Below are 56378 nucleotides of genomic sequence, written 5' to 3'. Positions count from 1 at the left end.
TCGGGTGTCATCAGGATCAGCGGATGCGCGAAGCAGTCGCGCATCCGCACCTTGCCGGCGGACGCCGCGAGCGGATGGCCCGGTGCCGTGACGACGCCCAGCGGCTGAGCGAACGCGCGCACCTCGACGACGCCCGCCGACGTGCGCCGGCGCAGCGCATAGCCGATGTCGGCCTCGCCCGTCTCGACCCAGCGCACGATGCTCTCGCCGTTTCCCGAGCGCACGCTGTACGTGACGCCCGGGTAGCGCTGCATCGCGGCGAGGATAGCGTCGGGCACGAGCTTTTCCGCGGTGGATGCGGGCACCGCCAGATTCACATGCCCGCGTCGCAGCGCGCGCAGGTCCTCGACCTGCGTGAGCGCATTGTCGAAATCGCGCTGGCCGCGTCGCACGGCCGCGATCACGATCTCGCCGGCCAGCGTCAGCTGCATGCCGCGCGGCAGCCGGTCGAACAGCGGTACGCCGACCTGCTCCTCGAGATTGCGGATCTGCTGGTGCACCGCCGCAGCGGTCAGGTGCAGCGCGTCGGCCGCCTTGCGGATCGAGCCGCGTCTCGCGACTTCGTCGAAACAGCGGAATGCCTGCGATATCGAACGCATGAAGGATCCGTTAGATTTTTCCGAACAGGGCGTCAAGAATAATCCGATTTTACTGACCGTCCGGATCGTCTAGATTCCGCTGCATCCCCGTGTCCGATTCGAATGGAGACCGCAGTGACAACCGTCGACCAGATTACCCAGCGCCGCCGTGGTGTCGGCCTCATTGCCCACGATCCCGCCCTGTCCGCGGGCGGCTATACGCTCATCGCGCCACAGACGGCCGACGGCAACGTCTATCTCGTCGGCATCGACGGCGAAGTCGCCCATCAGTGGAAGATGCCCGTGCGCCCGGGCCGCCATGCGGTCATCCTCGCGAACGGCAACCTCGGCTACAACGGCAACCATCCGCACTCCGAATCACGTTATGCGCCGTGGTCGATGTGGCACGGCGGCGACTTCTACGAGGTCACGCCGCAAGGCGAAACCGTGTGGCGCTACGAGGATCCCGCGCACCACCACGATGCACAGTGGCTGCCGAACGGCAACCTGCTCTACGCCGCGTGCGAGCCGGTCGACGCCGCGTTCGCGCGGCGCGTGCCGGGCGGCACGCCGCACGGCGACGACGAGGTGATGTATGCGGACGTGATCCGCGAGGTCAACCGGGCCGGGCAGATCGTCTGGGAATGGCATGCGCGCGAACATCTGCGGCCCGAGGATTTCCCGATCGCGGCCGGCTTCGGGCGCTATCACTGGCCGCTCGTCAACGGCCTTGCGGTCGATGCGAACGGCCGCGTGCTGATGAGCCTGCGCACGACGTCGGGCATCATCGGCGTGAATCGCGAAACCGGCCGCGTCGACCTGCGGATCGGGCCCGGCGTCGTGTCGCATCAGCATGCGCCGGTACCACTCGCGAACGGCAACATCCTCGCGTTCGACAACGGCAATTTCCGCCACGGCGCGCACGTCGTGTTCTCGCGCGTCGTCGAGATCGATCCCGCGACGCAGCGTGTCGTGTGGTCGTATGCGGACGACGTCGTGAACCTGTTCTACACGCCGTTCATGGGCAACGCGCAGCGCTTGCCGAACGGCAACACGCACGTCACCGAATCGTCGACGGGCCGGCTGTTCGAAGTGACGCCCGCCGGCGAGGTCGTCTGGGAATACGTGATTCCGTGGTTCGCCGAATACCCGGACGAAGCCGCGCGCAAGACCGGCCCCGGGCAGCTCAACAGCGTATTCCAGACGTTCCGCTACAGCGCCGCGCAACTGCCTTGGCTGCGGGGCTGACCTTCCGTTCACCGCCGGTTTCCGGCGCTCGTCGCCGTTCGCTTCGAAGGGGCCTGCCGTGTCGCACGATCCGATCTCAACACCCGTCGACCCGCGGCTGCCCGCATGGCAGCTCGTGCTGTTCGGGCTGCAGCACGTGTTGTCGATGGCCGCGTCCCCGATCACGGCCGTGTTCCTGATCGCCAAAGTGCTCGCGCTGCCGGCGGAGCTGACGGTCCAGCTGATCGGCGCGACGTTCTTCGCGTGCGGGATCGGCACGCTGCTCCAATCGCTCGGCGCCGGCCCGATCGGCGCACGCATGCCGTTCGTGATGGTGCCCGGCGGCGCACCGACGATGCTGTTCGCCGGCATCGCCGCGCAATCGGGCCTGCCCACGGCAGCCGGCGCGGCGCTGCTCGCCAGCGCGTTCTACTGGGTGCTGCTGCCCGTCTTCACGCGCTGCCTGCGATTCTTTCCGCGCATCGTCGTCGGCGCGATGCTGCTGCTCGTGTCGGTCAACCTGATCCGGATCTACGCGACGATCGTCGTCGGCCAGCCGGGTTCGGCCGATTTCGCTCAGCCGCGCGCGCTCGGTCTCGCGCTGGCGACGATCGTCACCACCGTCGTCGTGGCCGGTGCGTTCCGCGGCACGCTCGGGCGGCTCGCGGTGCTGATCGGCCTGACGGCCGGTGCGACGCTCGGATGGGCGATCGATGCGATGCCCGCGCTCGTCGACGTATGGCGCGGCCCGCTGTTTACCCATCCGGTATGGCTGCCGTTCGGGATGCCGCGCTTCGACGTGCTGGCCGCGCTGCCGCTGCTGATCTTCACCGCGATCTCGATGGCCGAGGCCACCGCGCAGACGGTCGCCGTCGGCGAAACGTGCGGCAAGACGATCTCGCTGTCGCGCGACGTGCCGAAGACGATACGCGGCGATGCGCTGGCGTCGCTGGCCGGCGCGCTGTTCGGCACGCCGCTGATCGTGACCAGCGCCGAGAATATCGGTGTCGTGCAGACGACCGGCGTACGCTCGCGCTACGTGACGGCTGCCGCCGGCGCGATCCTGATCGTCATCGCGCTGTTCGCGCCGCTCGCGCGGCTCGCGTATGCGATTCCGGCCGCCGTGGTCGGCGGCACCGCGCTGGTCGTGTTCGCGATGATCGGCGTCATGGGCATCCGGCTGCTCGCCGGCGTCGACCTGCACGCGCGCGCCAGCCAGTACACGCTCGCGGCCGCGCTCGTCGTCGGCCTTGCACCGATCCTGGTGCCGAACCTGTATCGCCATTTCGGCGCGCCGGTGCAGATCGTGCTCGGCAACGGCATGGCGGCCGGCACGCTCGCGGCCATCGCGACGCAACTGGCGTTCGCTGCATTTGCACGGGTACGCGGACCAGTGAGCACGGGAGCGGTACCTGCGCCTTCGCGCGACGCATGACGGCGACGGCCGGCAGCGCGACACGCGTCCCGCGCACTGACGCGGCGCTTGCAGCGGGCCGGGCGGCCGGAAGGACATCGGGACGATTGCCGGCGTCATCGCGTCCGGCTATAAATCGTGCATGGACACGAATCGCTGGATTCACGACCCCGTTGGCGCCTTCCGCACGTGGCAGGAAACCGCCGCGACCGGCGCCGATCGCCGACCGTTCGCGCCGCGATCGGTCGTGCAGCACGTCGCGATGTTCGAACGGTTCCTGCGTTATCTGATCGCACGGCGCGTGTCGCTGGCCACGTTCGGGCCCGACCACGTCGCAGCCTTCCTGGCGGAACTCGAACGCACCTGCGCGCCCGGCACGTCGACCCGCGTGCGCTACGCGAAGCTGATCGACCGGCTGGGCCGGCATCTGGTCGAAGCCGGCTTGCGCACGATCCATCCGGCCGGCCGGACGACGCGCGATCTCGCATGGCCGGACGGCGAGCCCGAGCCGTGCTATCTGCCGCCCGATGCCGACGCGGCGCTGCAGCGCCATGTGCAGCCTCGAGCGGGCGACACGCCGGCCGACTGCAGGAATCACGCGATCGTCGCGCTGCTGCTTGCCAGCGGCATCACGTCGGCTGAGATCCGCGCGACGAGCTATGACGCGCCCGATCTCGACGCGCGGCCGCCCGCACTATCCTTGCCGCGCGATCGGGCACGGCCGGCGCGCCGAATCGCGCTCGCCGAATTTGCGCTGGCGCCGCTCGCCGCATGGCACGTGCGCTCGGCAGACGCACCGGCGTCGGCATTGCTGTTCCCCGCGCCGCGCGGCGGTGGCGCGATGAACGACATGTTCCTGCTGCTCGTGGTGCGCGACGCGTTGACCGCGATCGGTTTCCGCGCGGCGGACATGAGCCCGCGCGTGCTGCGCAATACGTATGCGCGCCGCCAGTTGCTTGCAGGCCACGCACTTGCCGACGTCAGTTCGATGCTCGGTCTCGTCAGCACGCGAACAGTCACGCGCATCCGGCAGACGCTGCCGCCCGATGCCGCCGCGGACCGTGCCGCACGCGAGCGCTGATTGCGCTCGTGCTCGGCGCGTGCCGTCGGGCTCCCTATTCGCCTGCCGGCGGCTGGATCAGCCGCAGAATCCGGGTGTCGTACGGCGATTGCACGACTTCCGCGATACGGGCCTCGGAAGCGGCCGGATGCAGCGGATTCAGCAGGAAATTGTGCGCGTGCGGCACGACGACGCTTGGCACGCGCAGCAGCGCACTCGGCTGCGTGTGCAGCCACTCGGTACCGGCGCTGCGGGTCCAGTCGACGTTGGTTCGCCAGTCGTCCGGCGCATCGCCCTCCGCGATTTCGGCGATATCGACCGAATCGGCCACCTCGATGCGAAGCAACTGGTATCCGCTCGGTAATTGCGCGACCGTGGCGATTTCAAAATGAACGAGCGTCTCGAGCAGCGCGAGCGCCGGATGCTCGGCGAGATACACGACGGGCTGCCCGGCAAAATGCCAGCGCCCGCCGGCACGCAATCCGCCGATGCCTTTCAGGTCGGCGAAATTGCTGATCCGCCACAGCGTCGTCAAGCGAAGTACCCCTCGTCGATCTGCGTGAGGACTTCCTCGACGAGCCGCGCGCCATGCTCGGTGCTCGCCATGTCGAGCGACGTGCGGCCGCCGAAACGCTGGAGCCCGTTGCGCAGCCATGCCATCGCCTTGTCCTGGTCGCCGAACGTGGCCGTCGCCTGCGCGACGATGCGCGCGAGACGAATCGCCTTGTCGGATTCCTCCTGCGACAGGCGTTCGTGCGCCTGGCGACGATGGCTCAGCGTGCGACGCGGAATGATGAAGGCCAGTTCGTCCGATTTCAGCCCGCGCTCGGACAGACGGTCGATCACCGAGACGTCGACGCGTGCGCTCGCCAGTTCGGCAAGATCGGCCCCCGATCGGACACGGATCGCCAGCAGCTGTTCGAGAATCGTGAATTCGGCCTGGCGCGGATGCGCGACGCCCGAAGGATGGAAAGCGATGGTGCTCATGATTCTCTCCCGGCAATTTGCCCAACCATTATAGGCGTTTTGCCAGAAACTTGCGGAAGGCGGATGATGAGCGCGCCTGAGCCGCTCGCCAGGGTGCCTGCGAAGGCGGGAGCGACATGACTCACCTGCCGGGAGACAGGCTTCCGTGACCGCGAATCGAAGATTCGCCCGGGAGACGTGATGCAGTCATTCAGTATATAAAGTCCCGATAAACATCGTACGGTTGTCACGTAACAACTTTTTAACTGGCTTCATTTGCTCCCATTTCGCCGCTTCATCCTTCCGGACAAGGTCGAGCACACACCGGCACGGAGAATATCGGGCACGTTATGAAGTATGGAAGCCATTGGAACGCTCGTATCGGTAGAAAATCCGGCGGTGTAATGAATCGCGCCCCCATATACGGCTACCTTTTCGCCTGCGACGCGGCGGATGCCACTACACCAACCCGCCCCGCTGGACTCGACGACGCCGCCAGCCGTACCCGTGTCGCCGCGACGCGCGCACCACAAGTCGGCCTGGGCTTCGCACAGTTGCCGACTTGACGTGAGGGATGCCCTTCGACACCCCGGCGATCCGACGCGCGCTGTTGTCCAACGACGTCGACCGAACCCCGTTCGCCGCTGACCGTCGGAAAGCGCGCAAACATCAGCGTCTGCTTGCCGATTGCCGAGATGGTTTCCGCCCTCGTTTATCGGCCGATCTTGTCCGCTACGGCCAACGTGCCGTACACGCCAACACCCTTCGCATGCATGCGCTGCTCCGGGATCACTGCGCGATCAGCCAGATATCCCACAACCGCGCGAGGTCGCCCGGGCCGGCCGTATGAATATTGGCGTTGTCGCCCGCAGTCGCGCCATTCGCGTGGGTAAGCGGTCGATCGTGCGATTTGCCATACATGATCGCACTCCTGAATATGCTACGAGCCACGCTACACGCACGATCTCCGCTCAGCACCCGGACGTGCACCGTCCCGCGAGCAATTAGCCGGCCCACGCAGACGACCGGATCACGCTGCAGAAATTTCCCGCGTGGAAATGCGGATCCTTGTCTGCGAGCACGTCGGCCTTCACATTGCCGAACGTCGTGTCGGGCTTGTGCTTGATCCCGTCGTAGAACGCCTGAATGATGTCTTCCTTGAAGTGCGGCGTACGCGGATGCGCACGGACGACAGCCTCACGCTCGACATCGCTGTATTCCGGATACGTCAGGCCCAGCACGTCCATCTCGACGCCGGCGGTAACGAGTGCGATCACCGGATGCATGTGCTGCGGGATGCCCGGCGTGGTATGCAGCGCGATCGAGGCCCACACGACGTCGATCTCCTGCTGCGAGATGCCCTTGCCCTTCAGGAAATCGCGGGCGGCGTTGGCGCCCGTCCACCTCGAAACGCTCGCACGCGCTGCTATGTTTGTGCGTGAGCCCGAGGTCGTGGAACATGCAGCCGCAGTAGAGCAGTTCGGGATCGTATTTCAGCCCGCGCCGCTGGCCCGCGAGCGCCGCGAAATAGAACACTCGACTGGAATGATGGAACAGCAACGGCGACGCGGTGGCTGAAATGGCGAAGCATGCGGGCATGAGCCCGCGCCACTTCGCACGGCTGTTCCGCGCGGAAGTCGGCATGACGCCCGCCGCATGGGTCGAGGCGACCCGCATTTCGGCCGCCCGCCACCTGCTCGAGAACGGCCACGACACGCCGAAACAGGTCGCAGCGAAATGCGGCTTCGCGAATGTCGATACGCTCAGGCGGTCGTTCACCCGGCACGTCGGGATCACGCCTGCCGAATACCGGAAACGGCAGGCGGTCCTGGTCGAGTGACGCGGCGGTGTGTCTGCGATACGGCATGAACGATATCAACGGCCTCGTTCAAATATTTCGGAATGCAATTTAACTGATCGTCGTGTGGCCGCGGCCGATCGACGACATCGCCCCACTCGCGGCTCCCTCCGCAGTCCCTATCACGCGCCGGACAGCCTCGCCATCATCAGACAAAACGCCAGCCACCCCGGATCGTTTACCCAGTTGCAATAATGATTCGCTGGAACGCGTATTTCCGACCGGTAACGTGATCGCTACGATGCAATCAACCGCTGAACGCAACAAGCGAAGCGCGAAATCAATGAAACCGGAGGTCATCATGAAGTCGTTCATCTACGCTGTCGTCGCCGCAACTACCCTGTCCGCCTCGTACGGCGCATTGGCACAATCGAACCCGTCGGGCCAGTTGACGCGTGCCCAGGTGCGTGCGGAACTCGTCCAGCTGGAACAGGCCGGCTACAAGCCGGAGGTCTCCGATCAGTATTACCCGCGCGCGCTGCAGACCGCACAGGCCCGTGTGACGAACGCCGATGAAACCGGCTACGGCGCGCAAGCCTCCGCCGGCGTACGCGCCGGCCGCGCGATCGCAGTCAAGCAGGACGGCCGCGACTCCGTGTATTTCGGCCAGTAAGCCGGACACGCGCCCGCGTATTCCGATACGCGCGCAGCAAACGAAACACCCCGCTCCCGTTCATCGGGGCGGGGTGTTTGCGTTCCGGTCGTCCGCTTCCGGAACGGATTGCGCGCCCCGATCGATGCGATCTTGCGGATCGCGTGCGACGCGGCTCCGTTCACGCCGGCAGCCGGTGTTTGCGCATAGAATGGCCGCGTGGTCGGTGCCGGCCGAAACGAACGCGAGCAGAACCACGACGCCCGGCCTGTCCGATCGTCGCCGCGCCCGCAGGCCGGCCCCGATGCCGCACTCATCGCATTTTTCGAAAAGGAGCGGTTTCATGTCTCAAACATCCGGTTCCATGATCACGTTTCGACGCCCGGACGGCCAGGAACTGCAGGGCTATCTCGCCACGCCGGCAAAGACCGAAGGCGCGCCCGCGGTCGTCGTCATCCAGGAGTGGTGGGGGCTGAACGATCAGATCCGCGGCGTCGCGGATCGCCTTGCGCGCTGCGGCTACTTCGCGCTCGTGCCCGACCTGTATCGCGGCAAATCGACGGTCGAGGAAGAGGAAGCGCACCATCTGATGACCGGGCTCGATTTCGGCGACGCGGCTTCACAGGACATTCCGGGCGCCGTGACGCATCTGAAGACGCTTGCCTCGCGTGTCGCGGTGACGGGTTACTGCATGGGCGGCGCACTCACGCTGCTGTCGCTGCAATTCGCCGATGCGGACGCGGGCGTCACGTGGTACGGCTTCCCGCCGCTCGACTACCTCGATCCGGCGAAGCTCAAGGTGCCGCTGATGGGCCACTGGAGCACGCAGGACGCGTTCTTCGCGATCAACCAGGTCGATGCGCTCGAAAAGAAGCTGACCGATGCGAAGGTCGATATCGAATTCCATCGCTATCTCGCGCATCACGCGTTCGCGAATGAAACAGCCGTCGGCCCCGGCCGCATCGCCGGCACGCAGTACGATCCGGTGTGGTCGCAAATGGCGTGGGATCGCACGCTGACGTTCTTCGGCCGCACGCTTTGGGAAAAGCAGGGGTAACGTAACGCCGCGTCCAACGCGAGCGGCTACGCAGGTTGCGTAAAAAGAAACGCCACGGATTTTCATCCGTGGCGTTTTCGTTTTCGCGTACGGCAGCCTCCGCGAACAGGGGTCGTGGCTTGCCCCTGCCCTTGGCCTTGCTTACCCGTCAGCCTTCGAGCGAGTTCTCGAACGGCAATGGCCGCGACCGCGATCGACCTGTTCGCAGCGCGGGATACGCTCGCGCAGGCGAAGGCGGAACTGCCCGAGCGGCGCGGCGGCCGGCCGTATGCGTGCCCGATTCCGGACGATGTCGCGCTGCCGTTCCGCCGTTGACCGGTGGCACCGTCAAGCGAGCGCGGCTGGTGCAGCCACGCTGACGTCGACGCGCTTCGGCAGGACGCCGGCCTGGTAGAACACGTCGGCGATACGCTGCTGATACGCGAGCGTGTCACGCGTGACGGGCTCGACACCGAAGCGCGCGCGGCGAAACGCGAGCGCAACCGCCGGCTCCGGAATCCCCCACAGCTTCGAGAACTCGGCCGCGCCCTGCGCGCGGTTCGCATCGAGCCATCGCTGGACCGCCGTCAATTCCGACACGGCCGCATCCAGCACGTCGGCATTGCGTTGTGCATACGTGCGCGACGCAAAGTAGTAGCCGCGATTCTCGACGAGACCGGTGCCGTCCGCGACGATGCGCGCGCCGAACGCCTGCTGTACCACCGCGAGAAACGGATCCCAGATGATCCACGCATCGACCGATCGATTCTCGAACGCGGCGCGCGCATCGGACGGCGACAGCCAGACCGGCGAGATGTCGGCATGGTTGAGCTTCGCGGCCTGCAGCAACCGAACCAGCAGGAAGTGCGTGTTCGATCCCTTCACCAGCGCGATGCGCTTGCCACGCAGGTCCGCAAAGGTCCTGACCGGCGAATCCTTCGCGACCACCAACGCCTCGGCTGAAGGGCCGGCCGGCGTCTGCGCGTAATAGACGAGCGGCGCGCCGGCCGCGAGCGCGAAGATCGGCGGCGCCTCACCGACATCGCCGAAGTCGATCGATCCCGCGTTCAGTGCCTCGAGCTGCGGCGGCCCTGACGGAAACTCGGTCCACGTGACGGTCACGCCGAGTGTCGCGAGCTTGCTTTGCAGCGTACCGCGCGCCTTCAACAGGCTGAGCGGCCCTTTCTGATAGCCGATGCGCAACGTACGCGCGCCGGCCGTGCTCGTCAGCGCGAAGCCCGGATGCGCGGCGGCGCCCGCCGCGATCGCCAGGCCGGCATGCAGGAACCTGCGGCGGGTTGTGGAGTGTTGGTCTGCCATGTCGTATCGGGTTCGATGAAGAGGATGCAGCTTGGCGCACGCATGCGATGAAGCCGGTCGGACCGATTCTAGGGCGTCGGCACCACGCACCGAACCAACGATGTTCGATATCGAAAGCAAGCGCTTTCATAAGGGCACGCCGGTTACCCGGGCGTCATTGCCCGGGCCGGGCGCGAGGATGGCCGATATCTCCGCCAAATAGAGGACTGCGTATTACTTGTTTGATTGACGCACCGCCTCGTGCTCACACGCCGACGGTACAACCTCAGGACTTGCAGGAAGCGTGCAGCGCAGCCTCGTCGGTGGCCAGCATTTCGGGCACGCATTCGCGCAGGAAATCGACGAATGTGCGGATCTTCGCATCGAGATACTGGCGCGATGCGTACAGTGTGTAGACCGTCAGCTTCTGCAACCGGTAGTCGGGCAGCACACGCACCAGTGCGCCGCTCGCCAGCGCGGGCAGCGCCGACGACATCGGCAGCGAACCGATGCCGAGGCCGGCGCGCAATGCGGCGCCGAGCGCGTCGGCGATGTTCACCTGGAAATCCGGCGACGGCAGGTCGAACGTCTCGGGACCGTCAGGGCCGTGGAGATGCCAGCGATCGCGCGGAAATACCGGCGTGACGATCTGCAGGCACGCATGGCCGTCGAGCTCGCGCACCGTGCGCGGCGTACCGCGCTCCTTCAGATACGCGGGCGACGCGCACAGCACGCTGTGCACCTCGCCGAGCCGCTGCGATACGAGCCCTGAATCGGGCAACTCCGTCGCGCTCAACTGCAGCGACACGTCGTAGCCTTCGTCGATGATGTCGGGCACGTGCTGCGACAGCGTCAGCTCGACCGCGACCGATGGATAGCGCTGCCGGTATCGCACGACCGCGGGCACCACGTAGGCCTGGCCGAAGCTCGTCGTCGCATGGACATGCAGCCGTCCGGACGGCTTTGCCTGTGCGTCGGCCGCCTCGGATTCCGCTTCTTCGATATAACCGAGGATACGCTGGCAGCGGTCGAGATAGCGCTGCCCGGCGTCGGTCAGCGCGATGCGGCGCGTGCTGCGGTTGAGCAGGCGCGTGCGCAGATGCGTTTCGAGCTGCGCGACCGATCGCGATGCGTAGGCCGTCGTGATGTCCAGGCGCTGGGCCGCGCTCGTGAAGCTGCCCTCCTCCGCAACCCGGACGAAAATGCGCATCATCTGTAACGTGTCCATCGACCTGTCCCCGGGATTGAGATCACGTCGCGCCACCGTGCGGCCATGGTGCCGACAGCTCCGGCGCAGGCCGGTCTGGCGCGAATTGTGCGGAACAGTACAGCAGCGGTGCAGACGTGTCCAGTTCGCCGTACGCGGCGTGATCCGGACGCCGAAGCGTGTCGCCGTGCCGCCGTGCGCGATGGATGGCCCGAGCGGATACACGACCGGTCGCGCCGGCACACGAACTGCACCGAATCGGCAAAAACTGCCCGACGACCACGGTGCCGCCCCGCGATTCACCGCATGCATGACGCCTCAGGCCGTGGCTGCGGCATCGAACGGATTACGCAACACGATCGTGTCGTCGCGCTCCGCACCGGTCGTGATCATCGATACCGGTGCGCCCGCGACCGCTTCGATGCGCGCAATGAAATCCTGTGCGACGCGCGGCAGCGCCGCACGTTCACGTACCCCTTTCACGGTGCCGCGCCAGCCGTCGAACCGCTCGTACACCGGCCTCGCGCGCGACTGTGCCTCGTGGCTCGCGGGCAGATGATCGACCCGCACGCCATCGAGTTCGTAGCCGACACACAGCGCGATCGACTCGAAACCGTCGAGCACGTCGAGCTTGGTGAGCGCCAGCGAATCGATACCCGAGATCCTGACGGCCTGACGCAACTGCGCGGCATCGAGCCATCCGCAGCGGCGCGGCCGGCCGGTATTCACGCCGAACTCCTGCCCGCGCGCACGCAGCGTTTCGCCGGTCGCGTCGGACAGCTCGGTGAGGAACGGGCCGCCGCCGACCCGCGTCGCATACGCCTTGGTGACGCCCAGCACGTGGCCGAGCCTCGACGCACCGAGCCCCGTACCGGCCGCCGCCGCCGATGCAACGGTACCGGACGACGTCACGAACGGGTACGTGCCCCAGTCGATGTCCAGCATCACGGCTTGAGACCCTTCGAACAGGATGCGCTCGCCGCGGTCGGTCGCATCGTTGAGATCGGCCCAGACGGGGCGCACGAACGGCAGGATCCGCGGCGCCAGATCGACCAGCGTCGCCAGCATCGTGTCGCGGGAATACTCGTCGAGCCCCAGGCCGCGGAACCACGCGTTGTGATGGTCGACGAGCACATCCAGTTTGGCGGCGAGCTGGCCCGGTTCCGCGAGATCGCCGACGCGCAGCCCGCGACGCCCGACCTTGTCCTCGTAGGCCGGCCCGATCCCGCGCAGCGTGGTGCCGATCGGCTCGCGACGCAGACGCTCCTGCGCCTGGTCGATCGCGCGGTGTATCGGCAGCACCAGCGTCGCGTTCTCGGCGATCGACAGGTTGTCCGGCGTCACCGACAGCCCGAGCTCGGCCACCCGCCCGATTTCCGCGAGCAGCGCTTCCGGATCGAGCGCCACGCCGTTGCCGATCACGCCGCGCTTGCCGCGCACGACGCCGCTCGGCAGCAGCGCGAGCTTGTACGTCTTGCCGCCGACGACCAGCGTATGACCCGCGTTGTGGCCGCCGTTGTAGCGTGCAACGAGATCGGCCTGTGCCGCCAGCCAGTCCACGACGCGCCCCTTGCCTTCGTCGCCCCATTGGGCCCCCACGACCACCACGTTCGGCATGCTACGTACTCCATGTGAGAAATTCAGACAATCGTTCGGCCGAACCGGCCGTTTGTATGCCATATTGGCGGAGCTTAAGCACCCGATCAAACGATAAAACCTGAACCATCGTGTCAGTAAATCTCACACGAACCATGCAATGGCCCGACGACTCCCTCCGCTGAATTCGCTGCGTGCATTCGAAGCCGCCGCGCGCCTCGGTAGCTTCACGCTGGCCGCCGACGAACTATGCGTGACGCACGGCGCGATCAGCCGGCACGTGCAGCAACTGGAGACGTGGCTCGGGCGGCCGCTGTTCGAACGCCACAACCGACGGGTCGAGCTGACCGATTCGGGCCGTGCGTATCTCGCCGAGGTCGGGGCGTCGTTCGACCGGATCGCGCTCGCCACCGCGCAGCATTTCGGCCATGCGCAGCCACGCGTGCTGCGCGTGAGCGCCCCCGCGACGTTTTCGTTGCGCTGGCTGGTGCCGAAGCTGTCGTCGTTCCAGGTCGCCCATCCGGCTATCGAGGTGCGGCTGTCGACGTCGAACGAGCCGATCGACAAGCTGCGCGACAGGGTCGACCTGATCGTTCGCGGCGGCCCGCAGGCCATCGACGGATACGTTGCAGAGGAATTCCTGTCCGAAGTCCGGCTACCGGTGTGTGCGCCGAAGCTGCTGGAGGGGCGGCCGTTGCATGCGCCGGCCGATCTCGCCGGCTTCACGTTGCTGCACGCGGCCACCTATCCCGGCATGTGGCCCGAATGGCTCGCGGCGGCCGGACAGCCGAATCTCGTGCCGCGCCACTCGCTCACGCTCGAGCATTTCTACCTGACGCTGCAAGGGGCGCTCGACGGGCTCGGCGTCGCGATGGGGCCGATCGCGCTCGTCGCGGACGACATCGCCGAAGGTCGGCTCGTGCAGCCGTTCAGCGAACCGGCGCTGCCGCCGTGGCGCTACTTCACATACGTGGCTTCGGCACGCGCGAACGACGAAGCGGTGCGGGCGTTCAAGGACTGGCTGAAGATGACGGGAAATGCGGCAGCGCCCGGCGGGCGGAACTGACTGGGTCAGTGTGCGGGAGGGCGTGCGCCAAGACATGCAGGAATGCGAATCAAATAACGCAAGCGTATCGATTGCGTTTTCCCTCGTCGATACCAGGAATGTGGTTTTCGATGTGCGCCGTGAGATCACGACGCACGCGGCAAGCCGCGGATCGAACCGTGGCTTGCCGCCGGCCGACGCTTACTGACCAGCGCCGGCAGCTTTCTTCTCCGCGTTCTGCAGGTTCTGCGGATAGTTAGGATCGTTGGCCGCCGGCTTGTAACCGGCATCTTCGAGTTTCTTCAGCTCGGCGGTGTTCTTCGCACGTGCAGCCTTGTGCTCCGCCCTGCGTTGGGCCCTGGCCGCCTTGCGTGCCTGGCTCTTCGCTGCCTTCGCGTCCTGTGCCGCGGGCGCGCTGGCGTCGGTCTGCGCAAACGCGGGAACTGCCGAGCCGAACAGGAACGCGGCTGCAGTAGCAGCCAGCGTGAGTTTTCTGATCTGGATTCGCATCGCTGAACTCTCTTATCTGGTTTATCACGGATTGAAAGACCATCGAGATACCGCCCCTGACCCGGTCGGTTGTCATGCCGCGTTCGGGACCAGTGCATCATAACCGCGCCGCGAAAAATGTGGCGTCAACGTGCAAGCGCAATTGGGATACACGTATGGGAGAAAACGTGGGGGGCCGCTTGACTGTCACAGGCAGGATGAACTGTGTCGTGCGTGTCGGCACGCGTGCTGAGCGCGCGGTGGCGGAGACGGGAAACGGTCGGTGCCCCGTGCTTCAGTGCCGAGGATGGGCCATGTCCGCGCGGTGCAGTGTGATGTGCGTTACCCATGACTGTTTCATATACGGTGCCGCCGGCACGCTCACGCTTGATGCGACCGTTATCAGATCAATCACGATCACAGCATCAGCAGTCGAACTGTGTGCCGCGTTGCCAGTCGCCGCGGTTCAAGCGACGGTTCCTCCCATAAACGACCACGATTCGGTTTTACGGTAATCAGGGCATGCGCGATCGAATCGCCGCAGCGCCCAGCAATCGCTCCGGCAACCAATCACCGCGCTGTGATGCCAAGCGTTACCCGAGCCCGTATCACTCGTCGCCGCGCGGTCCTGTGGCCCGTATGACGAAAGGTGTGGACACGTTGCGCGCGGTGAAGAAATCGGCGGGAATCACTTCACGGCTACGCCGACGGTACAGCACCGAGGTCGCCACGCTGGTTTGGCGATCGTGGCACGTTGGGTCGTGATGTCGCGGCAATGCTTGTGACCCGTCCGATTCCGCTCTGGAACGTATCGCGCAACATGCGCGGATCACAGGATTTTCATTCCGCGGTTTTGGCCGCCGGGAATTCAGGCGGGAGTCGCTGCCCGCACAGCATGCCGATTCCTGCGGCCTCGTCTGGTTGGTGAGCTTTTACGGGATCCGGAACTATCGGAAGGTGAGAATGTTCGGGATCATTGCTCGAATTCGATTGCGGTGAGCTTCGCGGTCGCCCGCATCTTCACGTTGGTTCACGGCATGCACCAGATCGACCCAAGAGCCGGCGACGCGTGACCCACCGGGTCCATCTATGGGAAGCCGTTCCCGGGCCTCTCCTCGTGAGACGGACGCACAGCATTGAACTTGGGTTGGTCGCTCCAAAGGTAGAAAGTTGGAAGATCACGGAGGCAGCAAATCGACTGGCGTCGATTTCCTCTGTGTACAGGCCACAGGCTAAATTTGACGAGATGCGTGGGCGGGCAATCGGAAAAACTTGTCCATGGACAGGGAAGCGTGAGTGCAAAAATCCCTTCGCCTGCTGTCCCGGATGATTTCAAGCTGCTGTGAACGAAACCACAGAGATTCGTGTTTTCGGAACGCTGATCTGCTTTGCCGGTTGGGAACAGGTGCTGGCGAGGTTACGGCGCCGGGTTTTGGGTCCCATAAATGGGAACCTGTGCCTGGAAACGGCACTTTCTTCCCGTTTTTCTCCCATAGGTTTCTACGTTTCAACCGATGTGAGTGGGTGCTCACCTCTTCTGGAAGCCTTGTCGGGCCTGGAGCCAGTGTCGATCGAGGAACCAAGTCATTGTTTTCAGGCTTGAATCGACGGTTTGAGTTGTCTGGGACACCACAGACGGCTACCCATTGGTAGCGGTTTATGGGGTTCGTCTTTCTGCGGAAGCGCACGTGTGTTTACATCTTTTGTTAACCACGTTTACTTCTTTAACTACTTTTAGACGGCTCACAGCCTTATCTGACAAGGGTTTGATGGGTGTTCGGTACCCATTTATGGGAGCACAGGTGTAAGGGGCTGGGGGTTAAGGTCTGTGGATTTGGGGTTTGGGGTACCGCGTTGTGGGGAATCGGGGTTGTGGATATGGGGCAAGCGTACCCGGTTATGGGAAATCGGCCCGGAAACGCGTTGGGTAGTCGTCTATGGGAATGCCTGTAGGTAGCCTTTTATGGGGCGCTTTTTTTGATCCGTGGATGCCGGGTCACACAGTGTTTTTTCTCGGGTAGCCGGTTATGGGGCGCCTTAAAGGTAGCTGGTTATGGGTAGCATTTGGGTCAGCTCGGTTGCGTGCCACCACGATTCCCTATGGCTGGTTCCCATGGACAGGATCGATGGCACCAACAGGTAACCTTTTATGGGGAAACCAACGGGTTGCCGTTTATGGGAGCGATGTCTGCCTTCAAGGCCAAAATCACCGCAGTCAACGCTACCGAAGCGGGTCGATAGGTACCCTCCTGTGGGAATCGGCAAAGGTAGCAAGTTATGGGAACAAAACAGGTCTGTGCTGCAGAGCATCACGAATTCGCGAACCGATCTCGAATCCGCACGTTTGCTTCCCATGGATGGTTACCTCGGCCGGGGCAAATCTCATGCCGGGTTTCCGTGTCCAGGCATGAAAGGTAGCGGCTTGTGGGAAGCATTTTTGACGAAAGGTAGCTGGATATGGGGTTCCGCACAGATCGTCTGATCGTAAATTTTCTTTTTGTATCATAAAGTTATGAGCGATAGTGCAAGTAAAGCTGGAACAAGGGCGTTGCTCGTCGACGTGAAAAGGTATAAAGTCCTCTCTCACCAAGGTCACCTTATCCGGACATTACGATGCCGCGCAAGCCCGCAAGCAAAGGCTCAGACAAACAGGTTTCGCTGTTTCAGACACCCGAGCCTCCCGACTTGCTGCGCAAGGCGGTCCAGGCGATTCATATCGCGCCCAAGTCCGGAAAGATCGGTCTGCAGCAGCGCAAGATGTTCAGCTCGCTGATCAAGAACGCGCTTCGACAGGAGGCGTTCGAGCCAGGCCGGACGAGCTTCTCGATCTCGATTGCGTCGCTTTCGCACGAGAGCGGGTTGAACAGCAACAACACGAAGTACGTGAAGGACACGGTCAACTCGCTGATCAGTACCGTCGTCAACTGGGACTATCTGGCCGCGGATCGGTCGACAGTCTGGAAAGCATCGGGCCTGCTCGCCGGCGCGGAACTCGAGCAATCGGTGCTGAAGTACAGCTTCTCCGACCAGATTCGCAGCGAGTTGCTCAACCCCGAGATCTACGCACTGATCGATATGCGGATCGCCCGCGAGTTCCGGCGGTCGCACTCGCTCGCGTTGTGGGAAAACACGGTGCGCTATGAGGGGATCGGCATCACCGCGAAAATCCCGCTACCGAAATTTCGTGACCTCATTCTCGGCCAGGACAAGGCGTCGCAGTCGTACAAGGAATACAAGCTGTTCAAGAGCAAGGTCCTGGTGCCGTGCATTCAGGAGGTGAACGAAGTTTCGGATCACACGCTCGAGTTGATCGAACACAAGTCCGGCCGGAGCGTGGAGGCGGTCCAGTTCAAGGTGACGCGCAAGCAGAGCACCGATACGGTCGAGGACGGCGACGTCAAGAACGAAGCGCTGGTCGAGGAGGTCGCCAAGTTCGGCATCCCGCGTTCGGAAGCGCGCCGGCTGATTACGCAATACGGTGTGCAGCGTATCAAGGCGGCGATTGCCTATACGCTCAATCGGACTACGAAGAAGAATGCGGCCCCGGTCGATAACGTGGCCGCCTATTTCCGCAAGGCGCTGACGCACGGCTACACGCTGTCCGACGGGCAGGGAACGGAGGCGGCCGCGCCGGCGAAGGAATCCGCGCAGAGCAAGCAGGAACAGATTCGCGACAAATATCTGGCAGCAAAGGTCGAGGAAGCCGGCGCGTATTTCCGCGAACTGGAGATCGACGACCAGACCAAGCTGATCGAGCGTTACAACGAGACGGTGGCAGGCTCGAAGGACCTCACGCTGTCGCCGAAGAAGAAGGCGAGCAAGCTCGCGCAGACCAGCTTCTTCCGATGGCTCGCGCTGGATACGTGGGGCGAACCGACCTCGGACGACTTGCTGGAATTCCTGCTGAAAAGCAGTCTCGCAGGCAACTGAACAAGGCCTCGCGGCCGGTGTGCGTCGCGAGCCGGACATTGTCGTCCGGCTTCGCGGTGCACACCCGGATGCGAGGCCTTCTGCTTTTCGCGCGTTACTGCTGCGCGGCCGTTGCCAGCTCGGCAACGTACGCGTCGATGACGGTCTTGAGCTTGTCGGCGAGCGCCTCCTGGTGCGATGCGTCGACGCCCTTGAGTTGCAGATCCAGGCGTCCGTCCGGATAGGTCTTCAACTGGCCGATCGCTCGCGATTCGAGCGCGAAATCGTGGCGAACGCTGTAGCGCGTGCGCCCCGCTTTCTTGCTGCTGTCGCTCTGTGCACGCAGGAAATTCTCCAGATCTCGAACCGATTTTTTCCGGTCGATCACGGCCGTCAACAGCCGGTCGGCCGTCGGCTCGCCCAGGCGTTCGAAGATCAGCTTCAGGAAGTACGCCGCCTGCAGGCCGACCACGTCGTTCGCGCTCGCCATCCGTTCCAGGAGGGTGTTCGGGAGCGCGTTGAGCGACAGCGTCTTGCTGATCGAAGCCTTGTCCTTGCCGATTTTTTCCGCCAGCGTGTTCTGGTCGGAAAAGACCTTCTCGTCGAGGAGACGCTTCCACGCGACCGCATCGTCGAAGATCGTCTGGCGTTCGTGGTCGTGGTTCGCGCGATACGCGATCGTGTAGAGCTGCTCGGGCGTGTGATCCGTGCGGAACGTGGCGTTGATGGTTTCATCGCCGTTGATGCTCGTCGCGCGGAGCCGACGTTGCCCGTCGATCACCACGAGCTTGCCGGGAAACTCAGGGAGTCGCGTAACCTTGATCGGCTCGATCTGCCCTTCCCGTTTCAGCGTCAGGGCGAGCTCGTGCAGGCTCGACTCGGAATAGAACACCCGCGGGTTGAACGGATTCGGAATGCAATCCTTGACCAATACTTTCTGAGGCGCGCCAAGATCCGGCGTGCCGGGGGGCGTCGCTGCAGCCGGGGCGCTGATGGGCGCTGTCTCGCCGACGACGTTCGGTGCGATCGCCGGTTCGGGCAGTCGCGTTTCGAGAGCCGCATTTTCCTGTGCGAGCCCGCGCAACAGGCCCGCTGCGAGATGCAGGTTGCCGGTCGGCTTCTTGTCTTTCGAAGTGTCCTTAGCCATGGGCGGCTCCGGTAGCGCGCGTCGACGCGATGTATTGGGCCATTTCCGTGACCAGCTTTTCGATTTCCGCCCGGGCTTCCTTCAGGCCCTTCAGGTATCGATTGTGGTGGTGGATCGTGGTGCCGAGCGCAAATGTCTGACGGTAGACCTCGCGTTGCGCGATCTGGCTGTCGAGCAGATGCTCCCCTATTTCTTCAGCTCTTAAAATTTTTAAAATTTCTTCACGCATTTTAGTTTTTCCATTAACACTATTCAGCATTAATGCGGAAGAAAGATTCGGGTTACGGACGGATCGCATCGACTCGATCATGCGGATCATCGCGACGGTGCTGTAGAGGTCGGCCGGCGACGGCGATAGCGGCACGAGGCAGAAGTCGGCGACCTCGAGCACGGAGGCAATTCGCGGGTCTTCGAGGTTGCCAGGACAATCGACAACAATGACGTCGAAGTTCGCGTCCTGTTTCTTGATCTCGCCGCCGATGCCGCGACCGGCAGGGGCCAGAGAAAGAACCGTCATCGGCAACGTGTTCTCGCCACTCGTCACCCACCGGACGGACGTGCCTTGAGGGTCGGCATCGATCAGGGCGACTTTGTTGCCGCCGGCTTCGAACGCAGCGGCGATATTGACGGAGATGGTTGTCTTTCCAGTTCCACCTTTTTGATTGCTGACGGCGATCTTGAAAGCCATTAAATCCCTCCACGGAGTTTTGCGTAATATATGCAATTATTATCAAAATGTCCAGAAAACCCTTCGTTGAGATGTATGTTTTGGTGATCGATGCGGTTGTCACGTGACAAGTGGGCCGAATGGCCAACGAGTCGTCGCGACTGGTGGTCGAGTAAAAATAAAATTGGCGATCACGATTGAAAAGTACGTACGAAGATCGAGAGAAAATTCGACGCATTTCAATGTTGAGGGTGGCGTTAGCGAGTGGCGAGAGGCTGCTGATCTCGTATTGTTCTTGATAGAACTCGTCGGAGCTGCAATCAATCAATTCCTAGGGCATTGCTGGAAAACTCAGTTGTCACGTGACAAGCAGCAGGGATTTGCTCCTTCTCAACGGAATCCGGCGTCAGGAAATCTTTGATTCAATCGAGCTTCCGGTTACGGCGAAATCATTTCGACGCCCGAAATTCTGTCTTTAGCTCGGTGCGACTAACTCGCGCGCGATGAGTTGTCACGTGACAATCGATTCAGAACTGAAGACGGCGTCAGTGAGGAATCGTCTCTCAGGATGCTTTGTGATCGGACTCCATTGAACGTGAATAAGTGGCTCGTGAACGATGAGATGCGCTACCGGTGGCTCGTCTCGAAATGCACTTTTCTGGGCGAGTTCGCTGGCGTGTTGTCACGTGACAACTGAAGTGTTGTATCGGGGGGCTTCCGTGACGAAGTGCCGGGTTACGCCCATGTCAGGCGGCGGGCATCTGTGTCGAAGAGTCGGAGCTATCAGTTGGTCTCCAGACCGTGGGCCTTTATCGCTGACTAGTCGCAATCATGCGTCAGCGGAATGGTTGCTGGGCTACGCACGCGAATGTATATCATCGGTCATCCTTGATATGGCCCCATTTATGTGAAGTGTTCAGATCACGTTCGTCGCATGTGTTGGCTGGCGGGGGAGGGTATAGGCTTTGTCACGCGTACCTCTGAGTTGCGACCAGTGCAGCTGGGAGCTTCCGCGCTCAACTACCCATCAGGGGGCCCGATTTGCGACAAACTTCGATGTTGAAGACCCTACGTCAACTCAAACGGGCCGGATCGTGAAACATTTGCGAGAAATCCGGTGTTCGTTGAAATCCTTATGTGGCAATGAGTTGCGCTATATTCTTCATGTTGTTTCACGCAAAATCGACGAGATCATCCGTGTAAATAGGGGCGCATGATCATTTCGCATGCTTCGCTCCGACGCTGGCGCAAATCCCCGTGAATCGTATTAATATACACGTAATATGTAGTATTTGATATGTTTTTGGCTGATCTGATGCCGCAGACACATCGAACTGCGGCGAATCAGTTGGATGTGCAGTGACGATCTATCCACGCGAGTTGTCACGTGACAACGCACACTCTAGTCGCACAAATCGTTGGATTGCGGCGTGGCGCGTGATTCCCAGCACTCGAGAGCTAGCGGCGAGCGTCAGGAAGACATTCAGAAGACTCAATTGCGAACGGGTAAAGTCCTCATCAGCTAACGAGGTTGGTATGAGGCGACTTGTCCCTAGTCGACGGAGGCTTGCGAGTTCGGATACAGATCCGACGTCGCGAGGTGCCCACGCACCGTTCTGTACTCAAATTGAAATTCGCAGGCGACCCGCCGAGTAATCCATTCGGAGCTGGCAACCAGCACGTATCCCGCTGCGCTCGTCTGGCTCAACCAGATCGACCGGGTCGATACTTCACGCGTGCAAGGTCGATCCGTCCATTCTGCGGATACCACCAAACGCGGCATCCTGAATCTCCGGTACCGCCCCAGTGACGCATAAGTTGCGACCACAGGCAGAACAACATCCGCTCCCCTTCGCAGGCTATCGATATCTCTCCTCGGAGAATTACCGATCAGCCGGCTATATTCCCGATTGAACCGAGTCGGGCTCGCATATCCGACCCTGAACGACGCCGACGCGGCGTCGAGCCGCTCGGGACGCATCAGCCGACGCGCTTCGTTGAGCCGTATCCATTTCTGGTACTGCCGCGGACTTTTGCCAGTGAGCGGGCGGAAGTGGTGGTCGAAGGTCGAACTGCTCATTTGTACCTGCACCGCCAGATCGTCGACGTACGGGTACGCCGGCAACGCGCCTGCCGGAGTCGCGGCATTGCCGCGCTCCGGGAAAAATGTGCAACGACCGCTGGGTCTACTTCGTCGCCTGCGATGCGCAAAGCGGCCAGCGGCGCGATGTCTTGGCAACGGACGTCACGCGTTCGTCGACCGTGCGCCACCACCGCTCGCCGCGGTGCGGCTCGTCGAGTGCGAGGCGCTCGCCCATCCTGGGCGTCGACAGTTCGACGCCGCGCACGATCGCGAGCGCCGTGACGCGTTCGAACGGCTCCTGCCAACGATGCATCGCGAGATCGAACGTGCCGTTGTGGATCGGGACCAGCCAGCGTCCGCGCAAATCGATGTGCGCCTGCACGGTCTCTTCCGGTTGCATGTGCACGTACGGCCATTGCGCGTCGTATGCGCCTGTTTCGATCAGCGTGACGTCGAACGGCCCGAGGCGCTCGCCGATCGTCCGGAAACCGTCGAAGTAGCCCGTGTCGCCGCTGAAGAACACGCGCAAGTCGTCGTCGACGATGACCCAGGAGGCCCACAGCGTGCTGTTGCCGTCGAACAGGCTGCGCCCGGAAAAGTGCTGGGCAGGTGTCGCGGTCAGCGTCAGGCCGGCCACGTCCACGCTTTGCCACCAGTCGAGCTGACGGACTTTCTTCGCGTCGATGCCCCATTCGATCAGGCGGTCGCCGACCCCCAGCGTTGTCACGAACACACCGGTGGTTGCCGCGAGCGCGAGCACCGTATCGCGGTCGAGATGATCGTAGTGATCGTGCGACAGGATCACGCCGCGCAGCGGCGGAAGATCTTCAAGCGCGATCGGCGGCGCATGGAAACGCTTCGGACCGACGCGCCGAAACGGCGACGCGCGCTCGGCAAACACCGGATCGGTCAGCCAGAATTCTCCGCGCAGCTTGAGCAGCAGCGTCGAATGACCGAGCCGGTACAGGCTGCGATCGGGGGCCGCGTCGAGTGCCGCGCGCGTCAGCGAATCGACGGGTAGCAGCCCGGCTGGCACGGTATTGCGCGGCTTGTTGAACAGCATGTTCCAGGCGATCCCGAGCGTCTTGCCCAACCCCTCGGCCGGACGGGGCGCGACATTGCTGAAGCGCTCGCCATTGTGCTGCGGCGAGCCGCCAGACAGCGTGCGGCCGCGTCGGGCGGCCGCAAAACCCAGAATGCGATGAATCAAAACGAGAGGCGATGCCATGTCGGTTCGTCCGGAGTAAAAAGTACACTAAACAGTGTAGTTTATTTCTGGGATAAGTAAACTCCCCGGTGTAAAATTTCTGAATGGATACCCGTACTCCCCCTCTGCGCCTGACCGATCGAAAGCGCGCGGCCATCGTCGACGCGGCCATTGAGGAATTTCTCGCATCGGGTTACGACGCGACCAGCATGGACCGCATCGCCGCGCGTGCGGACGTGTCGAAGCGCACGGTCTATAACCACTTCCCGAGCAAGGAAACGTTGTTCGCCGCGATTCTGCAAAAATTGTGGGATGCGACCCGTACCGGCAGCTCGCCAACCTATCGTGCCGATGTGCCGCTGCGCGAGCAACTGCTCGCGTTGCTGAATCGCAAAATGCGCCTGCTCAGCGACGAGGCATTTCTCTCGCTCGCACGCGTCGCGATCGGGGCGGCCATCCATTCGCCGGAACGTGCGCGTGACATGGTCGAGCGCCTCGGCGAGCGCGAGGAAGACATGACCGTCTGGGTGCGGACGGCCGCGGCGGCCGGGCGCCTGTCCGTGACCGATCCGGTGTTTGCCGCGCATCAGTTGCACGGTGTCGTGAAGGCATTCGCGTTCTGGCCGCAGATCACGATGGGCCAGCCGCCGCTCGCGGAGCCGGAGCAACAGACAGTCGCGCAATCCGCTGCCGACATGTTTCTCGCGTACTACGCGCGACCGGAGCACACCGATGCACCACGTGCCGTAACGGACTGATCGTGCATCCTATCGCACTTGCGCGAATCGAACCTGGCGCAACGCGCATGATTGATGCGTGCCTTGCCACGACGAGCCGGCAAACCGGCAGATCCGCGCAAGCGAACGCGGAAAAGCCCCATCTGGTCTGGCCATTCAGCGGAAATCGGCGATGCCGTCAGCGCACCTGAAACCGAACGTGAGTAACGACGAATGAAGACGCTGTTGATCGTCTATCACACGATGACCGGAGGCACGCAACAGATGGCTGAAGCGGCTGCCGGCGCTGCGCGCGAGCAGCCCGGCGTCGACGTCAGGCTGCAGCGCGCGGATGCGACGAGCGCGGACGACGTGCTGGCCGCCGCCTATCTGTTCGCCACGCCGGAGAATCTCGCGGCCATGTCCGGGCTGATGAAGGACTTCTTCGACCGCTGCTACTACGCGGCGCTCGATCGCGTGAATGGCCGCCCTTATGCGGTGATGATTTGCGCGGGAAGCGATGGGCAGAACGCGTTGCGCCAGATCGACCGGATCGCGACCGGATGGCGGTTGAAGAACGTGGCACCGGGCCTGATCGTCTGTACGCACGCGCAGACACCGGAACGCATCCTCGCGGCGAAGACGATCGACGCCGACGATCTCGCGCGCTGCGCCGAACTGGGCGCCGGTCTTGCAGCGGGCCTTGCACTGGGCGTTTTTTGATCGGCAGCACCGAGACTGCGACGACCGGTCGACGCACGTTTGTGCACGCGACGCGCGCGTTCTCGAGCGGTACCGATCCTGTGGCACGGGGCTGGCCGAACGCCCGGCCCTTAGCTGTCCTTTGCGGTTTCCGAAGGCCGGTGATATTCGGGCCAAAGACGTTTCACGAGATCGCGCGATGCGCCATAGGCGTGGCAGCTGTCGATCTTGCGCGGTTTTCCGTCGCTGTCGCGCTCTTCGAGCGACGACTTACGCATGCCGACCATCGTCTGATAGGCGGTGGTGGCGATCGGCCCGAGCAATTCCTTCAGATGTGTGCACGTATCGCAGGACGGCAGGCGCTTGCGAATCTCGCTGTTCCAGCCCGCACCGATGCTCAATCCGACGAGCGCCTGCAGCGAGTCTCCGCCGCCCGGGCACTGCGCATACGGATGCGACCGGAGGAACGTGGACACGGCCCGGACGACCATGTCGGTGTCGAAGACCAGCGTCACGCCGAGGTCGTGGATCGGCGACAGCGCAGCGACCGTCCGCGTGCCGCCCGGCGGCGTGAAATCAAAGGTCTTGCGGTCCGCGAGGCAGGCTGTGACTTCGAACTGGCCGTCGCTGCGCCGATAGCCGCGCATGTCGATCTGTCGATGGTGAATCTCCTCGCGTGTAATGCCGTCGTGCGGGATGTCGTGTGGGGGAACCATGTATCCGCTCCGTTTCGTACAACCGGTTTGCTCTTTGGGCAGGCAAGGGGGATGCCGACGGCTCGCCGGGGGCGCGGCGAAACGGGCCGAGGTACGCTGCCGACGACATCGATCCGGCCATAGTACGCACTTTCCGGCCTGTTCGTGCGCTACGGGATCGATGCGAACGCAACGAGTCATGCGCGGGCGCCGATGTGATCGAATGGGCACGGCACTTGCGCCGATCCATCGCCGTGATCCTTGCTTCGCACGCAGGCGACGCCGCTGTCCGGGATGCGGAATCGCAGCCGGGGCCCGCGACGTACCGATGCGGCGGGATCCGCGTTCGACGTCCCGACGCGGAATATCAAGTGTCGGGCGTCGATCAGTGCCGCCGGGCGCAGTCGCGGCGCGCATGGCCCCGATTTCCGCTGTAGAGGGTGAACGGCGTGACTTCCGGCAACGTATCCCTATAATGCGCAACACGACCGCATGGACGCATTTCCGGTACCCCGAATCGGCCAATGCAGACCAGCGAGTCAACCAGCCGTCACGCGTACCGGTATACTTCTACTCCTGCCTTGTCCGGCATCGTGGCCGGGTGCCTGAAAACAGAGTGGCGTGCGCGATGCGGCCCCGTTGTGTTCCGCAACGGCGGCAGACGGGGCGCCCGCATGGCGGCGAAGCTTTTGCGCCGCGCGGCATGACCGCACGAACCACACCTTATATTCCTGGTGGATTGAATTTATGGGTTTTGAACAACTTGCCGAATTGCGGGCGCAGCTCGCAGCGAAGGCCAAGCAGGAGCGCAACGCGAAGCGGCCGGCTGCGCCGGCGGACACCGGCGCGAAGCCGAAGTCCGGCGACCAGCCGCAGCGTGGTGCCAAGCCGGCTGCGGCCGGCGGCAAAGCACCGCATCGCGCGAAGCCCGCATCGGCGAAGCCGTCGGCGCCGGTCGATCCGGTCATCGTTGCGATCGGCAAACTGCAGCGTAAGTTTCCGCGCGCGTTCCCGAAGAATCCGGCCCCCAAAGTGCCGCTCAAGGTCGGTATCTGGGACGATCTCGCACGTGAAGCACAGGCCGTCGGGCTCAACGAAGCCGAACTGCGCGAAGCGATGTCGACGTGGTGCCGTGGCAACCGTTACTGGTCGTGCCTTGTCGAAGACGCTGTGCGGGTCGACCTGCAGGGCAACGAAGCAGGGCGCGTTACGCATGACGACGCGGCACGGGCGCGCCGGCTGAAGGCGCGCCGCCCTGGCAAGGGTGCGGCGCAAGCGGCCAAGGGCCCGCAGCAGCAGCCAAAGGCCGGGCAGCAGGCCGAGGCCGCCGCCGAGCCGCAACCGGCAGACGTGGAAGCGCAAGCCGACGCAGCGCCGCAGGTCGAGCAGCAAACGGCCGGAAACGAGTAACCCGCACCGCGCCGCTGCACGCCGCACGGCGCGATCCGCATGCACCTCGCCTGCGGTGAATGACACGGCAGACCGACCTGCCTCGACAGAGGCAGGTCGGGACTGCTCTCACCGGCCCTCGACGTGCCGGGTCCGCACCTGTCCCGCCTCGAACAGATCACCCGACCGGACGAAGAAAGTGCGTCGATCGGCGCTGCATGCGCGATGTTTCGACTTTGCCGTTTGCGCATGGACGGTTCATATGTCCTGAATGCGGAAATAGTTCTGCCAATTATTTCGTTTTCCTAAAATAAAATGATACTGGGCCATCGATTGGCCTGAGAGCGTTCGCGCCAGGTCATCGTGACATGACGACGCGCGATAATCCCGGCTGGGCCGTCGGTTCGCGCGCGCAAGCCGGCCGATGCGATGCAGCTTGCATTTCGAAAGATACGAAAAGCCCACTGCGGCACGGTCCGCTGCCACGGCCGGCGCCTGTCAACGTCAATTCAAACCGGATCATGGACTCGAGACATTCCGCGATTCTCGTCGCGCTCACCGCTGCCGCGCTGTTCGGCGCCGCGACACCGCTCGCCAAGGCACTGATTGGCGCGATGTCGCCGTTCATGGTCGCCGGCCTGTTCTATCTCGGCAGCGGCGTCGGGCTCGGTATCGGGATCCTGCTTCGCCGCCTGCACAACCGTCATGCGCCGATCGCAGACGCCGCGACACTGCAGCGTGCAGACCTGCCGTGGCTGGCTGGAGCGATTGCGGCGGGCGGGGTGGCCGGCCCGGCTTTGCTGATGCTCGGGCTATCGAGCACGCCAGCAGCGACGAGCGCATTGCTGCTCAATCTCGAGGGCGTGCTGACGGCTGTCATCGCGTGGGTCGTGTTTCGCGAGAACGTGGATTCGCAGGTGTTCCTCGGGATGGTCGCGATCGTCGCCGGCGGCATGCTGCTGTCGTGGACGCCGGGGCGGGCCGGCGTGCCGGTCGGCGCGTTGCTGATCGTCGGCGCATGCCTGTGCTGGGCGGTCGACAACAACCTGACCCGCAAGGTGGCCGCAAACGACGCGATGGTCATCGCGTGCGCGAAAGGACTGATCGCCGGACCCGTGAACATCGCCATCGCGCTGGCGACCGGCGCGACGCTGCCGGCGGTCCCGGTCACGGCTGCCGCGATGCTGACGGGGCTCGGCGGCTACGGGATCAGCCTCGTGCTGTTCGTCGTCGCCCTGCGTCATCTCGGCAGCGCGCGCACGGGCGCGTACTTCTCGATCGCGCCGCTGTTCGGCGTCGTGCTGTCGCTGCTGATCTGGCCCGCGCTGCCGCCCGCGACGTTCTGGATCGCCGCCGCGCTGATGGCGCTCGGTATCTGGCTGCACGTCCGCGAACGGCATGAACACATGCACACGCACGAGCAGCTCGAGCACACGCATCGGCATCGGCACGATGAACATCACCAGCATGTGCACGATTTTGCGTACGACGGAAACGAACCGCATGCTCATCCGCACGTGCATCCGCCGATCACGCACAGCCATGCGCATTTTCCGGACATTCACCATCGGCACCGGCATTGACCACGTCGTGAAAGGCGGACGAGACGGATCACAAGGTGACCGTTTATGGGGCGTTCGCCGCGTCGCGCACATCTGTATGCCGCGCCGTCCGTTCGCGGCCGCAACAGCGGGTGCGGACCTCGTCTTCGGCCTGGATCAGCCGGATCAGTGAACCGTCCGGATCGATCAGTGCGGCGACCGTGCCAACTCATGCGTCGTGCGTTGGCCGGTGCGTGCGTGGCCAGCCGGTCGCCTGCTCCGGAATGCCGGCGGGGAGCACGTCGTCGAAGAACGTGCGGATGTCCTCGAGCCGGAACAGCAATTGAACCCGCAGGTCGCCGGATCGAGTTCGGGATGCGGGAAGCATTCCAGCAACAGGTTGCCGCGCTTGAGGATCGTCCAGCCGTCGTCGCGTCAGGTTTCAGCGAACCCCGGTTTTTCGTCGAAGCGGGACGTGACTTCGAAATCGCGCGACGGCAGGTTGGGGCTCGCAATGTCGGTCAAGGCGGTTTCTCCGAATAGCGATGCGACGAATCGAATGAGTCGCCCGGGCCGCCGTGCGTGGTTATCGCGCGTGAGGAAAGCAGACGCCGAAATCCTCGCAGCCCGGGCACCCGGGGGCCGGGCCCGGCGGCACACCGAGCGACGCGGCCACTTCCTGTGCGAGGAATTGCTTCCAGCGCAGGTGAGCGACGTTGCGCGCGGCGAGCGCAGGGAAATAGCGATCGAGCATCGCGGATACCGCGTCACGTCCGTCGAGCCCGAGATCGCGCCACAGATGATCCGGGCGCAGGCAGGCGTGCGCGATGATCGACGCGAGACAGCCGGCGTCGTCGCGGTCGGCGGCGGGATTCGCGTCGTCCATCAGCCGTGTGTGCAGCGTCGCGACGAACGTCGCGTGGGTGGATGGCAGCAGTACCGTCGCGGCCGTCGGCACGAGTGCCGCGACATCGGCCGCGGGCAGGCGCGGAAACTGCCGTGCCAGCAGGCCGGCCAGTTGCGGATGAGACAGGCCGAGCAGCCCGAGTTCGTTGCGGCGCGCGCGCGTCGCAATGAGGGCGCCGAACAGGCGTGCCTCGGGCGTGGCGGCGTTGGCCGCTGCGGACTGCAGCGACTGCAGCGCTCGTTGCCGAGCGTGATCGAACGCGGCTGTCATCGCGTGTATCCGACCGACCGCCGCACGGCGCGCTTCGCGTGAATGCACCGTGACAAACGGATCGCAATCGCGATCGTCACGCGTTCACTCGACGCCGACGATCACGCTCGATGCCTTGAAGATCGCGGACGCGGCCGTGCCGCTCGCGAGGCCGAGGCGATCGACGCTGTCGTTGGTGACGATCGCGACGATCTCGGCGCCGCCCGCGGACTTGATCACGACTTCCGAATTGACCGCGCCTTTCGTGACCGACGAGACGGTGCCCGCGACGCAGTTGCGGGCCGACACCTTGCTGCTGTCGATGTCGACCATCACGATGACCGACGACGCCTTCACGAGTGCAAACGCCTTCGAGCCGGCAGCGAGGCCCAGTGACGCCGCGCTGCCGTGAGTGATCACGGCGACGATGTCGAGACCGTCCTGCGTGCGGAGCATGACTTCGTCGTTGACGGCGCCGGTCTTGACGGCGCTGACCTGACCGGCGAAGTGGTTGCGGGCGCTGGTTCGCATGATCGATCTCCGAGTGGATGCCGCCGCGGGTTCCGCGGCGAAAGATGAATGGAAATGCATCGGCCAGTTTACCGTCAACGCGGGTGTCCGTCGCCCGTCCGACTTTATGGCGCGAATCAGCAAAACCCGCCACCACCGGGCGTTTCGCCAGACATGCGCGACGTATCGATGGTGATAACGCTATCGTGATTACTTGCCGGTCGCGGGTGTCGCGGCGGCCCGTGCGGCATCGGGACGGGCATTCGTTGCGGCCGCCGCACCCTCGGATTCCCACCCGCCGCCAAGCGCGAGGAAAAGCCGCACCTGGTCGGCGGCGACCTGGCCTTCGGCTGCCGCCACTTGCGCCTGCACGCTCGTCAGCGTGCGCGTCGCGTCGAGATCGGAGATGAACGACTCGCGGCCGGCCAGATAGAGACGATGCGTTTCGTCGGCGGAATTGCGTGCCGATTCGTAGGCCGTGCGCAGCGCTTCCGTGCGCTGCACGTCGGCCGCATAGGTCGCGAGGCTCGACTGCGTTTCGCGCAGCGCGTTCAGCACGACGCCGTCGAAGTGCGCGAGCGCGCCGCCCGTCGCGGCTTCGGCCTCGCGCACGCGCGCACGCTGGCCGTTGACGGGGAACGACCAGCTGATCAGCGGGCCGAACGACCAGCGATTCGTCGTGGACGAGAACAGGTCGGCGGCGACACCGACCGAGCCGGCCGACGCGCCGATGCTGATCGACGGGTACAGCGCGGCGGTTGCCACGCCGATCCGCGCGGTCGCCGCGGCGAGTTGCCGTTCGGCGGCGCGCACGTCGGGGCGACGGCGCAGCAGCGCGGCGCCGTCGCCGATCGGAATCGGCTGGCGCAGCTTCGGCAGGCGCTCGCATTCGGCGACGGCCTTCGGCAGGTCGGCCGGCGAGCGCGCGAGCAAGGCGGCGAGCTGGTATTGCGCGACCTTGCGGCGGCCTTCGAAGCGCGGGATATCGGCGGCAAGGGTGCGTACTTGCGTCACGCCGCGCGTCACGTCGGTCTGGTTGCCGCGGCCGGCATCGCGCAGCCGCTGTGACAGCGCGACGCGCTGCTTTTGCAGCGCGAGCGACTGCTTCGCCACGGCCAGCTCGTCACCGGCCGAGCACGATTCGACGTACGCGCGCACGACGTCGGCGACGACCGTGATGCGCGCCAGGTCGCCGGCGGCCCGAACGGCTTCGCTGTCCGCGCGTGCGGCTTCGACGCCGCGCCGCAGCTTGCCGAACAGGTCGATCTCGTACGACACGTTGATGCCGACCAGGCCTTCGTTGACGACCGGCAGCTTGTTCTCGAGCAGGTATTGCTCGGCCGATTCCTGTGCGCGTTGCACGGCGGCTTCCGCGCCGCCCGAAAAACCGCCCTGCTGGCTCGCGACTTCCAGCGCCGCGCGCGAGCGCGCGAGGTTGGCCGCGGCGACGCGCAGGTCGGTGTTCGACTTCAGCGCATCGCGCACGAGCCCGTCGAGCACGGGGTCGTCGTAGAGCTGCCACCAGTTGCCGGGCACGGCGTCGCGCGACACGAGCGTGCCGTTCGCATCGTCGAGCGCATGGTTCGCGAGCGGCGCATTCACGTACGCCTGTTGCGGCAGCGTGTAATCGGGGCCAACGGACTTGCACGCGCCGAGTGCGAGCGCAAGCGGCGCGAGCGTCGCGGCGAGACGCAGACCGTGCCGCTTCATTGCGATGCTCCTGCTGCGCCGGCGGCCATGCCGGAAGCCGTCGATACCGGCGTGACGGCCGACGAAGCGCCGGCGGCTGCCGCCGATGCGTCGGCTGCAGGTTTCGCCTTGTCGTTGCGGCGCGTGTCGGCTTCGCGCATCGAGACGGTCGCGGTGCGGCCCGCGATCATCCGGAAATCGTCGGGCACTTCGTCGAGCACCACGCGCACCGGTACGCGCTGCGCGAGCCGCACCCAGCTGAATGCCGGGTTCACGTTCGGCAGCAGGTTCGCGCCCTGCGTGCGGTCGCGATCCTCGATCGCGGCGACGATGCTCTGCACGTGGCCGCGCAGCGCACGCGGCTCGCCCATCACGATGATGTCGACCGGCTGGCCGATGTGGATGCCGCGCAGCTTGGTTTCCTCGAAGTAGCCGTCGACGCGGAACGAATTGCGATCGACGACCGACAGCACCGCGCGGCCGGCCGGCACGTATTCGCCGACGCGCGGCGCGCGGTCGTTCAGGTAGCCGTCCACGGGACTGACGATCGTCGTGCGCTGCAGGTTCAGCTTCGCCGTGTCGAGCGACACCTGCGCGTCCGCGACGGCGGCTTCGCCCTGTTCGACGCGCGTGCGGCTTTCCTCGACCTGTTCGCTCGCGACCAGGTTGCCGAGCTGCAGGTTGCGCGCGTATTCGCGCTTGGCCTGGGCGAGCGTCGCGCGGCGCTGCGCGAGCGTGGCTTCGGCGAGCCGCTCCGCGAGCGTGTAACGGGCCTGGTCGATCACGAACAGCACCTGGCCGCGCTTGACCTCCTGGTTGTCGGCGACTTGCACCGACGTGATGAGGCCCGCCACGTCCGGTGCAACCTGGATCACGTCGGCGCGCACGTGACCGTCGCGGGTCCACGGCGAGAACATGTAGTAGTTGACGATGCGCCACAGCACGATGGCGGCCACGACGACGACGATCAGGGTGAGCAGGATTTGCCCTGCCGAGAGCCAGGTTTTTTTCACGTTAGGTAGCCACGAGATGGTGGGAAACGATCACGACGGCGGCAAACACGAATACGTAGATGCCGAGGTCGAAGATCGAACGGTGCCAGACGAGGCGGTAGAAGCCGACGCGCTCGAGCACGGCACGCACGACGATGTTGATCAGGTACGCGATCAGCATCAGCACGAGCGGGGCCGGCACGAATACGCCGAAGATGTCGATTTCGCCGATCATGGTCGCGGTCGGAAAGACGAATGGGAAAGCGGGATCATGCGCGTGCTCCGTCCGCCGCCTGCGGCGGCTGCCCGGCCGCGGCCGGATACAGCGACAGGCGCAGGCCGACGAGCGCGTGCAGCGTGTCGCGCAGCCGGCGATGCATGGCGGGCGTGGCCGGCGCAGTGGGCGCCGTGCCGCTGTCCGCCGGCGCGGCGCCCGGCAGGTTGCGGCCCGCGACGCGGCGCAGTGCGTCGTCGATCGTCGCGAGCAGCGCCGGCGGCGCCGGCTGGCGCGCGTTCGCGGCGGCGCAGCGCGTGTAGTGGTCCGTGACGCCGGCCAGCACGCGGTCGATCGCATCGGGCACGTCGCCCGACAGCCGGCGGCGTGAGCGGCGCAAGTCGAGCGCATTCAGCGCGATGCGCAGGTCGCGGAAGCTTTCGATCGACGGGTGGCGATGGTCGTCGGACGCGCCGAGGCGCGGCAGCAAGTGCGTGACACGGTCGAGCATGCGCGACGCGTGGTTGCGCTGGTCGTCGAGCGGTTGCGTCGACGCGGAGCGTGCGACGTCTTCCCAGCCCGAGCGCAGCAGGCGCCGCACCGCGAGTTCCGCACCGAACGGCCGCGTCGCGCGCGTCCATACATACGCGAACAGCAACCCGGCGACGCCCGCGAGGTTGCTGTTCAGGAACACGAAGAAATCGGCGTCGTACGCACCCTGGATGCTGATGAAGGTGGCCGTGTTCACGGCGACGAGCATCGTCACCATGTTGAACTGCGGGCGCGGCAGCAGCGTGCCGATCAGGATGAACGGGCCTGCGAACATCACGACGAGCATCGCGAAATCGTGCACGTGCGGCAGCACGACGAACAGGTACAGCCCCGCGAACACGACGCTCGCGGTCGTCGCGAGGAAGAACTTGAACACCAGCGGCGCCGGCTCGTCGAGCGCGGCGAAGAAGCTGCAGGACACGGCCACGAGCGTGACGGCCGCGGCGCCGTCGTGCCAGCCGGACGCGATCCACAGCCAGCTCGCGAACACGATTGCGGCGGCGACGGTCAGCGTCGAGAACAGCATCATCCCGCGATCGAAGAAACGTTCGGTGCCGCCGAGCCGCCAGTGCCGGTAGCGCGGCTGCCAGACGCCCGCTTCGTTGCCGATCAACGCGCGCAGCGAGCGGCAGTCCTGCCAGATGTCGATGACCTGGCGCAGCCGCCACAGCGCGTTCGACAGCAGCGCGCCGTCCCAGCTCGCGAGCGCATCGTCGCCCGGCTGCAGCGCCGCGATGCGTTCGCGCAGGCGTTGCGCGACCGGGTCGTCGGGCATGTCGCCGTCGGTGCCGGCCTTGACGGCCGGCAGCGGCGCGTCGAACCATTTCGCGGCATCGGCCAGCAACTCGTCGAGCCCGGCCGGCCGGACGCGCAGGTCGCGCATCAGCGCGATCAACGGATCGGCGAGCGACGACATCAGCGGCAGGAACAGCTGCATCCGGCCCGCGAGCGCCTGCGCGCGCGCGAGGATGCGCGGGTGGGCATGGTCGTAGCTCAGCTGGCTCAACAGGAACTCGAGGCCCGTGATGGTCGACGCGAGGCGTTGCCGGCACGCGGACAGCGCCTTGCCGGCGATGTGCCCGGACAGCGTCTCGCGGCCGTAGAACGCGGCATCCTTGAACCACGCGTCGGTGCGTTCGATCAGCGTCGGCGCGAGCCGGTTCGGGAAGATCGCGCTGCCGACCACGCTTGCGCACACGATGCCGAGCACGATCTCCTCGGTACGTGCGATCGCGACGTCGAACACGGTCGACGGATCGGTCACGGTCGGCAGCGCGATCAGCGGCATCGTATAGCCGGCGAGCATGAATACGTAGCTGCGCGCGGTGCGGTCGGAGATCGCGAGGTAGAGCAGCGTGCCGCACCAGGCGGCGACGATGATCGCAAACAGCAGCGGCGTCTCGACGAACGGCGGCACGAAGAAGATCGCGGCGGCCGCGCCGAGCGCGGTGCCGAGCGCGCGATACAGCGCCTTCGAGCGCGTCGCGCCGACGAACGGATTCGACACGATGTAGACGCTCGCCATCGCCCAGTACGGGCGCGGCAGCTGGAAATACAGGCCGAGGTACAGCGCCAGCATCGACGCGGCGAACGTCTTGCCCGAGAACAGCCAGTCGCGAAGGCTCGGAAAGGTCATGACGTGGCGTTGCCGGTGTGGGAGGCACGTGCGGCGGGCGGGTGCGACTCGGATGCATTGAAGGCGTCGAGCACGCGCAGCGTCGCTTCGAGATCGGCGCGCGTGACACCCTTGAGCACCTGTGCACGCAGCACGCGCAGGTCTTCCTCCATCTTCGCGGTGACCGCGCGGCCGGCGGCCGTCAGCGAGATCGTTTTCGCGCGGCGATCGTGCGGATCCTCGTCGCGGCGCGCGAGGCCGGCCGCGCACAGCTGGTCGAGCAGGCGTACGAGCGATGGCCCTTCGATGCCGACGTGTTCGGCGAGCGTGCCTTGACGCACGCCTTCGCCGAGGCGCCCGGCGATCAGCAGCGGCGCCGCGCAGGCTTCGGACACGTTGTACGCGGTCAGCACGCCGTCGCTGGTGCGGCGCCACTTGCGCGCGGACAGCACCAGCAGGCTGCTGACGGCGAGACGGAGGTCGTGCAGATTGGTCATGGGCGAGATGATAGGGGCAAAATAATTCGATAGCAAACTATCGTTTTGTCACCCGAATGACACATCGCTCGCCGCGCGGCCGGCCCGTCTGATGCAATTTAGGCGGCGTGCCGGGGATGGTCAAGCGGTAAGGTTGTCGGCACGGCGCCCCGCCTGCGCGCGGCGGCCGCGATCGAATGATCAGACGAAAGTCGTCCGGCAGGGCCGCTCGGCAGGTCAGGCAGGTTCGAAGCCGGGGTTCTGGACATCCGGCTTCGCGAAACGGCGCGCGGCGTGCATATTGAGACCGTTGCAAGCCTCCCGGAGAATCCGCGCGTGTCCACCTCATCCTCGCAGCCCCCCGCCCAGGCGTCGCTCGACGCGTGGCTTGGCAAGACCGAAACGCTCGGCGACGACATCGCCGCGTTCCCGCTGAACGCGCTGGCCGCCACGCTCGACCGCCCGTCGCCCGGCGACGTCGTGCCGCCGCTGTGGCACTGGCTCTATTTCCTGCCCGTCGCGCCGCTGGCCGAAGTCGGCCCCGATGGCCACCCGAAGCGCGGCGGTTTCCTGCCGCCCGTGCCGTTGCCGCACCGGATGTGGGCCGGCGGCCGCCTGGCGTTCCACGCGCCGCTGCGCACGGGGCGGCGCGCGACGCGCGAATCGACGATCGCGAACATCGAGGACAAGACGGGCCGCAGCGGCCGGCTCGTATTCGTGACGGTGCAGCACCGGATCGAGTGCGACGGCGCGTTGTGCGTCGAGGAAGAGCACGACATCGTCTATCGCGATGCGCCGCAACCGGGCTCGCCGGCGCCGAAGCCGGTCGCGGCGCCGGCAGGCGAGACGTGGTCGCGCACGGTCACGGCTGACGCGGTGATGCTGTTCCGCTATTCGGCGCTGACCTTCAACGGTCACCGCATCCACTACGACCGCAGCTACGCGACGCAGGAGGAAGGCTATCGGGGGCTCGTCGTGCACGGCCCGCTGATCGCGACGCTGCTCGTCGATCTCGTGCACCGCGAACGGCCCGACGCGACGCTCGCGAGCTTCGCGTTTCGCGCGGTGCGCCCGACTTTCGACGGGGAGCCGTTCACGCTATGCGGCAAGCCGTCGGAGGACGGCAAGACGATCGAACTGTGGGCGCAGGATCGCGACGGCTGGCTGACGATGCAGGCCACCGCGACCCTGGTGTAACGGGCGCCGTGCCGTTCATCCGCGATGCGGCGAGATCCGCACGCGGGTGACCGGTACCGCACGCCGCAACTGCCCGGGCGGCCACTCGGGCGGGCCCCGACGTTCGTCGGCAATTCCCGGTAAGCTGCGAGCAGGTCGCATGACGTCCCGCCGAACGGCGCGGCGCGCGGCCGGCCCTTCCCCCTTCCACGCATCGCATCAGGAGCACGTATCTTGGCCACCTATATTGTGTTTACACGTGAAAGCATGCAGGACCCGCACGAATTCGACCTCTACCAGAGCAAGGTCGGCGCGACGCTCGCCGGGCATCCGGTAAAGGTGCTCGCCGCCTACGGGCCGCAGGAAACGCTCGAGGGCGAAGGCCCGGAAGGCGTCGTGATCGTCGAGTTCCCGTCGAAGGAAGCCGCGCACGCGTGGTATCACGGCCCCGAATACCAGGCCGTTGCCCAGCACCGGTTCAAGGGCGCGCGCTATCGCGCGGTGCTGGTCGAAGGCGTCTGAACGACCCGCATCGGACGCCCGGCCCGCCGATGAAACCATCGATCTCCGCCCCTGCGCCCGTTCGCCCGCCGATGGGGCGCGCCGCCACCGCGCTGCTCGCGATCAGCGTGGCGCTCTATCTGGTCGCCATGTTCACCGCGCCGTTCCGCACCGGTGCGCCCGACCCGCATCCGTGGGCCGACGGCTGGCAGGTGCTGCTGACGGGCTGGATGGGCGTGCTCGGCGGCATCTATGCGTGGCTCGCGAATCCACTTGTGTTTGCCGCTTGGCTGCTGACGGTGAAGCGCTACCGCGCGCAGGCGGTCGTGCTGGCCGTACTGGCCTTGCTGTTCGGGATGAGCTTCCTGTCGCAGCGCCAGATCGCCGTCAACGAAGCGGGGGACGTCGAACCCGTGCATCTCGACGCGATCGGCTACTGGTGCTGGCTTGCGAGTTTCGGCGTGGCGTCGGTCGGCGCGACGTTGTTGCCCGGGCGGACGAAGGCGCGCTGATGGATGGCGGACGCTCGATGCGGATGTCGACGGCGAAGCCGCGCGGCATCGCAACGATCCGCTGCATCGGCGCCTGACGCGAAAGGGCGTCTTGCGTGCCGATGCATGGAAGGCGCGATGCCGATGGCGCGCCTTCGACCTTCACCCGATGTGTGCCTGCAACGCACGCAGCCAATACGACACCGCCACCGCGCCGCCGTCCGGCGTGCCGATCGCACGTTCGCCGAGATAGCTCGCGCGCCCGGCGCGCGGCGTCATGCGTGCGGTTTCCTGCGCGCCGCGTTCGGCGGCTTCGACCGCGGCCGCCCATGCGTCGGCGGGATCGCGGTCGTCGTCGAGCGCACGCTCGAATGCCGCGACGGCCGGTATCAGCGCGTCGAGCATCGTGCGGTCGCCGGCGTGCGCGCCGCCCAGTTCGCTGATCGCATCCACCGCGCCGCGGAACGCCGCGGCCCAGTCGCGTGCCGACGGCTCGGCGATATCGGCCAGCCGGCGCGACGCGCGCAGCAGCGCCGTCGCATAGAACGGCCCCGAGCTGCCGGCGATCGCGCGGCGCAACGCGGCGCCGAGCGCCGCAAGTGCACCGGCCGGCGTGCCGTACGCGGTTTCCGGCAGTGCGAGGATCGCCTGCGCGGCGCGCAGCATGCTTGCGCCGAGATCGCCGTCGCCGGCCGCCGCATCGAGATCCGTCAGCGTCTGCTCGTGATCGGTCAGCGTCTGCGCGACCGCGTGCAGCGCCGGTCGCAGGCGCGCCGCCCACGCGCGGCCGTTCGTGTCGAGCGGCGGCAATGGCGCTTCCGGCGCACTGGCCGCGGCCACGCGGATCTGCATGTTCACCGCGCCGCCGCCCGGCCATGCGCGCGCTTGCGTCGGCGCGTCGAGCAGCACCGCGCGCTCGTCGTTCAGCCGCAGCACCGAGATCGAGCAGCCGGGCATGTTCAGCGCCGACAGGAACGTGCCGGCCCACGCGCGCGCGACGACGATGCCGCGCCGGTGCAGGTTGTCGTGCGCGGCGCGCAGCACGATCGCGAGTTCCATGTCCGGCGTCGCGCCGAGGCCGTTGACGAACAGCGCAACGCGTTCGCCGCGGTCGAGCACGAGATCGGCGACGATGCTCGACAGCAGCGTGTCGACCAGCGCATCGACCGGCAGCGGTGCGCGGCGTTCGACGCCTTTCTCGCCATGAATGCCGAGACCGAGTTCGATCTCGTGATCGCCGAGGCTGAAGCCCGACTTGTCGGCGCCCGGGATCGTGCAGCCGTCGAGTGCGACGCCCATCGTGCCGAGTTCGGCCGCCGCGTCGCGCGCGATGGCCGCGACGCGGGCGAGCGGCAGCCCGCGCGCGGCGGCCGCGCCGGCGAGCTTGTGGATCAGCACGGTGCCGGCGATGCCGCGCCGCTGGCCGCGCTCGACGCGGCCGCGCAGCGCCACGTCGTCGGCGACGATGACGGTCTCGACCGGAATGCCTTCGGCGCGCGCGAGCTCGGCGGCGAGCCCGAAATTGAGCCGGTCGCCCGTGTAGTTCTTCACGATCAGCAGCGCGCCGTTGGGGCCGGCGCTCGCGCGGATCGCGGCGAGCACGGCGTCGGTGGACGGCGACGTGAACACTTCGCCGCAGACGGCCGCGCTCAACATCCCTTCGCCGACATAGCCGCCGTGTGCGGGCTCGTGGCCGCTGCCGCCGCCGGAGAGTATGGCGACGGCGCGTAGCGCCGGCTCGGGCAGCGGCTGGCGGACGAGCACGTGCTCGTCGCCGAGGATCGCGACATGCGGCGACTGCCGCGCGATGCCTTCGAGCATTTCTCTCACGACATCGGACGGGCGGTTGACTAGCTTTTTCATGGCGACGGATTCCGGACGGGGGAGAACGGCACGGCCGAGCCCGCACGGGCGTCGGACGGCCTTTCGTGTTGCGGAGGATCGTGCGGGCGCGCTGTCGCCGGGTGCGGGCGGTCGCGTAACGGACGACCGGATGCGGTAGGGAGACGAGGCGCACGCTTCGCGCCACGATACATCAGGTTCGGACGTTGCTGTAAGGATCGCGGTGCGATCGTGCCGGAGCAACGCAGCGGCGCGCTCCCATACGCGGCTACTTCACCGCCGCAATTTCCTTCGCGCGAATCAGCCGCGCGCGCAGCACGTTGCGGCTGATGCCGAGCAGCCGCGCGGCCTGGATCTGGTTGCGGTGGCTGAATTCGAACGCGACGCGCATCACGGTGTCCTCGATGCGTTCGAACAGGTTGCCGTGATCCTCGTCGAACAGGTCGCGCAGCGCGCGTTCGAGCGCGGCCTGTGCGCCGGCGGCCGGGCCGGGTTCCTGCTCTGGCGTGCGCACGGCGACAGTCGGTACGCCCGGCGGCGCGATGTGCAGGTCGGCCTCCTGCAGCGCGTCGTGGCGACTCACGAGCAGCGCGTGATGGATCACGTTCTCGAGTTCGCGGATATTGCCGGGCCAGCCATGTGCCTCGAGCCGGCGCTCCGCGCGCGGATCGATGCTGCGCGGCCCGTAGCCGAGGCGGCTCCGGTAGTCGTCGAAGAAGTGGCGCGCGAGCGGCAGGATGTCGCCCGGGCGCTCGCGCAACGTCGGCACCGCGAGCTGCACGACGTTGAGCCGGTAGAACAGGTCGCCGCGAAACTGCCCGTTCGCGACGGCCTGCTGCAGATCCACGTTGGTCGCGGCGACCACGCGCACGTCGATCGGCACGCCCGTGCGCGAACCGAGCCGCACGACCTCGCGCTCCTGCAGCACGCGCAGGAGCTTGACCTGCATCGACAGCGGCAGGTCGCCGATCTCGTCGAGAAACAGCGTGCCGCCGTTCGCGGCTTCGAACCAGCCGGGCTTCGCGCTGAACGCGCCGGTAAACGCGCCTTTCTCGTGGCCGAACAGTTCGCTCTCGACGAGCGTTTCGGAGAAGGCGCCGCAGTTCACCGCGATGAACGGACCGCCATTGCGGCGGCTGAGGCCGTGTACGTGGCGCGCGATCAGTTCCTTGCCGGTGCCGGTCTCGCCGACGATCAGCACGTTCGCATCGCTCGGCGCGACCAGGCGAATCCGTTCGAGCAGCGCGACCGAGCGCGGATCGACGAACACCTGCGCGCGGGCACGAATGGACGTCGCAAGCGCGGGCCGGTCGGGCAGCGTGAGGACGGGCGCGGCGTCGGGCCACGTATCGGAAGGGGAGTGGTTCACGAGTAGAAGCCCGGCGTCGGAGGGGTTCGCTTGAGTGCCCATTCGCCGATCTCGCGAATCTTGTACGCGAGCGGGTCGTGGAGCGTGTGGGTGCGCAGGTTGCGCCAGTGCCGGTCGAGCCGCAGCGCGCCGTGCGTTGCGCGCGCGCCGGCGACGTCGAACATCCGCGTGCAGAGATCGAGCCCGGTGCGCGCGGCCGACACCTTGGCCGCGGCCGTGGCGAGCGCGACCTGGCCGCGCTCCACATGCGCGAGCGCCGCACCGCGCGACCATGCGGCGTCGAGCTGGTCCGCCGCGCGATCGGCGAGCACGCGTGCGGCTTCGAGCCCGACCCAGAATTCGCCGTACTGGCCGAGGATGTACGGATCGTCGCCGGTGCTCGCGACCTGCGCGCCGGGCCACGGCCGCGCCTCGTGCAGCGTGTAGTGCCGCGCGTCGTTGAACGCGGCTTCGGCGATGCCGAGATACACGTTCGTCAGCACGAGCTGCGCGACGAGCGGGCGCAGGCACGCGAATGGCGTCGACAGCGGGCCGGGGTCCGTCAGCAGTTCGTGATCCTCGACGCGTACTTGCTCGAACGTGACCGTGCCGCTGTCGGTCTGGCGCTGGCCGATGTTGTTCCAGTCGTCCGCGATCGAGATGCCGCTGCGCTGGGTCGGCACGGCGGCGATCAGGAACGCACGTGTGTCGGCATCGTGCGCGGACGCGATCAGCATCTGCGAATCGAGCGCCCCCGAGCAGAAACTCTTCTGGCCGCTGAATTCATGCCATGCGCCGCGCGAGCGGCTGAGCGTGCGCTCGTCGAGCGGATTCAGCGCGTTGCCCCAGAACCATTGCTGGCGCGCGGTGCGTTCGAACCACGATTCCCACTGCGCGGGCGCGCCGAACAATCGCACGGTCGCGAGCATCAGGTGGTGGAAACCGAACACGTGCGCGAGCGAACTGTCCGCTGCAGCGAGCACGCGCACGACGTCGAGCGTCGTGCGCCAGCTCGCGCCGAGGCCGCCATAGGCGGCCGGGATGCTCAGCGCGAGCAGGCCGCTGTCGCGCAACTGGTCGCGCTCGGCCTTCGGCGTGCCGCCCCGCTGGTCGCGTTCGGCCGCCGTGCTGGCAAAGCCGGCCGCCAGGCGCTCGGCAGTTTGCAGGGCGTCAGGGGGCGCCGGTTCGCCGCGGGGCGGCGCGGCGACGCGCAGGCCTTCCGCGCGGGGCGATACGGAAATGAATGTCATGGCGATGAATGCGTCGGGTTGCCGCACGAAAACGGTCGGGCCGCGGCGGGCGTTGCCGACTGGGTGCTGCGTGATCAGCAGAGTGTTCAACGTTTTGCGCAACGCGGGAAACATCGATTTCTGATAACCAATGCGGAATTGCTGCGCTGGACGCAGTCGTGTACGGCAAGGTCGCGCGGCGCAGCGATCGGCGGTGCGAAAGGTGACGATGCGGCACGCGTATCGGCGCGACAGCAAGGATGGGACGCGCCGTGCCTGACGGAATCCGTGTCGAAGCAGAGAAATACGCCTGCTGAACACGACACTGCTGATCACGCAGCAGCGTATCAGCAGCGTTGTTTCCCCGAGTTCATCGCGCTGCGGAATATGGTTGTGATGCCACTGCTGGCACGCTTATCAACGTGCGGCGTTTGTCGGGGACGCCATGACAGGCCGTCGATCGCGATGCATTTCGTCATGCAGACGATTGCCCGTCGTCGCGATCGATGAAATGGCACGCTCCTTGCTGATCCAGGACGCGACGGGTGCGTCGGCACCCGACTCGACAATGGGAATGCAACCGATGAGTAATGCAATCAACGTCGTCGCGATATCGGGCGGCCTGCAACGGCCGTCCCGCACACTGGCGCTGACCGACGCGATCGTCGCGGCGCTCGGCACCGCGCTGCCGATCGAAACACGGCTGATCGAACTCGGCGAGATCGGCGGCCGGCTGGCCGGCGCGCTGACGCGCGCGCAGGTACCGGCCGATCTCGATGCGCAGATCCGCGCGATCGAGACGGCCGATGCGCTTGTCGTCGCGAGCCCTGTGTATCGCGCGTCGTACACGGGACTCTTCAAGCACCTGTTCGACCTCGTGCATCACGAAGCGCTGATCGACGTGCCCGTGCTGCTCGCGGCCACCGGCGGCAGCGAGCGTCATGCGCTCGTGATCGACCATCAACTCCGTCCGCTGTTCAGCTTCTTCCAGGCCCGCACGCTGCCGATCGGCGTGTATGCGTCCGAAAGCGATTTCGACCAGTACCAGATCGCGAACCCGGCGCTGCGCGCGCGTATCGCGCTCGCCGTCGATCGCGCGGTGCCGCAACTGCGCCCGCATGCGCTTTCCGTCGCGGCCGCGTAGGCGGCCTGCGTTTTCTCTCCCGACCAGGACACACTCATGAGCCATACCGATTTTTCCGCCGACGGCGTCAAGTTCGCCTACTGGGTGCCGAACGTCAGCGGTGGCCTCGTCGTCAGCACGATCGAGCAGCGCACCGACTGGAGCCTCGAATACAACCAGCAGCTCGCGCGCACGGCCGAAGCGGCCGGCTTCGAGTACGCGCTGAGCCAGATCCGCTTCACCGCCGGCTACGGCGCCGAATACCAGCACGAGTCGGTGTCGTTCAGCCAGGCGCTGCTGCATGCGACGACGAAGCTCAAGGTGCTCGCCGCGATCCTGCCGGGGCCGTGGCATCCGGCCGTGGTCGCGAAGCAGCTCGCGACGATCGACCACATCTCGAACGGCCGCATCGCGATCAACGTCGTGAGCGGCTGGTTCAAGGGCGAATTCACCGCGATCGGCGAGCCGTGGCTCGAGCATGACGAACGCTATCGGCGCTCGAAGGAATTCATCCAGGCGCTGAAGGGCATCTGGACGCAGGACAACTTCACGTTCAAGGGCGACTTCTACCGCTTCAACGACTACACGCTGAGCCCGAAGCCGGTGCAGAAGCCGCATCCGGAGATCTTCCAGGGCGGCAGCTCGCGGGCGGCGCGCGACAACGCGGCGAGCGTGTCGGACTGGTACTTCACGAACGGCAATACGCCGGAGAACCTGAAGGCGCAGATCGACGACATCCGCGCGAAGGCGGCGGCGAACAACCATCGCGTGCGCATCGGCGTCAACGCGTTCGTGATCGCGCGCGATACCGAGGAAGAGGCGAAGGCCGTGCTCGACGACATCATCCGGCACGCGCACGTCGAGGCCGTGCATGCGTTCGGCGATGCGGTCAAGCAGGCCGGCAGCGCGTCGCCGGAGGGCGAAGGCAACTGGGCGAAGTCGACGTTCGAGGATCTCGTGCAATACAACGACGGCTTCCGCACGAACCTGATCGGCACGCCGCAGCAGATCGCCGAACGCATCGTCGCCCTGAAGGCGATCGGTGTCGATCTCGTGCTCGCGGGGTTCCTGCATTTCATCGAGGAAGTCGAGTACTTCGGCAAGCGCGTGCTGCCGCTCGTGCGCGAACTCGAGGCGCAGCGGCAGGCGGTTGCTGCGTAATGCGCAGGCCGGTGCGCGGCGGGCATTCGCGCGTGCCGCGCGCGGGTTGACCGAACGGGTGACGCCGACTGCGCTGGCGGGTCATCCGGGTTTGACGTTTCGGATATCGAAACAGGAGGTCGGCGGATGCTTCACGGCACCGCGGGCCGGTTCATGAGCTTTGCCGGAAATGACATGTCCACGGAAATCATCGAAGAAAACGTGCAACCGCAAGCGGGCATCACGCCCGTTCCCGTCATCGGCTCGGATGCCGAGGCACTCGATGTCGCACACCAGGTCGCGGCACGACTGGCCGAGCACGCCGCGTTGCGCGACCGCGAGCGGAAGCTGCCGTTCGACGAGGTCGAGCTGTTCTCGTCGAGCGGCCTGTGGGGCATCACCGTGCCGCGCGAATATGGCGGCGCGGAGGTGTCGAACGTGACGCTCGCGGAAGTGATCGCGATCGTTTCTCAGGCGGACCCGTCGCTAGGCCAGATCCCGCAGAACCATTACTGCCTGATCGAGGATATCCGCCTCGAGGGCAGCGATGCGCAGAAGCGCTTCTTCTTCGATCTCGTGCTGAAGGGCGCACGCTATGGGAATGCGTTTTCCGAAGCAGGCGGCAAGAACGTGCTCGACATCCGGACGCGTGTGCGCCGAGACGGCGACGCGTTCGTGCTGAACGGCCGCAAGTTCTATTCGACCGGCACACTGTTCGCGCACTGGATTCCGGTACTCGCGCTCGACGAGTCGGATCAGGCCGTGCTCGCATTCGTGCGGCAGGGTGCGCCGGGGCTGACCGTCGTGGATGACTGGAGCGGCTTCGGGCAGCGCACGACCGCGAGCGGCACGGTGATCGTCGACAACGTCCGCGTCAGCCCGTTCGAAATCTTCCACACGCAGCGTTCGTACGACCGCCCGACCTTCGCGGGCCCGTTCGCGCAAATCACGACCGCCGCGATCGACCTGGGGATTGCACGCGCGGCGCTGCAGGACACGATCGCGTTCGTGCAGCAGCATGCGCGCCCGTGGATCGACAGCGGCGTCGAACGCGCGAGCGAGGATCCGCTGACGGTCGCGCAGATCGGCGACATCGCGTACCGCGTGCACGCGGCCGAAGCGCTGCTTGCGCGCTCGGGGCGCTTCGTCGACGCGGCGAAGCGCGAGCCGAGCGAGGAGACGGTCGCGCAGGCCGCGATCGCGGTCGGCGAGGCGAAGATCGCGACGACCGAGGTGTCGCTGCTCGCGGCGAGCAAGCTGTTCGAGCTCGGCGGCAGCAAGTCGACCCTCGCGAAATACAACTTCGACCGCCACTGGCGCAACGCGCGCGTGCATACGCTGCACGACCCGGTGCGCTGGAAGTATCACGCGATCGGCAACTACTACCTCAACGGCGTGAAGCCCGCGCGCCATTCCTGGAACTGACCGGCTCCTGACGAGGCTAACCCATGAGTCATCCAGCAAGCTCCGCGCAGGCACTGCCCGTGCGGAATGCCGTACCCCAGGCAGGCGGCCTGCGGCGCAACTACCTGAGCCTGCCCGAACTGATCGCGCAGTCGATCGGCCTCGTCGGCGTGTCGGGCGGGATCGGCGTGCTGATCCCCGCCGTATTCGCGACGGCCGGCAACGGCACGTGGCTGGCCTACCTGTTCGCGATCGTCGCGCTGCTGTTTGCGTCGTGGAGCATCTCGGTGTTCGCGCGCGATTCGGCGTCGCCGGGCGCGCTGTATGCGTACGTGTCGGCCGGCATCGGGCCGGTCTGGGGCGCGATCTGCGGCTGGTCGCTGCTGATTGCCTATGCGGTGGCCGCCGCGGGCATCCTGCAGGGGACGATCAACACGTTTCTGGTGCTGGGCCGCGAGACCGGGCTGCTCGGCAGTGCGACGCCGCTCGGCGCGGTGCTCGGGCTGACGGTCGTCACCGCGTTCGCCGCGTGGTACATCGCGTTTCGCGACATCCGGCTGTCCACGCGCTTCACGCTGTTCGTCGAACTCGCGACGCTGCTGCTGATCGCCGTCGTCGTGATCGGGACGATCGCGTTCGGCGGGCATCCGGTCGATCGCGCGCAACTCACGCTCGAAGGCGTGAAGCCGACGCAGCTTCAGCTCGGGATGGTGCTCGCGTTCTTCAGCTTCACGGGATTCGAGAGTGCGACCGTGCTCGGTGCGGAAGCGCGTGACCCGTTCCGCGCGATTCCGCGCGCGGTGCTGATCAGTGTCGTCGGGCCGGCGATCCTGTTCGTGATCGGCGCCTACGGGATGGTGAGCGCGTTTCACGGGCAGACGCCGCCGCTCGATCAGGTCGACGGTCCGCTCGCGGTGCTCGCGCATCGGCTCGGGGCCGGCTGGGTCGGTGTGCTGATCGACGCGGGCGTGGCGCTGAGCTTCTTCGCGGCGTTCTTCTCGTCGATCAATGCGGCGGCGCGAATCGTCTATTCGTTCGGGCGGCAGGGCGTGCTGCATGCGTCGACCGGGCAAGCGCACGAGCGGAATGCGACGCCGCACGTCGCAGTGGCGCTGATTACGGTGCTGGCGCTGGCCACTGCGCTGGTGTTCACCGCGCGCGGCACCGCACTGCTCGATTCATATGGCTATCTCAGCTCGATCGCGACGTACGGCTGGCTGCTTGCGTACGTGCTGGTGGCGATCGGCGCGCCGCTTTATCTGCGCCGTCAGCACCGGCTGCGCGCGCGGCACGTGGCGATCAGTGTCGTCGCGGTCGTGCTGCTCGCGATTCCGCTGGCCGGCAGCGTGTATCCGGTGCCGGCGGGCGTCTACGCGTGGCTGCCTTATGTGTTCGTCGTGCTGCTGGCGATCGGGCTCGGGTGGTTTCTGGTGCTGCGCGTCCGGTTTCCGGAGCGCTTGCGCGAGCTTGAGGCAGAGTTGCTGACGAAGTGACCGAGCCGCGCCGACGCAGGCGTTCTTGCGTGACGGCCGGCCGATTCCGCTTCAGCGGCTCACTCGCGGCCGTTACGCCACCCCGGCCATCTTCGACGCATCGACCAGCATCTGCACGCCGAGCCCGCCGAGAATGAGCCCCATCGCCCAGCGCTGCGCGAGCAGCAGCGTCGGGCGTCCGTGCAGGAATTTCGCGATGCGGCTCGAACCGATCGCCACCAGCCCGTTCGCGCAAGCGAATGCGGTGATCAGCAGCGAACCGAGAAACAGCGATTGCCCGAGCACGCTGCCGTTCCGGTAGTCGATGAACTGCGGCAGCAACGAGATGAACAGCATCGCGAGCTTCGGGTTCAGCACGCTGGTCGTCGCCCCCATCGCGAGCAACCGGAGCGGCCGCTCGCTGGGCAACGCCTGCACCTCGAACGGCGAGCGGCCACCGGGCCTGACCGCCTGCCACGCGAGATACAGCAGGTATGCGGCACCGATCACGGCCAGCCCGCTGCCCGCGTAGGGCACGTTCATGAACAGCGTCGTGATGCCGAACGCCGCGCCGAACATGTAGAACAGGTAGCCGATCATCACGCCGCCGAGCGAAATGAGCCCCGCCGTGCGACCTTGCGCGATCGAGCGCGACATCACGTAGACCATGTTCGGCCCGGGCGTGACCGCGAGCATGCCGCCGATGACGAGAAATCCGTAGAGCGATCCGGACGTATGCATGTCTGATGATTCCTGCAACGAGTGAGGGCTGACGAGATGCATTGTCCGGCCGTGGAGGAGAACAGTAAAACGGGATAAACTGAATCGATTAATCAGTTTTTCTGAATTCCATGAAAAAGCTCGACCTTGATGTGCTCGCGATGGTGGTGGCCGTCGCCGAATCCGGATCGTTCGCGCAGGGCGCGCAGGCCGTGCACCGGTCGCCGTCGGCGGTGAGCATGCAGATCAAGGCGCTGGAAGACGCGCTCGGCAAGCCGCTCTTCATCCGCGACACGCGCAACGTGACGCCGACCGACGACGGCACGATGCTCGCCGAATACGGTCGCCGGATGCTGGCGATGCGCGACGAGGCATGGGCGTCGGTCGTGCGCCCGGAGATCCGCGGCCGCGTGACGATCGGCGTGCCCGACGACTACATTTCGTCGCTGCTGCCGCAGGTGCTCGGCAAGTTCGCCGCGATGCATCCGCGCGTGGAAGTGCGCGTGATCGGCCAGCCGAGCAGCGCGCTCGTGCCGATGCTGAAGGACAACACGGTCGATCTCGCATGCCTCACGCGGATCAAGGGCGTGACCGGCGAGCTGATCCGGCTCGAACCGCTCGTCTGGGTCGGGTCGCCGAAGCGCAACGTGTGGGAGGAGCGGCCGCTGCCGGTGGCCTTCTTCACGCACGGCGGCAGCATGGCGCGCGATCAGGCAGTCAAGGCGCTGAACCGGCGGAAGATCCCGTACCGGATGTCGTACGAAAGCCCGAGCCACCTCGGCCTGCTCAGCATGGTGGAGGCCGGGCTGGCGGTCGCGCCGCTCGCGCGCTGCTGCATTCCCGATCATCTCGTGCAGCTGTCGGAAAGCCACGGGCTGCCGTCGCTCGGCGAACTCGAGGTCGTGCTCGCGCGCAGCGCGCAGTCCGCGCGCCCGCCGTGCGACTACCTGGCCGAGCAGATTCTCGGCGAATGGCGCACCTGAGCGGCCCGCCGGCGGTCGCGCTTCAGCACGACTTCAGCAGCCATTCGCGGAACGCGACGAGCGACGGCAGCGTCTCGTTCCCCGGCGGGTAGATGAGGTAGTAGCTGCGCTGGCTGGTGATCGCGTCACCGATCGACACGAGTTCGTTGCGGCTCAGCTCGTCTTCCACCAGCACCTTCGGCACCAGCCCGATCCCCATCCCGGCCCGCACGGCCTGGATCAGGTGCGACGTGAGCTCGAAGCTCGGGCCGATGCGCATCTGCCGATGGTCGAGCCGATAGTGGGAAAACCATTCCGCCCACGCCTGCTGGTTGCTCGTCACGCCGAGCAGCGTCTGCTTCGCGGCCCATGCCGGCGTGCGTGCGCCGGCCTTGCGGCGGCTTGCGCTGCCCGCGTCCGGCGGCGCGATCGCGATCAGGAACTCGTTGTACAGCCGGTGCGCGTGCAGGCCCGGCCAGTCGCCCGCGCCGACGGTAATGGCCGCATCGAGGTCGTCGTTGAGAAAATCGACGCCGCCGATCCGCGAATGAAGGTGCACGGTCACGCCCGGATGCGCGGCATAGAAATCGTGCAGGTGCGGTAGCAGCCATTTCGAGCCGAAAGTGGGCAGCGTCGCGAGCCGTAGCGTACCGGCGCCCACCTGGTGCGACATCGCCTGCAGCGTCGCGCCGCGGATGCGCCCGAGTGCACCGCTCAGCTCGGTGAAGTAGCGGCGCCCCACCTCGGTCAGCTTGACCGAGCGGCCCTCGCGTCGGAACAGCGGCACGCCGAGCTGATCCTCGAGGGTCTGAACCTGCCGGCTGATCGCGCTCTGGCTCAGCGACAGCTCCTCGGCCGCGCGCGTATAGCTTTCATGCCGCGCGGCGGCCTCGAACACGAGCAGCAGCGACATCGACGGGGTGAGGCGACGGTAATTCATGAGTTTTATGCAATATTCGCCGGAGCAGAATTCGTTTGTTTCTCGCGAAGTATCCAAAGATACTGGAAATCCCGGTCGCGTGGAAACTTGCTAAAAAATCATGTTTCGGCCGCGCGAGCCGGCCGGTTCCACCCACACACTGCCGCTTCTACCCCATGTCGATCGTCTCGTTGCCCCGTCCCGCCCGCCCGCCCGCGCAGGCATACCGTGACTTTCTCGCCGCGCTGCAGGCCGCCGGATTCGCCGGGGAAATCCGCGCGGATCACGCGAACCGGACGGTGCAGGCCACCGACAACTCGATCTACCAGCGCCTGCCGCAAGCGGTGGTCTGCCCCGCGCATACGGACGACGTCCGGCTGCTGGCGCGGCTGCTCGCCGAGCCCGCGCATCGCGACGTCGCGGTGGCCGCGCGCGGCGGCGGTACGGGCACCAACGGGCAATCGCTGACCGACGGCGTGGTCGTCGACCTGTCGCGCAACATGAACCGGATCCTCGAAATCGACGTCGAGCAGCGCTGGGTGCGCGTGCAGGCCGGCGTCGTCAAGGATCAGCTCAATGCGGCGCTGAAGCCGCACGGGCTGTTTTTCGCGCCGGAACTGTCGACGTCGAACCGCGCGACCGTCGGCGGGATGATCAACACCGACGCGAGCGGGCAGGGCAGCTGCACGTACGGCAAGACGCGTGACCACGTGCTCGAGCTCGATTTCGTGCTGATGGGCGGCGAACAGTTGCACAGCGACGCGCTCGCGCACGACGAGCTGGAGCGTCGCTGCGCGCGGCAGGACCGCATCGGCAAGGTCTACCGCACCGCGCGGCGCATCAGCGACGACAAGGCGGCGCTGATCGAAGCGAAGTTTCCGAAGCTCAATCGCTGCCTGACCGGCTATGACCTCGCGCACCTGCGCGAACCCGATGGCCGCTTCAACCTGAACAGCGTGCTGTGCGGCGCCGAAGGCTCGCTCGGCTTCGTCGTCGAGGCGAAGCTCAACGTGCTGCCGATCCCGAAGTATTCGGTGCTGGTCAACGTGCGCTACGCGGGCTTCATGGATGCGCTGCGCGACGCGCGCGCGCTGCTCGCGCACCAGCCGCTGTCGATCGAGACGGTCGACTCGAAGGTGCTGCTGCTGGCGATGAAGGACTTCGTGTGGAGCAGCGTGGCCGAGTATTTCCCGCAGGACGACGCCCGGCCGACGCTCGGCATCAACCTGATCGAATTCAGCGGCGACGACGCGGATGACGTCGATGCGCGCGTGCGCGCGTTCGTCGACCATCTGCGCACCGATACGAGCGTCGAGCGCCTGGGCCACACGCTCGCGGCCGGCGACGACGCGGTGAAGCGCGTGTATGCGATGCGCAAGCGCGCGGTCGGCCTGCTCGGCAACGTGCAGGGGGAGGCGCGCCCGCAGCCGTTCGTCGAGGACACCGCGGTGCCGCCGGAGAACCTTCCCGCGTATATCGCCGAATTCCGCGCACTGCTCGACGGCCACGGGCTGCAATACGGGATGTTCGGGCACGTCGACGCGGGCGTGCTGCACGTGCGGCCGGCGCTCGACATGAAGGACCCGAAGCAGGCGGCGCTGGTGCGGCCCGTGTCGGATGCGGTGGCGGCGCTCACACAGCGCCACGGCGGCCTGTTGTGGGGCGAGCACGGCAAGGGCGTGCGCTCCGAATATGCGCCGGCGTTTTTCGGCGAGCTGTATCCGTCGCTGCAGCAACTGAAGGCCGCGTTCGATCCGCACAACCAGTTCAACCCGGGCAAGATCGCGACACCGCCGGACCCCACGATGCGGCTGCTGAAGATCGACGAAGTGCCGACGCGCGGCGACCACGACCGGCAGATCGACGAGCGCGTGTGGCAGCGCTACGGCACCGCGATGCACTGCAACGGCAACGGCGCGTGCTACAACTTCGACCCGGACGATGCGATGTGCCCGTCGTGGAAGGCGACGCGCGAGCGCGTGCAATCGCCGAAGGGGCGTGCGTCGCTGATGCGCGAATGGTTGCGCCTGCAAGGGCAGGCCGGCGTCGACGTCGTCGCGGCGGCGCGTGCGCGGCAGCCGTTCCTGAGCGGCCTTGCCGCGCGCTGGCGCAACAGCCGCGCGGCGCGCAACGGCGAAGCCGATTTCTCGCACGAGGTGTACGACGCAATGGCCGGGTGCCTCGCGTGCAAGTCGTGCGCGGGGCAGTGCCCGGTGAAGGTGAACGTGCCGGAGTTTCGCTCGCGCTTTCTCGAGCTGTATCACCAGCGCTACCTGCGGCCGCTGCGCGACTACCTGATCGGTTCGCTCGAATTCACGATGCCGTGGATGGCGCGGGTGCCCGCGCTGTACAACGGGCTGATGCGGGCGGGATGGGTGCGCACGGTGCTGGAGCGGCACGTCGGCATGGTCGACAGCCCGCTGCTGAGCCGCTTCGATCTCGCGGCCGTGATCCGTCGATGGCGCGCGAAACCGGCCGACCCGCAGGCGCTCGCCGCGCTGGGCGACGCGCAGCGCGCACGCAGCGTCGTCATCGTGCAGGACACGTTCACGCGCTATTTCGATACCGAGCAACTGGCGACGCTGATCGAGCTGACGGCGCGCATGGGCTTTCAGGTGTGGCTCGCGCCGCTCGCGCCGAACGGCAAGGCGCTGCACGTGCAGGGCTTTCTGCGCGCCTTTGAGCGCGCGGCGATCCGCAATGCGACGCAGCTGGCCGCGCTGGCGCGCTCGGGCGTCGCGCTGGTCGGCCTCGATCCGGCGATGACGCTCACGTATCGGCAGGAATACCTGAAGGTGACCGGGCTCACCGATGTGCCGAAGGTCGCGCTGCCGCAGGAATGGCTGCTGCAGGCACTGCCGGAAGACGGTACGGGAGCGAGTGCCGGCAGCGTGCCCACGGCGTACCGGTTGCTGCCGCACTGCACCGAGAAGACCAATGCGCCCGACAGCGGCAAGCAATGGGCGCAGGTGTTCGCGCGACGCGGGCTGCGTTTGCAGGTCCAGGCGGCCGGGTGCTGCGGGATGTCGGGCACCTACGGGCACGAGGCGCGCAATCTCGCGACGTCGAAGACGATCTATTCGCAGTCGTGGGCGGCGCACGTGGACGGGCCGGAGGACGAAGGCGAGGCGCTGGCGACCGGGTATTCATGCCGCAGCCAGGTGAAGCGGATGTCGTCGAAGCAGGTGCGCCATCCGTTGCAGGCGTTGCTCGATCACGTGCGGGCGGCGGGGTGACGATCGGGCGTGGCGTTTCGCGTTGCCCGCGAGATGACGTTCGTTTCAGCGTCGAGCGGTAGGCACCGTGCCGCTGTCGACGCACGCCGGTGCTCAGGCGTCGGCTTTGGCCGTCTTGCTGGAATGCGGCTTGTCTGCCGCGGGAAACGTGCCGCCGCCGCGCGGCCGTTTCGGATCGATCCGCATCTGCCGGATCACGCGCCGGAAATCGATCTCGTGCGCCGCCATCGTGCCGATCAGTGTCGCGATGACCGCGAGGTGGGACGGGACCGTGCCCTTGCTCGAGTAGTTCGTGATCGAGCTTTCGTTCATCCGGATCAGGCGGGCGAACTCGCGCGCCGTCAGCTGTGCTTTCTTCAACTCCTGTTGGAATTCCGCGTACGCCATTGCACACATGATGCTTTGTCTCCGTGAATCAGAAATCGGCCCGCGCGGCGCCGGCGCCGACGACGACGGGTGGCGTTCCCGTCGTGCCGGCGCGGCGGCGGGTTACATCTTCACCTGGTCGAGGAAGGTCTTCTTGCCGCTCTTGTAGCCGTAGATCGAGATGATCCCGTGCGTCAGATCGCCCTTCGCATCGAACGTCGTCGTGCCGATCACGCCTTCGTACTTCGTCGCCGGCATCGCCGCGAGGATCTTCGCCGGATCGGTCGAGTTCGCGCGCTTCATCGCGTCGACCGCGATGTAGACCGCGTCATACGCGAACGGCGCGTCGAACTTGATGCCCTGGTTGAAGCGCTTCTGGTACTTCGCGAGGAAGGCCGCGCCGCCCGGCATCTTCTCGAGCGCAGCGCCGGCCTGCGAGCACAGCACGTTGTCGGCCGCCGGGCCGGCCAGTTCGGCGAGCGAGTCGGTGCACACGCCGTCGCCGGACAGGATCTTCGCGCGCAGGCCGAGCTGCTTCGCCTGCTTCGCGAGCGGGCCGCCGGTGGCGTCCATGCCGCCGTACATGATCGCGTCCGGGTTCTCGCCCTTGACCTTCGTCAGAATCGCGCGGAAGTCGACCGCCTTGTCGTTGGTCGCGTCGTGCGACAGGACCTTCAGGCCGAGCGCTTTCGCCTTCTTCTCGAACTCGTTCGCGAGGCCCTGGCCGTACGCGGTCGAATCGTCGATCACCGCCACGCTCTTCACGCCCTTCGACTGAGCGTAGCTCGCGAGCGCCGGGCCTTGCTGCGCGTCGGTCGCGACGACGCGGTAGGTCGTCTTGAAGCCTTGCTGCGTGTAGGTCGGGTTCGTGGCCGACGGCGAGATCTGCACGATGCCCGCGTCGCTGTAGATCTTCGACGCCGGGATCGACGTGCCCGAGTTCAGGTGGCCGATGACGGCGACGACCTTGTCGTCGACCAGCTTCTGCGCGACCTGCGTGGCCTGGCGCGGGTCGGCCGCATCATCCTGCGCATCGAGTTGCAGCGTGATCTTCTTGCCGCCGATCGTGAGCCCCTTCGCATTGATTTCCTCGACTGCGAGGCGCGCACCGTTCTCGTTGTCCTTGCCGAGGTGCGAAATGCCGCCCGTCGTCGGTTCGACGCTGCCGATCTTGACGACCTGGTCGGCCATCGCGGTCGACGCGGCCGCGAACGCGGCGGCAGCCAGTGCGACGGTGACCAGGGGTTTGCAGCGCATGCCGACAGTGCTTCGTTCCATCTGCCTTCTCCGATTTGAATGTCTTTCTATTGACGTCTCGACCAGCCGACGGCGAGGTCGGGGCGATCGGACGAGTCTCCATAGCCATCATGGGCTTCACTTGCATCGCGTCCGGCCGCTCGACGTGCCGCCCAGGTGAGCGGGTGAATCGGGGCCGGATACGGTGCAATTCGTATGAATATATATGAAGCCGATTTTGCGCGCTGCAGCGAATCGCGTTGCGGGGGCGTGTGCAGCACGGCCGGCGCCCGGCATTCGAAGGCGCCGGATGCCGGAAATCGTGCATCGCGGCAGGCTACGGCCTGCGATTCACTGTCGACGGCCTTACGACCGCATCCATTATTCGGCCGGTGGCCGGGGGGAAGCCATGGACACTGATGTGCGGTCAATCCGGAACTGTTCGGTCGATTTGTCTGCACAGTTTGGGCGATTTCGATTGCGTATCCGGTTGCGGGGCCATGCTTCCTCGGCATCGACGTGCGCTTTGATGCAACTAACGGTCAAGTCCGGAGGCATCGGCGAACTGGCGCCGATCGACCGCCCACGCAACGCATTCGGCTTCGCAGATGCCGGGGTTCGTCCTGGCCGGCCCGCTTGCGGATCACCGGGGCGATCGGGCCGGCTCGATGCGGCGTCGAGGCTACGAACGTCCGCGCAACGCCACGAAGATCACGCCGGCAATCGCCAGCAGGCCGCCGCACACCGTCTCGATGCCGGGCCGCTCGCCTGTCAGTGCCATCGACATGAGCGTCGCGACCGCAGGCGTCAGATAGAGGAAGTTGGCGGCGCGCGCCGCGCCGAAGTAGCCGAGTGCGAACGTCCACGTCGCGTAACCCAGCGCGGCGGGGAAGATGCCGAGCGTCAGCACGGCCAGCGTCGTGTCGCGCGCCCCGCTGCCCAGCGCCGCGAGTGCGCCCGGCAGCCACGGTGCGAGCAGCAGCGCGCCGGCCAGCAGCGTGTACGCGGTGCAGGCCAGCGCGCCGTATACCGGAATCAGCCGCCGCTGCAGCACGAAATAGCTGGCCGAGCACAGGGCCGCGCCGAGAATCAGCGTGCTGCCCGCGCCGAGCACGAGGCCGCCCGGTTGCCCGCGCGCGATCACCGCGATGCCGGCGAGGCTGACCAGCGAGCCGAGCCAGCCCCAGCGATTGAAGCGCTCGCCGAGAAACACGGCGGCCAGCAGCGCCGTGAAGATCGGCAGCGTGTTCACGATGAAGCTCGCCGCGCCGGCCGAGACGGTCTGTTCGCCGGTATTGAGCAGCGCGTTGTAGAGCGCGATGCCGAGCAAGCCGCACAGCAGGAAGCGCAGTGCGTCGCTCCGTGTCGGCACGCGTGGCCGCCGCGCGATCAGCCACGCGACGATCAGCACGGCCGCGGTGGCGAAGCGCGCCGCCGCGAGCTGCAGCGGAGTCAGGCCATGCAGGCCGATCCGGATGAACGGGAAAGCGGACGCCCACGAAACGATCGTGAAGGCGACCGCGCCGGCCGCGATCAGCGGCTGTCGCGCAGGGCGCGACGACGGTGTGGAGAGTGTGTTCATGCGC

General features: G+C 66.0%; 51 protein-coding genes and 4 pseudogenes (1 of these 55 running past the window's edge). 23 read left to right on the top strand and 32 right to left on the bottom strand.

Annotated elements, in window-relative coordinates; all coding sequences use genetic code 11:
- Positions 1-599, bottom strand: the 5' portion of a protein-coding gene (locus LGN17_RS33745) for a LysR family transcriptional regulator (protein WP_226201168.1). 358 nt of this gene lie to the left of the window's left edge; 599 of the gene's 957 nt are visible here — the first part of the coding sequence; its start codon is at positions 597-599; its stop codon lies off the left edge, out of view.
- Between the two features lie 102 nt (positions 600-701).
- Between LGN17_RS33745 and LGN17_RS33740 the strand changes: the two genes are divergently transcribed.
- From LGN17_RS33740 to LGN17_RS33730, 3 genes are all read left to right on the top strand, one after another.
- On the top strand, positions 702-1826 hold the full coding sequence (locus LGN17_RS33740) for an aryl-sulfate sulfotransferase (RefSeq protein WP_226201167.1): 1125 nt from the start codon (positions 702-704) through the stop codon (positions 1824-1826).
- 58 nt (positions 1827-1884) lie between these two features.
- Positions 1885-3240, top strand: a complete 1356-nt coding sequence (locus LGN17_RS33735) for a uracil-xanthine permease family protein (protein WP_226201166.1) — start codon at positions 1885-1887, stop codon at positions 3238-3240.
- A 121-nt stretch (positions 3241-3361) separates the two neighbouring features.
- A complete protein-coding gene (locus tag LGN17_RS33730) occupies positions 3362-4300 on the top strand; it encodes a tyrosine-type recombinase/integrase (RefSeq protein ID WP_226201165.1) in 939 nt (312 codons plus the stop codon).
- Positions 4301-4334: 34 nt separating this feature from the next.
- Here the strand turns inward: LGN17_RS33730 and LGN17_RS33725 are convergent, their stop codons facing one another.
- The 4 genes and pseudogenes from LGN17_RS33725 to LGN17_RS33715 all read right to left on the bottom strand — a co-directional run bounded on the left by LGN17_RS33725 (position 4335) and on the right by LGN17_RS33715 (position 6844).
- Positions 4335-4814 carry an RES family NAD+ phosphorylase gene (locus LGN17_RS33725; protein WP_226201164.1) on the bottom strand — a complete coding sequence of 160 codons (480 nt, stop codon included), beginning with the start codon at positions 4812-4814 and terminating at the stop codon, positions 4335-4337.
- Positions 4811-5266: an antitoxin Xre/MbcA/ParS toxin-binding domain-containing protein gene (locus LGN17_RS33720; RefSeq protein ID WP_041492387.1), complete on the bottom strand. Its 456-nt coding sequence runs from the start codon at positions 5264-5266 to the stop codon at positions 4811-4813. The genes LGN17_RS33725 and LGN17_RS33720 overlap by 4 nt, the downstream gene beginning before the upstream one ends.
- Positions 5267-6034: 768 nt before the next feature.
- Positions 6035-6166: a hypothetical protein gene (locus LGN17_RS36615; RefSeq protein WP_264166151.1), complete on the bottom strand. Its 132-nt coding sequence runs from the start codon at positions 6164-6166 to the stop codon at positions 6035-6037.
- 83 nt (positions 6167-6249) lie between these two features.
- Positions 6250-6844 (bottom strand): annotated as a pseudogene (locus LGN17_RS33715) (HD domain-containing protein).
- Between LGN17_RS33715 and LGN17_RS33710 the strand changes: the two are divergent.
- Positions 6813-7085, top strand: a pseudogene (locus LGN17_RS33710) (helix-turn-helix domain-containing protein); the annotation flags it as partial. The pseudogenes LGN17_RS33715 and LGN17_RS33710 sit on opposite strands and share 32 nt — an antisense overlap.
- Before the next feature lie 69 nt (positions 7086-7154).
- Here LGN17_RS33710 and LGN17_RS33705 read toward each other — a convergent pair.
- Positions 7155-7418 (bottom strand): hypothetical protein, encoded by a 264-nt coding sequence (locus LGN17_RS33705; RefSeq protein ID WP_226201163.1) that lies wholly within the window; start codon positions 7416-7418, stop codon positions 7155-7157.
- Between LGN17_RS33705 and LGN17_RS33700 the strand changes: the two genes are divergently transcribed.
- Positions 7405-7716, top strand: coding sequence for a DUF4148 domain-containing protein (locus tag LGN17_RS33700; RefSeq protein ID WP_226201162.1), 312 nt, complete (start codon positions 7405-7407; stop codon positions 7714-7716). The two genes, LGN17_RS33705 and LGN17_RS33700, sit on opposite strands and share 14 nt — an antisense overlap.
- A gap of 60 nt (positions 7717-7776) precedes the next feature.
- Here the strand turns inward: LGN17_RS33700 and LGN17_RS33695 are convergent, their stop codons facing one another.
- On the bottom strand, positions 7777-8040 hold the full coding sequence (locus LGN17_RS33695; RefSeq protein WP_226201161.1) for a hypothetical protein: 264 nt from the start codon (positions 8038-8040) through the stop codon (positions 7777-7779).
- Between LGN17_RS33695 and LGN17_RS33690 the strand changes: the two genes are divergently transcribed.
- Positions 8039-8752, top strand: a complete 714-nt coding sequence (locus LGN17_RS33690; protein ID WP_226201160.1) for a dienelactone hydrolase family protein — start codon at positions 8039-8041, stop codon at positions 8750-8752. The genes LGN17_RS33695 and LGN17_RS33690 overlap by 2 nt on opposite strands.
- Positions 8753-8929: 177 nt before the next feature.
- The gene (locus LGN17_RS33685) at positions 8930-9067 is read left to right on the top strand and encodes a hypothetical protein (RefSeq protein WP_226201159.1); all 138 of its coding nucleotides are present in this window, start codon (positions 8930-8932) and stop codon (positions 9065-9067) included.
- 12 nt (positions 9068-9079) lie between these two features.
- Here LGN17_RS33685 and LGN17_RS33680 read toward each other — a convergent pair whose 3' ends face one another.
- From LGN17_RS33680 to LGN17_RS33670, 3 genes are all read right to left on the bottom strand, one after another.
- The gene (locus LGN17_RS33680; protein WP_226201158.1) at positions 9080-10051 is read right to left on the bottom strand and encodes an aliphatic sulfonate ABC transporter substrate-binding protein; all 972 of its coding nucleotides are present in this window, start codon (positions 10049-10051) and stop codon (positions 9080-9082) included.
- Positions 10052-10316: 265 nt separating this feature from the next.
- Positions 10317-11258: a LysR family transcriptional regulator gene (locus tag LGN17_RS33675; RefSeq protein ID WP_226201157.1), complete on the bottom strand. Its 942-nt coding sequence runs from the start codon at positions 11256-11258 to the stop codon at positions 10317-10319.
- Between the two features lie 297 nt (positions 11259-11555).
- Positions 11556-12854 carry an adenylosuccinate synthase gene (locus LGN17_RS33670; protein WP_226201156.1) on the bottom strand — a complete coding sequence of 433 codons (1299 nt, stop codon included), beginning with the start codon at positions 12852-12854 and terminating at the stop codon, positions 11556-11558.
- Between the two features lie 139 nt (positions 12855-12993).
- On the opposite strand from LGN17_RS33670, the gene gcvA reads away from it, so the two are divergent.
- Positions 12994-13899: a transcriptional regulator GcvA gene (gcvA, locus tag LGN17_RS33665; protein WP_226201155.1), complete on the top strand. Its 906-nt coding sequence runs from the start codon at positions 12994-12996 to the stop codon at positions 13897-13899.
- Between the two features lie 180 nt (positions 13900-14079).
- On the opposite strand, the gene LGN17_RS33660 is transcribed toward gcvA, so the two are convergent.
- Complete coding sequence (locus LGN17_RS33660; protein ID WP_175957345.1) at positions 14080-14388, bottom strand: DUF4148 domain-containing protein; 309 nt, start codon at positions 14386-14388, stop codon at positions 14080-14082.
- Between the two features lie 2592 nt (positions 14389-16980).
- Between LGN17_RS33660 and LGN17_RS33655 the strand changes: the two genes are divergently transcribed.
- Complete coding sequence (locus LGN17_RS33655; RefSeq protein ID WP_175957347.1) at positions 16981-18297, top strand: replication initiation protein; 1317 nt, start codon at positions 16981-16983, stop codon at positions 18295-18297.
- Positions 18298-18391: 94 nt separating this feature from the next.
- Here LGN17_RS33655 and LGN17_RS33650 read toward each other — a convergent pair whose 3' ends face one another.
- The 4 genes and pseudogenes from LGN17_RS33650 to LGN17_RS33635 form a co-directional block, all read right to left on the bottom strand.
- The gene (locus LGN17_RS33650) at positions 18392-19423 is read right to left on the bottom strand and encodes a ParB/RepB/Spo0J family partition protein (protein WP_226201154.1); all 1032 of its coding nucleotides are present in this window, start codon (positions 19421-19423) and stop codon (positions 18392-18394) included.
- Positions 19416-20111 carry a ParA family protein gene (locus tag LGN17_RS33645; RefSeq protein WP_011350423.1) on the bottom strand — a complete coding sequence of 232 codons (696 nt, stop codon included), beginning with the start codon at positions 20109-20111 and terminating at the stop codon, positions 19416-19418. Before LGN17_RS33645 ends, LGN17_RS33650 begins: the two co-directional genes overlap by 8 nt.
- Before the next feature lie 1792 nt (positions 20112-21903).
- A pseudogene (locus LGN17_RS33640) lies at positions 21904-22197 on the bottom strand (helix-turn-helix domain-containing protein); the annotation flags it as partial.
- A 79-nt stretch (positions 22198-22276) separates the two neighbouring features.
- Positions 22277-23401: an MBL fold metallo-hydrolase gene (locus LGN17_RS33635; RefSeq protein WP_226201153.1), complete on the bottom strand. Its 1125-nt coding sequence runs from the start codon at positions 23399-23401 to the stop codon at positions 22277-22279.
- A gap of 83 nt (positions 23402-23484) precedes the next feature.
- On the opposite strand from LGN17_RS33635, the gene LGN17_RS33630 reads away from it, so the two are divergent.
- Positions 23485-24138 (top strand): TetR/AcrR family transcriptional regulator, encoded by a 654-nt coding sequence (locus LGN17_RS33630; RefSeq protein WP_226201152.1) that lies wholly within the window; start codon positions 23485-23487, stop codon positions 24136-24138.
- Between the two features lie 192 nt (positions 24139-24330).
- The gene (locus LGN17_RS33625; RefSeq protein ID WP_226201151.1) at positions 24331-24819 is read left to right on the top strand and encodes a flavodoxin family protein; all 489 of its coding nucleotides are present in this window, start codon (positions 24331-24333) and stop codon (positions 24817-24819) included.
- Between the two features lie 110 nt (positions 24820-24929).
- Here LGN17_RS33625 and LGN17_RS33620 read toward each other — a convergent pair whose 3' ends face one another.
- On the bottom strand, positions 24930-25514 hold the full coding sequence (locus LGN17_RS33620; protein WP_226201150.1) for a DUF2889 domain-containing protein: 585 nt from the start codon (positions 25512-25514) through the stop codon (positions 24930-24932).
- Between the two features lie 726 nt (positions 25515-26240).
- Here LGN17_RS33620 and LGN17_RS33615 point away from each other — a divergent pair.
- Both LGN17_RS33615 and LGN17_RS33610 read left to right on the top strand, forming a co-directional pair.
- Positions 26241-26903 carry a ProQ/FinO family protein gene (locus tag LGN17_RS33615; protein ID WP_226201184.1) on the top strand — a complete coding sequence of 221 codons (663 nt, stop codon included), beginning with the start codon at positions 26241-26243 and terminating at the stop codon, positions 26901-26903.
- A gap of 500 nt (positions 26904-27403) precedes the next feature.
- Positions 27404-28465 (top strand): DMT family transporter, encoded by a 1062-nt coding sequence (locus LGN17_RS33610; protein ID WP_226201149.1) that lies wholly within the window; start codon positions 27404-27406, stop codon positions 28463-28465.
- Between the two features lie 124 nt (positions 28466-28589).
- Here LGN17_RS33610 and LGN17_RS33605 read toward each other — a convergent pair.
- From LGN17_RS33605 to LGN17_RS33570, 8 genes and pseudogenes are all read right to left on the bottom strand, one after another.
- Positions 28590-28948, bottom strand: a pseudogene (locus tag LGN17_RS33605) (bleomycin resistance protein); the annotation flags it as partial.
- A 61-nt stretch (positions 28949-29009) separates the two neighbouring features.
- Entirely contained in the window at positions 29010-29600 is a 591-nt protein-coding gene (locus LGN17_RS33600; RefSeq protein ID WP_226201148.1) for a nitrogen fixation protein NifQ, read from the bottom strand.
- Between the two features lie 84 nt (positions 29601-29684).
- Complete coding sequence (locus tag LGN17_RS33595) at positions 29685-30110, bottom strand: TOBE domain-containing protein (protein ID WP_226201147.1); 426 nt, start codon at positions 30108-30110, stop codon at positions 29685-29687.
- Between the two features lie 189 nt (positions 30111-30299).
- Positions 30300-31799 carry an efflux transporter outer membrane subunit gene (locus LGN17_RS33590; protein ID WP_226201146.1) on the bottom strand — a complete coding sequence of 500 codons (1500 nt, stop codon included), beginning with the start codon at positions 31797-31799 and terminating at the stop codon, positions 30300-30302.
- Positions 31796-32791 carry an efflux RND transporter periplasmic adaptor subunit gene (locus LGN17_RS33585; protein ID WP_226201145.1) on the bottom strand — a complete coding sequence of 332 codons (996 nt, stop codon included), beginning with the start codon at positions 32789-32791 and terminating at the stop codon, positions 31796-31798. Before LGN17_RS33585 ends, LGN17_RS33590 begins: the two co-directional genes overlap by 4 nt.
- Before the next feature lies 1 nt (position 32792).
- A complete protein-coding gene (locus tag LGN17_RS33580) occupies positions 32793-33005 on the bottom strand; it encodes a DUF1656 domain-containing protein (RefSeq protein WP_011350409.1) in 213 nt (70 codons plus the stop codon).
- A 34-nt stretch (positions 33006-33039) separates the two neighbouring features.
- Positions 33040-35172, bottom strand: a complete 2133-nt coding sequence (locus LGN17_RS33575) for an FUSC family protein (protein WP_226201144.1) — start codon at positions 35170-35172, stop codon at positions 33040-33042.
- On the bottom strand, positions 35169-35648 hold the full coding sequence (locus LGN17_RS33570) for a MarR family winged helix-turn-helix transcriptional regulator (protein WP_226201143.1): 480 nt from the start codon (positions 35646-35648) through the stop codon (positions 35169-35171). Before LGN17_RS33570 ends, LGN17_RS33575 begins: the two co-directional genes overlap by 4 nt.
- Positions 35649-35963: 315 nt before the next feature.
- On the opposite strand from LGN17_RS33570, the gene LGN17_RS33565 reads away from it, so the two are divergent.
- The 3 genes from LGN17_RS33565 to LGN17_RS33555 all read left to right on the top strand — a co-directional run bounded on the left by LGN17_RS33565 (position 35964) and on the right by LGN17_RS33555 (position 37816).
- Positions 35964-36824, top strand: coding sequence for a MaoC family dehydratase N-terminal domain-containing protein (locus LGN17_RS33565; protein WP_226201142.1), 861 nt, complete (start codon positions 35964-35966; stop codon positions 36822-36824).
- Positions 36825-37037: 213 nt separating this feature from the next.
- The gene (locus tag LGN17_RS33560) at positions 37038-37325 is read left to right on the top strand and encodes a DUF1330 domain-containing protein (RefSeq protein ID WP_175969039.1); all 288 of its coding nucleotides are present in this window, start codon (positions 37038-37040) and stop codon (positions 37323-37325) included.
- A 29-nt stretch (positions 37326-37354) separates the two neighbouring features.
- Positions 37355-37816 (top strand): hypothetical protein, encoded by a 462-nt coding sequence (locus LGN17_RS33555; RefSeq protein ID WP_226201141.1) that lies wholly within the window; start codon positions 37355-37357, stop codon positions 37814-37816.
- Positions 37817-37957: 141 nt separating this feature from the next.
- Here the strand turns inward: LGN17_RS33555 and LGN17_RS33550 are convergent, their stop codons facing one another.
- The 3 genes from LGN17_RS33550 to LGN17_RS33540 form a co-directional block, all read right to left on the bottom strand.
- Complete coding sequence (locus LGN17_RS33550; RefSeq protein WP_226201140.1) at positions 37958-39658, bottom strand: dihydroxyacetone kinase family protein; 1701 nt, start codon at positions 39656-39658, stop codon at positions 37958-37960.
- Between the two features lie 247 nt (positions 39659-39905).
- On the bottom strand, positions 39906-41048 hold the full coding sequence (locus LGN17_RS33545) for a sigma-54-dependent transcriptional regulator (protein WP_264166150.1): 1143 nt from the start codon (positions 41046-41048) through the stop codon (positions 39906-39908).
- On the bottom strand, positions 41003-42235 hold the full coding sequence (locus LGN17_RS33540; protein ID WP_226201138.1) for an acyl-CoA dehydrogenase family protein: 1233 nt from the start codon (positions 42233-42235) through the stop codon (positions 41003-41005). The genes LGN17_RS33545 and LGN17_RS33540 overlap by 46 nt, the downstream gene beginning before the upstream one ends.
- A gap of 18 nt (positions 42236-42253) precedes the next feature.
- Here LGN17_RS33540 and LGN17_RS33535 point away from each other — a divergent pair, with 18 nt between their 5' ends.
- From LGN17_RS33535 to LGN17_RS33515, 5 genes are all read left to right on the top strand, one after another.
- Positions 42254-42724: a hypothetical protein gene (locus tag LGN17_RS33535; RefSeq protein WP_226201137.1), complete on the top strand. Its 471-nt coding sequence runs from the start codon at positions 42254-42256 to the stop codon at positions 42722-42724.
- A gap of 73 nt (positions 42725-42797) precedes the next feature.
- Positions 42798-43358: an FMN reductase gene (msuE, locus tag LGN17_RS33530; RefSeq protein WP_226201136.1), complete on the top strand. Its 561-nt coding sequence runs from the start codon at positions 42798-42800 to the stop codon at positions 43356-43358.
- A gap of 36 nt (positions 43359-43394) precedes the next feature.
- Complete coding sequence (gene sfnG, locus LGN17_RS33525) at positions 43395-44498, top strand: dimethylsulfone monooxygenase SfnG (protein WP_226201135.1); 1104 nt, start codon at positions 43395-43397, stop codon at positions 44496-44498.
- 174 nt (positions 44499-44672) lie between these two features.
- On the top strand, positions 44673-45902 hold the full coding sequence (locus tag LGN17_RS33520) for an SfnB family sulfur acquisition oxidoreductase (protein WP_226201134.1): 1230 nt from the start codon (positions 44673-44675) through the stop codon (positions 45900-45902).
- A 23-nt stretch (positions 45903-45925) separates the two neighbouring features.
- Positions 45926-47374 (top strand): APC family permease, encoded by a 1449-nt coding sequence (locus tag LGN17_RS33515; protein WP_226201133.1) that lies wholly within the window; start codon positions 45926-45928, stop codon positions 47372-47374.
- Positions 47375-47446: 72 nt separating this feature from the next.
- Here LGN17_RS33515 and LGN17_RS33510 read toward each other — a convergent pair whose 3' ends face one another.
- Positions 47447-48094, bottom strand: coding sequence for a LysE family translocator (locus tag LGN17_RS33510; RefSeq protein ID WP_226201132.1), 648 nt, complete (start codon positions 48092-48094; stop codon positions 47447-47449).
- 110 nt (positions 48095-48204) lie between these two features.
- Between LGN17_RS33510 and LGN17_RS33505 the strand changes: the two genes are divergently transcribed.
- Positions 48205-49056 (top strand): LysR substrate-binding domain-containing protein, encoded by an 852-nt coding sequence (locus LGN17_RS33505; protein ID WP_226201131.1) that lies wholly within the window; start codon positions 48205-48207, stop codon positions 49054-49056.
- Positions 49057-49078: 22 nt separating this feature from the next.
- On the opposite strand, the gene LGN17_RS33500 is transcribed toward LGN17_RS33505, so the two are convergent.
- Complete coding sequence (locus LGN17_RS33500) at positions 49079-49975, bottom strand: LysR substrate-binding domain-containing protein (protein ID WP_226201130.1); 897 nt, start codon at positions 49973-49975, stop codon at positions 49079-49081.
- A 155-nt stretch (positions 49976-50130) separates the two neighbouring features.
- Here LGN17_RS33500 and LGN17_RS33495 point away from each other — a divergent pair, with 155 nt between their 5' ends.
- Positions 50131-53190, top strand: coding sequence for an FAD-binding and (Fe-S)-binding domain-containing protein (locus LGN17_RS33495; protein WP_226201129.1), 3060 nt, complete (start codon positions 50131-50133; stop codon positions 53188-53190).
- Positions 53191-53283: 93 nt separating this feature from the next.
- On the opposite strand, the gene LGN17_RS33490 is transcribed toward LGN17_RS33495, so the two are convergent.
- The 3 genes from LGN17_RS33490 to LGN17_RS33480 all read right to left on the bottom strand — a co-directional run bounded on the left by LGN17_RS33490 (position 53284) and on the right by LGN17_RS33480 (position 56374).
- Complete coding sequence (locus LGN17_RS33490) at positions 53284-53586, bottom strand: XRE family transcriptional regulator (RefSeq protein WP_175969050.1); 303 nt, start codon at positions 53584-53586, stop codon at positions 53284-53286.
- Between the two features lie 93 nt (positions 53587-53679).
- Positions 53680-54834, bottom strand: coding sequence for a branched-chain amino acid ABC transporter substrate-binding protein (locus LGN17_RS33485; RefSeq protein ID WP_226201128.1), 1155 nt, complete (start codon positions 54832-54834; stop codon positions 53680-53682).
- Between the two features lie 640 nt (positions 54835-55474).
- Positions 55475-56374 carry a DMT family transporter gene (locus LGN17_RS33480; RefSeq protein ID WP_226201127.1) on the bottom strand — a complete coding sequence of 300 codons (900 nt, stop codon included), beginning with the start codon at positions 56372-56374 and terminating at the stop codon, positions 55475-55477.
- Positions 56375-56378 lie beyond the last annotated feature (4 nt).

It is taken from the genome of Burkholderia sp. AU30280 (assembly GCF_020420125.1).
In the GTDB taxonomy this organism is placed as follows: domain Bacteria; phylum Pseudomonadota; class Gammaproteobacteria; order Burkholderiales; family Burkholderiaceae; genus Burkholderia.
Note: the sequence above shows the minus strand (reverse complement) of the source record. Positions and strands in the feature narration are given on the sequence as shown.

Coding starts and splice junctions, on each gene's coding strand:
- LGN17_RS33740 (WP_226201167.1), top strand. CDS start 702: ATGGAGACCGCAGTGACAACCGTCGACCAGATTACCCAGCGCCGCCGT.
- LGN17_RS33730 (WP_226201165.1), top strand. CDS start 3,362: ATGGACACGAATCGCTGGATTCACGACCCCGTTGGCGCCTTCCGCACG.
- LGN17_RS33720 (WP_041492387.1), bottom strand. CDS start 5,266: ATGAGCACCATCGCTTTCCATCCTTCGGGCGTCGCGCATCCGCGCCAG.
- LGN17_RS36615 (WP_264166151.1), bottom strand. CDS start 6,166: ATGTATGGCAAATCGCACGATCGACCGCTTACCCACGCGAATGGCGCG.
- LGN17_RS33700 (WP_226201162.1), top strand. CDS start 7,405: ATGAAGTCGTTCATCTACGCTGTCGTCGCCGCAACTACCCTGTCCGCC.
- LGN17_RS33705 (WP_226201163.1), bottom strand. CDS start 7,418: ATGAACGACTTCATGATGACCTCCGGTTTCATTGATTTCGCGCTTCGC.
- LGN17_RS33690 (WP_226201160.1), top strand. CDS start 8,039: ATGTCTCAAACATCCGGTTCCATGATCACGTTTCGACGCCCGGACGGC.
- LGN17_RS33695 (WP_226201161.1), bottom strand. CDS start 8,040: ATGAAACCGCTCCTTTTCGAAAAATGCGATGAGTGCGGCATCGGGGCC.
- LGN17_RS33685 (WP_226201159.1), top strand. CDS start 8,930: ATGGCCGCGACCGCGATCGACCTGTTCGCAGCGCGGGATACGCTCGCG.
- LGN17_RS33680 (WP_226201158.1), bottom strand. CDS start 10,051: ATGGCAGACCAACACTCCACAACCCGCCGCAGGTTCCTGCATGCCGGC.
- LGN17_RS33675 (WP_226201157.1), bottom strand. CDS start 11,258: ATGGACACGTTACAGATGATGCGCATTTTCGTCCGGGTTGCGGAGGAG.
- LGN17_RS33670 (WP_226201156.1), bottom strand. CDS start 12,854: ATGCCGAACGTGGTGGTCGTGGGGGCCCAATGGGGCGACGAAGGCAAG.
- gcvA (WP_226201155.1), top strand. CDS start 12,994: ATGGCCCGACGACTCCCTCCGCTGAATTCGCTGCGTGCATTCGAAGCC.
- LGN17_RS33660 (WP_175957345.1), bottom strand. CDS start 14,388: ATGCGAATCCAGATCAGAAAACTCACGCTGGCTGCTACTGCAGCCGCG.
- LGN17_RS33655 (WP_175957347.1), top strand. CDS start 16,981: ATGCCGCGCAAGCCCGCAAGCAAAGGCTCAGACAAACAGGTTTCGCTG.
- LGN17_RS33650 (WP_226201154.1), bottom strand. CDS start 19,423: ATGGCTAAGGACACTTCGAAAGACAAGAAGCCGACCGGCAACCTGCAT.
- LGN17_RS33645 (WP_011350423.1), bottom strand. CDS start 20,111: ATGGCTTTCAAGATCGCCGTCAGCAATCAAAAAGGTGGAACTGGAAAG.
- LGN17_RS33635 (WP_226201153.1), bottom strand. CDS start 23,401: ATGGCATCGCCTCTCGTTTTGATTCATCGCATTCTGGGTTTTGCGGCC.
- LGN17_RS33630 (WP_226201152.1), top strand. CDS start 23,485: ATGGATACCCGTACTCCCCCTCTGCGCCTGACCGATCGAAAGCGCGCG.
- LGN17_RS33625 (WP_226201151.1), top strand. CDS start 24,331: ATGAAGACGCTGTTGATCGTCTATCACACGATGACCGGAGGCACGCAA.
- LGN17_RS33620 (WP_226201150.1), bottom strand. CDS start 25,514: ATGGTTCCCCCACACGACATCCCGCACGACGGCATTACACGCGAGGAG.
- LGN17_RS33615 (WP_226201184.1), top strand. CDS start 26,241: ATGGGTTTTGAACAACTTGCCGAATTGCGGGCGCAGCTCGCAGCGAAG.
- LGN17_RS33610 (WP_226201149.1), top strand. CDS start 27,404: ATGGACTCGAGACATTCCGCGATTCTCGTCGCGCTCACCGCTGCCGCG.
- LGN17_RS33600 (WP_226201148.1), bottom strand. CDS start 29,600: ATGACAGCCGCGTTCGATCACGCTCGGCAACGAGCGCTGCAGTCGCTG.
- LGN17_RS33595 (WP_226201147.1), bottom strand. CDS start 30,110: ATGCGAACCAGCGCCCGCAACCACTTCGCCGGTCAGGTCAGCGCCGTC.
- LGN17_RS33590 (WP_226201146.1), bottom strand. CDS start 31,799: ATGAAGCGGCACGGTCTGCGTCTCGCCGCGACGCTCGCGCCGCTTGCG.
- LGN17_RS33580 (WP_011350409.1), bottom strand. CDS start 33,005: ATGATCGGCGAAATCGACATCTTCGGCGTATTCGTGCCGGCCCCGCTC.
- LGN17_RS33575 (WP_226201144.1), bottom strand. CDS start 35,172: ATGACCTTTCCGAGCCTTCGCGACTGGCTGTTCTCGGGCAAGACGTTC.
- LGN17_RS33570 (WP_226201143.1), bottom strand. CDS start 35,648: ATGACCAATCTGCACGACCTCCGTCTCGCCGTCAGCAGCCTGCTGGTG.
- LGN17_RS33555 (WP_226201141.1), top strand. CDS start 37,355: ATGAAACCATCGATCTCCGCCCCTGCGCCCGTTCGCCCGCCGATGGGG.
- LGN17_RS33550 (WP_226201140.1), bottom strand. CDS start 39,658: ATGAAAAAGCTAGTCAACCGCCCGTCCGATGTCGTGAGAGAAATGCTC.
- LGN17_RS33545 (WP_264166150.1), bottom strand. CDS start 41,048: ATGGGCACTCAAGCGAACCCCTCCGACGCCGGGCTTCTACTCGTGAAC.
- LGN17_RS33540 (WP_226201138.1), bottom strand. CDS start 42,235: ATGACATTCATTTCCGTATCGCCCCGCGCGGAAGGCCTGCGCGTCGCC.
- msuE (WP_226201136.1), top strand. CDS start 42,798: ATGAGTAATGCAATCAACGTCGTCGCGATATCGGGCGGCCTGCAACGG.
- sfnG (WP_226201135.1), top strand. CDS start 43,395: ATGAGCCATACCGATTTTTCCGCCGACGGCGTCAAGTTCGCCTACTGG.
- LGN17_RS33520 (WP_226201134.1), top strand. CDS start 44,673: ATGTCCACGGAAATCATCGAAGAAAACGTGCAACCGCAAGCGGGCATC.
- LGN17_RS33515 (WP_226201133.1), top strand. CDS start 45,926: ATGAGTCATCCAGCAAGCTCCGCGCAGGCACTGCCCGTGCGGAATGCC.
- LGN17_RS33510 (WP_226201132.1), bottom strand. CDS start 48,094: ATGCATACGTCCGGATCGCTCTACGGATTTCTCGTCATCGGCGGCATG.
- LGN17_RS33505 (WP_226201131.1), top strand. CDS start 48,205: ATGAAAAAGCTCGACCTTGATGTGCTCGCGATGGTGGTGGCCGTCGCC.
- LGN17_RS33500 (WP_226201130.1), bottom strand. CDS start 49,975: ATGAATTACCGTCGCCTCACCCCGTCGATGTCGCTGCTGCTCGTGTTC.
- LGN17_RS33495 (WP_226201129.1), top strand. CDS start 50,131: ATGTCGATCGTCTCGTTGCCCCGTCCCGCCCGCCCGCCCGCGCAGGCA.
- LGN17_RS33490 (WP_175969050.1), bottom strand. CDS start 53,586: ATGTGTGCAATGGCGTACGCGGAATTCCAACAGGAGTTGAAGAAAGCA.
- LGN17_RS33485 (WP_226201128.1), bottom strand. CDS start 54,834: ATGGAACGAAGCACTGTCGGCATGCGCTGCAAACCCCTGGTCACCGTC.
- LGN17_RS33480 (WP_226201127.1), bottom strand. CDS start 56,374: ATGAACACACTCTCCACACCGTCGTCGCGCCCTGCGCGACAGCCGCTG.